This is a genomic window from Streptomyces specialis (assembly GCF_001493375.1).
Taxonomy (GTDB): domain Bacteria; phylum Actinomycetota; class Actinomycetes; order Streptomycetales; family Streptomycetaceae; genus Streptomyces; species Streptomyces specialis.
The window spans coordinates 1-56,791 of sequence record NZ_LN929894.1; the positions used below are offsets into that span (position 1 = coordinate 1).

Genomic DNA, 56,791 nt, shown 5'->3' on the forward strand with positions numbered 1-56,791 from the left:
CCCGCCCGCCCCGGTGCACCCGCCGCGCCCCCCTCGCGGGTGCGGGCCGTCGCGCTGCTGCCGGTCGACTACGGCGTGCTGTGCGCCGTGTTCGTCCTCCTCGGCAGCGAACGCGCCTTCCGGTTCGGCTACCTGGTGCTGTGCGCGGTCTACGTGCTCTTCTGCGCCGCGTTCTCGGTGAAGTGGTTCCGCGAGCTCTCGGCCCTCAACGCGTCGAGCGCGCCCCTGAGCTGAGTGCTGGACGTGTGCACGGTGTAGGGGAAGTAGACGATCTCCACGCCCACCGTCGCGAAGTCCCGCTCCAGCTTGTCCCCCTTGGCGGTGCCCCGCCAGTCGTCGCCCTTGAACAGGACGTCGAAACGGACCTGCTGCCAGGTGTCCAGCTTGTCCGGGACCGTCTCCACGAACGCCGCGTCCACGTACCGGATGCTGCGGACGATCTCCAGCCGCTCCACGAGCGGGATCACCGGCGGGCGCCCCTTCGCCAGCTCGGCCATCTCGTCGGAGACGACGCCCGCGACCAGGTAGTCGCATCTGCTTCTCGCGTGTCTGAGCACGTTGAGGTGCCCCACATGGAAGAGGTCGTAGACCCCCGGCGCGTAACCTACAGTGTGCGGCATATGCCCGAACCCCCCACTGGTCCCCGGCCCGTCCGGACCTTCGGCTCATGAGCTGATGAACGAAAACCATAACGCCCGATCGACGGCGGGGGAGGTCCGCATGCTGACACGCGGTGGAGTTCTGCCGATAGGCTGGATACTCATCGCTGTCGGGGGAGGCGTATCGAGGGGGAGGAGTATCACCATGCGCGACGACACGCCACGCTCCGGCGGCGAACGACTGCTGCTCGTGTCCACGAACTACGCGCCCGAGCAGGCCGGTATAGGCCCGTACGCGACGCAGATCGCCGAGCACTTCGCGGCGGAGCGCGGTGCCGAGGTGCACGTGCTCGCCGGCATGCCGCACTACCCGGCCTGGCGTGTGGACCCCGCGTACCGGGGGAAGTGGCGTGTCCGCGACGAGCGCGCCGGGGTGCTCGTGCACCGAAGACGCCACTCCGTTCCCGCCCGCCAGACGGCCGCCCGCCGCGCCCTGTACGAGGCGTCGATCCTCGCCCACGGCCTGCTCGCGCCCCCGCGCATATCCCGCCCCGACGCCGTGCTGGCCCAGGTGCCGAGCCTGGCCGGCGGAGTGCTCGCGGGCCGTCTCGCCCGCCGGTACGGAGTTCCGTATGTACCCGTCGTGCAGGACCTGATGGGCGCCGCCGCCGAGCAGAGCGGCATCAGCGGCGGCGGCCGGGCCGCGTCCGCCGCGTCCGCCGTGGAACGCCGCATGCTGCGCGGCGCCACGCTCGTCGGCATCATCCACGAGACCTTCCGCGCGCGCGTGCGCGCGCTCGGCGTGCCCGAGGACCGCATCCGCCTGGTGCCCAACTGGTCGCACGTCAGCGGCCCCTCGGTGCCGCGCGAGAAGACCCGCGCCCGGCTGGGATGGCCGCCCGGCCAGACCGTGCTGCTGCACTCGGGGAACATGGGCCTCAAGCAGGGCCTCGAAGTCCTGGTCGAGACCGCCCGCCACGCGCCCGAGCTGCGCGTCGTGCTGATGGGCGAGGGCAGCCAGCGCGCGCGGCTGGCCGAGCTGGCCGCCGGAGTGCCCAACATCGAGTTCCTGCCGCCCGCCGACACCGAGGACTTCCCCGATGTCCTGGCCGCGGCCGACGCGCTCGTCGTCACCCAGCGGGCCGCCGTCCTCGACATGAGCGTGCCGTCCAAGCTCACCTCCTACTTCGCCGCCGGCCGGCCCGTCATCGCCTCGGTCGCCGCGGGCGGCGGCACCGCGCAGGAGATCCAACGCTCCGACGCCGGCCGGCTGGTCCCGCCGGAGGACCCCGCCGCCCTGGCCACCGCCGCCCGCGAGCTGGCCGCCGACCCCGCCGCCGCCGACGCCATCGGGGCCAGGGGCGCCGGGTACGCCCGCGACCACCTGTCCCGCGAGGCGGGGCTGGCCCGTGTCACCGCACTGCTCGACGAGGCGCTGGCCCTGGCCGGGCGGCCCGTCCGGAAGGGAAGAGACGCATGAGCGCCGCGCGCGAGGACGGCCGCGGCTTCGCCGGCCAGGGCGGCCCCTCCGGGCACCCCTACGACGAGCCCGACCTGCTGCGCGACCAGTTCCGCCAGTTGCTGCGCTACCGGCTGCTGATCATCTGCGGCATCCTGGTCGGCCTGGCCGGCGGCGGCTGGCTCGGTGTGAGCAGCAACGACACGTACATCGCCACCAGCGAGATCACCGTCCGCATCCCCACGGCCGACCCGCTGGCCGAGACGACCGCCGTCGACCGCGTCGTGATGGGCTCCGAGCGCCGCACCGCCGTCAGCAACCTGGTCGCCCAGCTCGCCGCCGAGGCACTCGGCGTCCCCACCGACCGGGCCAAGGGGCTCAAGAGCGGCCTCCAGGTCACCAATCCGCCCAACACCGAGGTGCTGCGCTTCGCGTACTCGGCGGACGACCCGGACGTGGCCGCCGAGCGGGCCAACGCCTTCGTCGACGCCTACCTCCAGAACCGCGAGAACGACGCCCTGGCCAGCCTCCAGCGCACCATCGACTCCTACGAGCAGCAGCGCGAGCCGCTGCTGGAGCGCCGCGCCGAGCTGGAGGACCGCCTCGCGGTCAGCCTGGAGGGCACCACCGGCTACGACCGGACCATCGCCGACCTGTCGGGCGTCAACGACGAGATCTCCGACATCAACGCCAACATCGCCGCCCTCCAGGCCCTGGACACCAGCGGCGGCCAGGTCATCACCGAGGCCACCCCGCCCGGCAGCCCCTCCGGCCCCGGCCTGCCGCTGCTGCTCGGCCTCGGCTATCTCGTCGGTATCGGCATCGGGCTGCTCGCCGCCTGGGTCCGGCTGGTGTTCGACCCCACCGTCCGCTCCTCGGGCGACGTGACCCGCGCCCTGCGCGCCCCCGTCCTCGGCGTCCTGCCCCGCACCGGGCGCGGCCCCCCCGACCAGCTCCTCGCGGAGGGCAGGCTGGCGGAGGAGTACCGCTCGGTCGCGTTCCGCCTCGCCTACGACGAGACGTTCGCCCAGCGCCGCCGCCTGTTGGTGGTCGCGCCGCGCGGCAGCATCGGGACGCCGCTGGCCGCGTCGGTCAACCTCACGGCCGCCTTCGCCGAGATGGGCATGGACGCCCTGCTCGTCGAGGCCGACCTGCGCACCCCCACCCTCACCGACCAGCTCCGGCACGCCGACGGCGTCCGCCCCGGCTGGGCCAGCTCGCCCGGCGGCGTGGACGGCGGCTGGCCGGCCGGCATGCGCGTGCCGATAGACGCGGGCGAGTCCGGGATCTTCGACCTGGTCCCGGGCCGCCGGGTGCGGAACGTGCCGCGCGCCCTGACCTCCCCGGCCGCCACCCAGCTCATCGCGCACGCCGACACCAAGGGCTCGGTCGTCGTCGTCCTCGCCCCCGCCGTCCTGTCCTACGCCGACGCCATCGCGCTCATCGACCGCGTCGACGGCGTACTCGTCGTCTGCGACCCCAGCCAGGTCCGCCGCGACGACCTCGCCCGTGTGCGGGAGCTGGTCGTCGGCGCCGGCGGCATCCTGCTCGGCGCGGTGCTGCACTCCTGGGGCAGCGGCAGCGGCGAACTCCAGCAGCACGGGGGCGAGACCGCCGGCCCCGCCACGACCGGGCTCGTCGCCGGGCCCCCCGGCGGCCGGGCCGCGGCGCGGGCGCGCGCCGCCGACGACCGGATCAGGTACCGCGACGCCCCCGCCAGGGACCGCGAGCGGGAGCGGGAGCGCCGCGTGCCCCGCCCGCCGGACGCGGATCTGCGGGACATCGGCTCCGAGACGCTGGGTCTGCGCATCCTCGACCCCAGCGAGCTGGAAGACGGCTCCCCCCGGCAGTGAGCGGCAGACGCAACGCGGCGGCCCTGGCCTCGGTCGCCGACCAGGGTGTGGCCGCGCTCACCAACATCGCGGTCGTGGTGTGCGCGGCCCGGCAGTCCACCGCCGCCGACTTCGCCTCGTTCGCCGTCGTCTACACGGTGTTCGCGCTGCTCCTCGGCTGCGCCGGGGCGTACGTCGGCCAGGCGCTGGTGCTGCGCCGGGGGCCCGCGCCCGAGCTGCACCGGCACTGCGTGGAGTCCGGTGCGTTCACCCTGTACGCCTCGGCGGTGGTGGGCGCGGTCCTGGCCGCCGTCACCTGGCCGCTCTCCGGCGGCATGCCCGAGGGACTGACGGCGCTCGGGCTGGTGCTGCCGGTCGTGCTCACGCAGGACACCCTGCGGTACGCGTTCGCCGTGCCCGGCCGCCCGCACCTGGCGCTCGCCGCCGACACGCTGCGCTGCGCCGTCGCCGTCCCGGTCCTCGCCCTCCAGCCGTACGGCACCGGCCCGGGCCGGATGGTGCTGGCCTGGGGGCTGTCCGCGCTGCCCGCCGTGCTGCTGTCGGTGCTGCTGCTGGCCCACGTCACACGGGGCGCGGTGCGCGGTGCCCGCGCCCGCGCGCTGCTCGACCGCGGGCATCTGGGGCGCCGGTTCGCCGTGGAGTTCGGCGTCGGGAACGCGGCCTCGCAGCTCGCCATCGTCGGCCTCGGCGTCTTCGGCAACCACCTGGCGGTCGGCGCCCTGCGCGGCGCCACCACGCTCTTCGGGCCGATGAACGTGCTGTTCAACGCCGCGACCGGCTTCGGCCCGCCGTTGCTGGGCCGGGTCGGGACCCCGCACCGGCAGGCCCGCGCCGCCGCGCTGGCGGGCGGTGGACTCGCGGGCGTCGCCGCCCTGACGGCGGCCGGGCTGGCGCTGCTGCCCGACGGGCTCGGCCGTGAGCTGCTCGGCGACACGTGGGAGCCGGCGGCCGGGCTGCTGCCCGCGACCGGCAGCCAGTACGCCGCGATGGCGCTGGGCACCTGCGGTCTGCTGCTGCTGCGCGTCCTGGTGCCGCGCGCCACGCTGCCGATCCAGGTGGTGTTCTCGGCCGTCTCGGTGGCCTGCCTGATGACGGGGTACGTGGTCGGCGGCATCCAGGGCGCGGCGTGGGGTCTGTGTGTCGGCTCGGCCGCCAAGGCGGGCGCGGTCTGGCTGCGGGTCGGCCTGGAGCTGCGGACGGTCGTCAGGCACTGACCGCGTCGGCCGGCGTCGCGGCCCTCCGGGGCGGACGCCTGGCTCAGGTCCGGTGCGGGCGGACCCAGTCGTGCTGCTCGCGCACCACGGTGACCCCGGCCGACCGGTAGAGCGCCACCGCCGCGTCGTTCGTGGCCGGTGTCGCGCCGGCGACCGCGCTCGCCCCGCGCCGGGCGAGGGCCGCGCACGCGCCCAGCACGGCGTCGCGCCCGTAGCCGTGCCCGCGGTGGCCGGGACGGGTGCCGACCGGTTCGAGCAGCCCGCACCTGCCGACGCCCGCGACCCATCCGGTCGCGGCGGCGGCGGGCTCCCCGTCGGGCGTGCGCACCAGGACCTCCTCGGCCAGCCCGCCCGCCGGGGACCGCTTCATCGCGCGCCACCGTTCGACGGTGAACGTGGAGCCCTCGAACGCGGACCGCTGCACCAGCACCCGATCGGCGGCACCGGCCTCACCGACCGGCTCGGCACGGCTGGTCACCGGCCGCGGGGTCCACGCCAGGACGAGCCAGGGGGTCTCCCGGTCGGGCCGCCACCCGGGCAGGGGCAGGCCGTCGGACCAGTCGTCGCCGGGGCCGAGCAGGTCCCCGGCGTCGGCGGCGAGCGCTTCCAGGCCGGCGCCGGGCGCGGCGGTCACGCGCAGCACGGGTCCGTCGAGGAAACCGGCCGCCACCGGCACCGCGTCGTCGGTCCAGAGAAAGACGGCCGCGTCGTCGTACCGCAGATACCACCCCACGTCCCCGGGATGGAGGCCGCCGCCCGGGGCGTCGGCCGGTGTCCACGCGCACAGCGCGCGCAGCGCCGGGCCGGTTCCGGCGGGGGACAGGCGGTGCCGCGCGAGGACCATGGACGGAACGCTAGCCAGCGCGCCGGAGTGTGGCGACGGCTTTTCCGACCGGCCGGGAACCGGCCGGGGCGCGGTCAGGCAGTGAGTTCCCACACCGCGTGGGCCAGGGCGTCGGCGGTGCGGTCGAGGGCGGTGTCGGAGACGTTGGCGGTGTCGTCGCACACCCGGTGGTAGCAGGGGTCGAACGGTTCGCCCGCGGTGCCGCCCCACCGGTCGGCCTGCTCCTCGGTCATGGCGAGCCCGGCGCCGGTGAACAGGCCACTGACCGGGATGTCCGCGGCGAGGAACGGGGCGTGGTCGCTGCGGCCGGACATCTCGTGGGCCGGTTCGGTGGCGATGCCGCGCGTGTCGAACCAGTTGGTGAGGACGGTGGCCAGCGCCGGGTCGTCGTCGTACACGAAGTACCCGGCGTTGGCGGAGCCCACCATGTCGGTGTTGAGGTAGCCGGTGACGGCGGCGCGAGCGCCGTCGTCCAGGCCGTCCACGTAGTGCCCGGAGCCGACCATGCCCAGCTCCTCGGCGCCCCACCAGGCGAACCGCACCCCCGCCCCCGGCCGGGCGCCGGTCCCGGCGAGGGTCAGCGCCAGTTCCAGCAGGACGGCCGCGCCGGAGCCGTTGTCGTTGACGCCTAGCACGCCCGGCACGCTGTCCAGGTGCGCCCCGGCCATCAGCACCTCGTCGGTGGCGGACCCCGGCCACTCGGCGATCAGGTTCCATCCGGTGGCCCCGGCGTGGGTGAACTCCTGCCGGGTCGTGGTGTACCCGGCCTCGTCCAGCAGGGCCTGGACGTGGTCCACGGCCGCCGCGTATCCCGGGCCGCCGTGGGCGCGGTCGCCGCCGTTGGCCTCGGTGAGGGCCGCCAGGTCGTTCAGGTGGGAGCGGACGTCCGCCACGTCGATGTCGGGCGCGGTCGCCGTCGCGGCGGGCCGTGGCGCGGCGGCGGTGCCGGCGGTGCCGGTGCCGGTCAGCAGGAGGCAGCCGGTCAGGACGGTGGCGGCGGCGCGGGCGGCGGGGCGGCGGAAGCGGGTCACGGCCCGCATCGTGCCGTGCCGGACCCGCGCCACGCGGCCCGCCTCACCGCAACTGCGCCCTCGGGTCCCCGCGCAGGGTGGTCACCAGGGCCAGGCAGAGCAGCGCGATCCCGATCCGGCCGGACGCCTGGAGGAGCGAGCCGCGCAGCAGGATGAAGCTGTACCCGGCGAGGACGGGGACGACGACGGCCAGCACGTTTCCCGGCGACGGGTCGTGGACCGTCCGCTGCACGTACTTGCGGTCGGTGCGGGCCGCCAGATATCCGACGCCGAGGAAACCGCCGATCATGCCGGGCGCCCCGAAGTCGAGCCACAGCTCCGCCCACAGCGGGGAGGACAGATTGGCGCTGTTGGTGCCCATCCAGCCGCCGACGAGGAACCCGGTGTCCTGCGGCTTGCCCTCCCACACGCTGCGCGGCACGAAGAACAGCGCGGCGCCCGCGACCTGCTTGCCGTACGTGTGGCCGTTGCCGTCCGCCTCGTAGGTGATGGTGTTGGCGAACATGTTCACCTGGTCGTAGTCCTTCACGACCAGGGGCTCCAGCCAGGACTGCGTCTCCACCTCCTGCCGGCCCTCCTCGTCGTAGCGGAAGCGGTCGGTGAACGGGAAGACGAGCAGCGCGAAGATCACGCCCAGCGCCAGCGCCGCCCGGTACATGACGGGGCTGCGCGGGAAGACGGTGAAGAGCAGCGCGAAGAGGACGGTGAGGAACCAGTACCGGGGGTTGGAGATCGGGTTGTTGACGATCGCGTTGATCACCAGCAGCCCGGCCCAGGGCAGCAGCACGCTCGGCCGCCGCCGCGCCGACCGCGACGTCACCATCCAGCGGGTCAGGAAGAGCAGCGCGAGCATCGCCGGGACGGTGCCGAAGCCGCGCAGCAGGGCGTTGCCCGCCTCGCCGCCGGTGGAGTCGGCCGCCTCGGCGCCGGTCGCCTCGCTGAGGCTGGCGCTGATCTCCTGGCGGCTGGCGAAGAAGACCGAGGGGCCGCCCAACTGGACGATGAGCAGCGCGCTGGCGACGTAGGCGATGGCGACCAGGATGTAGAGCCGCTGCCGGTGCACGGTGGCGGGCGGGCGGCGCCTGCCGCGCAGCGAGGGCCGGTGCCGGGCCAGCAGTGCGCCCAGGTCGAAGGCGAACAGGCCGCACAGCACGTACGCGGTCGCGAGCTGGGTGTCGCCGCGCGGGCCGAGCACGGGCGTCGGGTCGCGGCCCAGGACGCTCTGCGCGAGCGGCGCGATGCCCATCGCGAGATAGGTGAACAGCCAGAAGGAACCCTGGATCAGCCGCCGCTGCCCGGAGAGCACCATCGCGCACAGCCGGATGCCCGCGTAACCGGCGACCACGAGCTGGAGGTAGAACGTGGCGTCCCGGACGCCCTCGCCGGGCTGCGCGGCCACCGCGAGGGGCAGCACGCCGACGACTCCGGCGATCAGCGGCACCGACAGCGGCCGGGACAGCACCGCCCGCCCGGGCACCTGCCGCGCCCGCGCGGCGAAGTCCACCGCCACCGCTCCACCCCCTGCGCCTTCGTGTTCCCCCCGGCCGGACGGCCAGTCTAAGCGCCCCCCGGAACGGCCGTCGCCGCCCGCGCGCCGGGCCCTTCCGGTCTTACGGCTCAACGCCCGGTGAACACTGGCCGAAGCCTCACCGACCGGGTCCGCGACGGCGGCTCCGCCCTCGTATGTTGGCGTGCGCCCCCCACCCTTGATGATCAGTGGCGCTCGCACGAGGCGGAGGCGGATGCGGTCATGGACAACTTCCCCTGGGACGTCACCCTCGCGGTCCTCGGTATCGTCGTCCCAGTCATCGCGGCGCTCTACGAGTTCGTCCTCGTGGGCCGCAAGCGCCTCGGCTACCGCGTGCAGATGGACACCACCGCCACCGAGGAGGTCCACTCCTCGTACGCGGGCGCGCTCCAGGAGTTACGCCGCGACGACGGGACACCGCTGGCCGACCCGTCGTTCGTGCTGCTGCGCGTCGAGAACAACGGCGCCGTCCACATCGACACCAGCGACTACGCCGTCCTGGACGACGACAAGGTCGGTATCCGTGTCCGCTTCCCCGGCCGCCGGGTCGCCGGGATGGTCGTCACCGAGCTGAGCGACACCTTCCTGCGCCACTCCTTCGGCGACGGCTCCGGCCTGAGCGTCCGTGACGGGGTGATCGAACTCCCCAAGGTGCCCATGAACCGCGGCGCCCATTACAAGGTGCTGGCGGCCCTGGAACGCGCCGACGGGGCGCCGCTGCCCGACGGCGCGCGGCGTGACGCGTTCCCGGACGCCGAGATCATCGGCGGCATCAAGGGCGGGGTGGGCAACGGCGGCATCCAGGAGACCCACAGCCGCACCGGCACCTCCCGGCAGTCCGTCGCGCTGATCTGTTTCCTCGTCCTGGTCATCCTCGGCCAGCTCGGCCTCGCCCTTGGCGACGACGTCCCCGCGCCCCTGGACTGCGCGAGCGGCCACCTCACCCTCACCGGCTCCACCGCCTTCGCGCCCGTCCTGCGCGAGGCCGCCGCCGCGTACGAGGAGACGTGCCCCGACGCCCGTTTCACCATCGAGACCCAGGGCAGCGCCGCGGGTCTGCGCGACCTGGACCGGATCGGCCGCGAGGACGCCGCCGACGGCGCGGCCCGGATCACCTTCTCGGACGGCGTCAAGACCGAGGGCTACCCCCGGCTTCTGCCGCGCCCCATCGCGTTCTCCTTGTTCACCCTCGTCATCAACGAGGAGGCGGGCGTCGAGGACCTCACCCTGGATCAGGTCCGGCGGATCTACGCCGGGGAGATCACCAACTGGAGCGAGGTCAACGGCAACGACGTGCCGGTCCGCCTCGTCAGCCGCCACTCCGACTCCGGCACCCGGAAGACGTTCGAGCAGCAGGTCCTCGACGGACAGCGCGAACCCGGCGACAACTCCGACGACTGCCGCGAGGTGGCGCCCGGCGAGACCGGCGTGGTCCGCTGCCAGGTGGACTCCACCGGCGACGTCCTGGACATCGTCGCCCGCACCCCCGGCGCCCTCGGCTACAGCGCGGTCGGCGAGGCGGCCGACGCCGGGGACGGGCTGCTGCTCGTCCGGATCGACGGCCAGGAGGCGACGCTGGAGGCCGCGGACCACGGGGCGTACCCGTTCTGGGAGACCGAGTACGCCTACACCTACGGGGAGCCCGACGCCGACTCCCTGGCCGCCGGGTTCCTGCGTTACCTGACCAGCGAGGTCGGCCGGGACATCGTCCGCGCCCATGGCCACCGTCCGTGCGCCGAGCTCAGCAACCCCGTTCTGTGCCGCCCGACATGACCACCGGAGCCGTCACCGACGGCCGTTCCGCCCCGCCCGCCGGGTCCCGCGGATGATGGGGCAGGATGAGTTCATGGCGGACACTCTCTCCACGTCGTCCTTCCGGCGGGCGGGCGAGCGGTGCGCGGTGACGCTGCTGGAGGAGCGCCTTGCGCGTCGTTGAGCTGCACACCTACCCGGTCAAGGGCTGCGCGGGCGTTGCGCTGACGACCGCGACGACGACGCCCGCCGGGCTGGCCCACGACCGCGCGTTCATGATCGTGGACGCGGACGGCGTCTTCCGCACCCAGCGCCGCGATCCGCGCCTGGCGCTGATCCGCCCCCGGGTCTCCGGTGACGGCGGGGAGTTGACGCTGACGGCCGGAGGTCTTCCGGCGCTCGCCGTCCCGGTGCGGGTGACGGCGGCGCGCCGCGCGGTGCGGCTGTTCGGGACCTGGTTCACCGGCGTCGACCAGGGCGAGGCGGCGGCCGACTGGCTCACGGAGTTCATCGGTTCAACGAGCCGCCTCGTCTGCGTCCCCGAGGACCACCACCGTGTGACGGACGGCGAGACCCCCGGCACCTCCGGCTACGCGGACAGCAGCGCGGTCCACCTCACGACGCGGGTCTCGCTGGCCGCGCTCAACGACCGCATCGGCGGCGGGACCCTGCCCATGGCCCGCTTCCGCCCCAACATCGTCCTGGACGGCCCGCCCGGCGAGCCCCACGCGGAGGACCGGTTGCGCCGCCTGACGCTCGGCACGACGCGGCTCGCCTTCACCAAGACGGCGATCCGCTGCTCCGTCACGCTGGTCGACCCCGCCACCGGCCGCCGCGCCGGCCCGGAACCCCTGCGCACCCTGGCCGCCTACCGCCGCGCCCCGGAGGGCGGGGTGGCGTTCGGCGCCAAGTTCTCCGTGGTCCGGTCCGGCGAACTGTCGGTGGGGGACGAGGTGACCGCCGCCGAGTGGTGGGTACGGTGATCAACGGGCCCGGCCCGGACGTGTGAGAGGCGTCCGGGCCGGGCCCGTTGATCACCGTACCCACCACCCGGCGGCGGGCACCGCGTCCCCCACCCCTCTCTTTTCCACATCCACAAGCCCCCGAGACACGCGGAAACACCGCATGGTGGGGGGGGAAGGTGGTGTCAGCGCCACCGTGCGCGGCGAAGCGGCGAAAGAGGAGAACGGGCATGATCGCTCCGGACGCGGACGGCAGAGCCGGGCGGTCGCGTCCGCCGGAGACAAGACGGGCGCGACGCGGCCTGCCGGACCTGCCGGACCTGCCTGACCTGGGCGTTTACGTGGTGGACGACGAAGGACGGATCGTCGACGTGAACCGCCGGGCCGAGACGCTGCTGCGGCGGGACGCCGCCGATCTCCTCGGCCAGGACGCCCACGATCTGCTGCACCGGGACAGCAGCGGGCACTCCCTGCCCCGCGCCCAGTGCCCGATGATGCACGCCTTCCTCGACCGCAGGACCGTCCAGGCCGACCGGGGATGGTTCCAGCGCGGCGACGGCTCACCGCTGCCGATGGCGTGGATGGTCACCCCCTACGAGATCGGCGGGAAAGCGGCCGGCGCGATGGTGCTCTTCCACGAGACCACGTCCGCCGAGGTCACCGAGTGGGAGCGGCACGACCCCGCCGCGCCGCTGTCGGAGCTGGACCGCCTGGCCCTGCTCGCCGAGACGACGACGCTGCTCACCTCCACCCTCGACACCGACGAGGCGCTGCGGCGGCTGGTCCGGCTGGTGGTGCCGCGCCTGGCGGACTGGGCGGTGGTGGACCTGATCACCGAGCACGGCGAGGTCTGGCGCACCGCCGTGGTGGGCCACGACAACGGCGTCCTGGCGCCCCGGGAGGATCTCCAGGGGCCGATGCCGCCCGTTCCGCCGGAGTCCCCGATGCCCCTGTCGCGGGCGCTGCGCGGCGCCGCCTCGACGCTGGCCGGGCCGGAGAACTACCAGGGCCCCCCGGACTCGGGCATCGCGGTCGCGCAGGCGGAGCTGTTCCGGGCGACGGGCATGCACTCCGCCGCCATCGCGCCGATCCGCGGTCTGCGGGAGGTCATCGGCGCGCTGACGCTGGGCCGCTCCGGGCCGTCCGGCGCGTTCGGCGGCGTGGAGCTGTCGCTGCTCAACGACATCTGCCGCCGCGCGGGACTGGCGCTGGACAACGCGCGCCTGTACCAGCGGCAGCGCCGGGTCGCCGAGACGATGCAGCGCCATCTGCTGCCGCAGCTCCCGGACGTGCCGGGCCTGGAGATGACCGCGCGCTATGTGCCCGCGCCGCAGGCGTCACAGGTCGGCGGCGACTGGTACGACGCGTTCGTCCTGCCCAACGGGGTGACCGCCCTGGCGATCGGCGACGTGGTCGGGCACGACCTCGACGCGGCGGCCGGCATGGCGCAAGTGCGCAACATGCTGCGGGCCCACGCCTGGTCCCACGGGGAGCCCCCCAGCTCGATCGTCGAACGGCTCGAACAGTCCGTGGTGCACCTGGCCGAGGCGTCGCTGGCCACGCTGGTCTTCGGCCAGTTGGAGCAGCTCACGGACGGGACGTGGCAGCTCCGCTGGACCAACGCGGGGCACCCGCCGCCGCTGCTGATCGAGGCCGCGGGGCAGTCCCGTTTCCTCGACGCCGGGGCCGGTCTGCTGCTCGGCACCGGCATAGCCGCGGTCCGCACCGACGCGGTCGTGTGCCTGCCGCCCCTGGCGACCCTGGTCTTCTACACCGACGGCCTGGTCGAGTCACCCGGCCGCTCGATCGACGAGGGCCTGGCGCGCCTGCGCCGGCACGCCGCCGCGCTGGCGCACCGCCCGCTGGACACGTTCTGCGACCTGCTCCTCGACCGCGTCCGGCCGGTCGCCAACGAGGACGACGTCGCCCTGCTCGCCCTCCGCATCCCCGTCCCCGGCGGTACCCCGTCCCTCCGGCCCGGGACCGGCCGGGCCTGACAGGGCGCGGCGCCGTTCGGGGCCGTCAGCCGTGTCGGCCACGAGCCGTGGCCCCGGCCCGGCCGGTGAGGGCTTCGGAGCGGTACTCCCAGCCGGCCCTGACGAGCCGGTGGCGCAGGTCGGGGCCGCCGCCGGTGTGGGCGCAGACCCAGTCGAGTTCGTCGTCCAGGGTGATGCCGAAGAGGCCGGGGTCGTCGGTGGAGACGACGAACGGGAGGCCGGCGGCCAGGAACCGGTGCACCGGGTGGCGGGCGGGGTCGGTGATGCCCGCGATCCTGCGGTTCGACGTCGGGCAGACCTCGATGACCGCGCCGGAGGCACGGACCCGGCCCATCGCGAACTCCTGGCGGCGGCCCACCTCTTCGAGCCGCGCGGTGTCGTAGGCGACGGTGACCGTCGCGGTGGCGGGCAGCGCCGCGAGCCGGGCGAGTTCCGCGCGCAGGGCGGGCGGATCGACGGGGACCCCGTGGGCGCGCAGGGCCTCGCCGTGGCGGAGGTCGTAGGCGATCTGGTCCCGCCGCTCGGCCACGGACTCCTCGCGGGTGTGCGTACCGAACAGGCGGGGATCGACGCCCAGCGCGATGGCGTGGCCCAGGCGGTGCGCCCCGGCCTCGGCGGCCTCCTGCACCCACCGCACGGCGCTCTCCAGGCTCTTGTCGGTGAAGCTCTCGCCCACGTGGTAGAGGATGGCCAGCGCGCGTTCGGGGTGGACGGCGTTGAAGTCCCGTACGGCGGAGAAGAACGCGGCCTTGTCCTTCGGCGGCCGGCCTTCCTCGACGCCGCAGAAGTCGATGCCGGTCAGCGCGTGCCCGTGCGGGCCGAGCGCCAGTTCCCTGACGTGTTCCCAGCCCGTCCAGGGGTCCTGGCGGTCGAGGGTGATGGCGAAGCGCTCGATCACGCTCGTGCCGCTGCCGCCGGACAGCGCCGGCAGCATGTCGGCACTGATCCTCAACTCCGCGTACGCCAGGCCCTGTCGCGCCTGATCGGCGCGGATGCCCGCGGCGAGGTCCGTGACGTCGGTCGGCGTCACCCACAGCAGATTGGCCTTGGCCTGGAACCGGGCGAACGTCCCGGCGTCGTCGTCGCCGAACACGAAGAGCTTCTCGAAGTCCGCCTCCGCTCCGGCGTCTCCGCGCCGGTACCGCTCGACCACCTCCCGGGTGGGCGGCACGGCCCCGTAGGCGGCGGCCATCTCCGTCTCGTACCAGTCCCACAGCACGCGGTCTCCCGCGGCGAGGCGGCGCAGGTGGTCCGCCGGACGGACACAGCCGTGGAAATGCAGGTGCGATTCGCTCAGCACGCGCCCACCCTCACACCCGACGGCCGCGGCGGGCAACGGATTTCCGCGCGCGACCGCGGTAACACGGGCGCCCGGCCCGGACGTGTGAGAGGCGTCCGGGCCGGGCGTGCGAGGGGGTGGTGCGGGTCAGGAGCCGGGGCAGGAGCTGCGGGATTCCTCGACCGCGCTGCTGGGTGCGGGGGGCGGGCAGAGGAACTGCTCGTAGCGGGTGTCGTTGTCGATGTACCGCTTGGCGAAGGCGAGGGTGTACTGGCCGATGGTGGGGTCGTAGCTGGTGGGGGTGAGGTGGTCGGCCGGTGCGTTCAGCTCGATGTAGAACCGCTCCTGGGCGGAGGTGAGGGTGTTGTAGAACGGTTCGGCGTGGTCCTCGACCTCGGTGACGGTGTCGTTCTCGGCGCCGAAGATCATGGTGGGAACCGTGACCCAGGACCAGTTCTTCCAGGTGTGGTACGGGGTCAGGGGTATGGACGCCTGGAGGCTGGGGCGCAGGTAGGACGCGCGCAGGGCACCGCCGCCGCCCATGGAGTGACCGGCCACCGCCAGGCGGTTGGGGTCGATCCGGCTGCGCACGGAGCTGGTCTGCGTCAGGTAGTCCAGCGCGTCCAGCAACTGCTCACCACGGGCGTTCGGCTGGTCGTAGTTGGTGTTCTCCACATCGATGGTGAACACCACGAAGCCGTTGGACGCCAGCAGGCGGCCGTACCAGGCGATCGAGTTCTGGTAGCCGGTGTAGCCCGGCGAGATCGCGATGGCGCCGAACGTGCCCTGGCTGGTGTCCGTCGGGTAGTAGATCGTCCCACCGTCGTACGTCGCCTGGTCGGGCACGGTCACCGTGGCGTACGCGAACGGCCCCTCCTGGGCCTGGAGCGAGGCCAGGGTCGGGTCCGGCCCACGCCGGTACTCCTGTTCGGCCGCGGCTGCGGTGCCGGAGAGGGCGGGAAGGGTCGCCACGCCCAGCAGAGCGGAGGCGGCGGCGATGCAGGCCAGGACGGTTCTGGACCGCAGCCCGAGAACGCGGCGGCCTCGCGTCCGGTGTCGCATAGTGAACTCCCTTGTTCCATGCTGGTGTTCGAGGGTGTGTCCCACCAGGAGGCCGGAGGCATATGCCACGGGCATCCCGGGCGGGTCGAGGACACTGTCCATCACCGGCACGGGAACGCGGAACTGTCGCGTTGGTTGTGTACCTAATGTGCCCGTGGACGCCGGGTGCCGCCCGCACCCGGCGTCGCGCGGGCGTCACTCAGGGGCGCGGCACACCGATCGGATTGGGCATCGGGATCACGCCGCTGTCGATCAGATGGCGGCTCAGCGGCACCGCGAGCCGGATCGCCTCCTCCACGCCCTCGCGGCCGAGGTGCGTCACGGGTTCGGCGGCCAGGCGGTCGGTGTCCTCCTCGACCGTCAGGCGCAACGCGTGGCCGCGCTCGGTGAGTCCGCCGTCCGCGTCGAGCAGCCCTCTGGCGGCGAGCCGTTCACGGGCGCGGTCCCACTCCTCGTCGGTCCAGCCCCGGCTGGTCTGGATGACGTCCCGCGCGACATCGCCCGTCGCCACATGCGTCATCCCGGCCTCGACCCCGTTCAGGCCCGCGTGCACCAGCGCCACCACATGCCCGTCGCCCCGGTGTTCGCGCAGCACGGTCGCCGCCAGCCACAGCCGTCCGACCAGCGCGGCGGGCCGGGGCACCGAGGCCCAGGCGGCGGCCAGCGCCCGCCCCTCGTAGCCGCAGCCCTGCACGGCGCGCTCCAACAGGACGACCAGCCGTTCCAGTTCCGGCGGTTCGACGGGCGGAAGCGTCCGTTCCAGCGCCGCCTGAGCGGCCTCCATGTGGCCGCGCAGGATCTTCTCCGGCGCGGCGAACGACCAGGCGTCGGGCAGCGCGCGGCTCACGCGGCGCGGCGGGAACGCGAAGAACAGCGCCTGCGCCGCGCCCGGCCCCAGCGGCCCGGCCGGGGCGACGCGGCCCGCGAAGTACCCCATCCACCAGCCCTTGAGCCCGTTGGCGCGCGCCGCCTCGGCGGGTTCGGACGCGAAGTACACCACCGCGTGAATCGGCTCGATCGCCTTCCACAGCCGCCTGGCGAGCGTGTCGGTCCCGGCCACGTTCTCGCACCACCCTTCCGTCCTCGCGGGTGCCATGAAGGACACATCATCCGACGGCCGCCCCCGGAACGGGAGTGGGCCTTCGGCGCTGTCGGGGGGTGAGACTCCCCACAGCCGGCCGGCGGCCCGGGGCGTCCGCGCCGACCGGGGGGCACGAATCGGTCTCGAATGCCCGCGCGACCTGAGATCATCGTGCGAGCACACCGTAACGTTGGGGTGCCGGAGGAGGGGAGCGGTCGTGAAGGTGCTGCATGTGGTGACGCTGCACACGCCGACGCACGAGTTCGGGGGGCCCACGCGGGTCGCCCTGAATCTGTGCCGGGGGCTGCGCGAGCGCGGGGAGCAGGCGGTGCTCGTCGCCCTGGGCGACGGGTTCGACGAGGGACGGATGCCGCGGGACGTGGACGGCGTGCCCGTGCGGCTGTTCCAGGCGCGCCACGTGCTGCCGCGATTCGAGGTCAGCGGTATCACCTCGCCCGAACTGCTCGCCCGTGCCTGGTCGTTCGTCCGGTCGGCGGACGTCGTGCACGTCCACCTCATGCGGGACCTGATCACGCTGCCCATCGCGCTGCTGGCCCTCCGGGCCGGAACGCCGCTGGTGCTCCAGACCCACGGCATGGTCGACCCCACCGAGAAGCGGGTCGCGCAGCTCGTGGACGCGCTGGGGGTGCGGCGCGTGCTGCGGAAGGCCGACGCGGTGCTCTGCCTCACCGATCGCGAACTGCGGGAGACCGCCGAGGTGGTGGCGCCCGAGCCGATCGCGCCGCAGTTCCGGCTCGTCAACGGGGTCGCCGCACAGGAGAAGCGCCGGGTCACGGCCGGCCCGCCGACCGTGCTGTATCTGGCGCGCGTGCAGGCGGGGAAGCGGCCGGAGGACTTCGTCGGGGCGATGCCCGCCGTCCTGGAGCGCCACCCGGACGCCCGGTTCGTGCTCGCCGGGCCCGACACCGGCGCGCTGGAATCCACGCTGGCCAGGGCCGAGGCGCTGGGGGTGCGCGGTTCGCTGCGCTACGTGGGGGCGCTGGACGGCGACGAGGTGATGGAACAGCTCCGCGCCGCCGACGTGTTCGTGCTGCCGTCCATCCAGGACGCGTTCTCGGTGTCCGTGCTGGAGTCGATGTCCGTGGGCACGCCCGTGGTGGTGACGGCCACCACCGGCCTGGCGCCCGACGTCGAACGGGCGGGCGCCGGGCGGGTCGTGGCGAGCGTGCCCGACGCCGACAACGGGCCGCTGGTCGCGGGCGCCGTGCTGGAACTGCTCGACCGGGAGACCAACGAGAGGGCCTCCCGCGCCGCGTTCGATCTGGTGCGGGAGAGCTTCACCATCGAGAGCGTGCTCGACACGCTGCTCGGCGTCTACGCGCGCCTGCGGGCGTGACGGTGTCGTGCGCGCTCACCGTTCCCACCCCTTCCCGGAACGGTGGGCGCGCACCGACGCCTACGAGGGTGACGACCAACCGCCGCGCATCTCCCGGGCCTTGAGCCCGATCTGCCAGCGGTAGAAGCTCATCGCCAGCGCGTAGTCCAGCCCGGCCCGGCCGTCGAGGAAGCCCCGGCGGTAGACGTAGGCGTAGGCGAACGACACCAGCGGCTTCAGCGGCGCGCGGTGGAAGAGCTGGCCCTGCCGGGTCTTGGCGGTCCGTATCTGCTCCCGCGCCTCGGGGTGCTCCTCCAGCCACGCCTCCCAGTCCGAGTACCGGTTGTGCCGGTCGAACCAGGTGCGGACCGGGTCGAGGTCCATGTGCTCGATCGGGGCGTCCAGCCGGTACACCGGATCGGCCAACGGCTGGTAGTGGCCCTCCTGTTCACCCATGCCGGGGGCGTCCAGGTCGTCCGGCTCGGGGAACCGGGCCCGCGTGCGGTCCAGCAGCGCGCGCTTGACGATGGTGTAGCCGTGCCGCAGCCGCTTCCCGCCGAACCAGTAGCCCAGCGGTATGTCGAACGCGGCCGGCTTGACCGGCCGGCCGTCCAGGAAGATGCGCCGCAACTCCGCCAGGAGTTCCTCGCTGGGCATCTCGTCACCGTCGATGAACAGCATCCACGGGATGTCGGGACGTACGTGGTCGAGGCACCACTGCTTCTTCTTGGGGTACTTGCCGTCCCACGTGTAGGGGACGACCTCCGCGCCCTCGGCCTTGGCGAGGGCGCGGGTGTCGTCCGTGCTGTCGGAGTCGACGACGACCACGGCCACGAAGTGATCGATGACCGAACGCACCGTGGTGGTGATGTTGGCAGCCTCGTTCTTGGTCGGTATCGCCACCACGATCGGTAGACGGGTCACGCTTCTCCTCGTGCGGTTGTTCGCGTTGACTGGGGGCTCATCGACTGGGGCTGACGTGCTCGAAGTGCCTGCCGGGTCACCCGGACTCGGCGAGCAGGTCGGCGTATTCGGGACACAGGTGCTCGACGGCGGCCTCGGCGTCCGGGATCTCGCCCTCGTTCAGGGCGTCGGCCACCCCTTCGGGGTCGTGCCGCTCCAGGTAGCCGAGCCGGTCGCATGCCTCCTGGCCGAGCCCCAGGATGGCCGCGGGATCCGCGCCCGCCGGCACCCGGTCCGTCAGGTACTCCCGCTGCTCTTCGGTGAACTCGCCCTCGGGGGGCGTCAGTTCGTCGGTGGGGACGGTGTCCTCGGGAATGCCGTCGTCGGTGGGCTCGCCGCTGCCGCCGTCCTCGCCCTCGATCGAGGGGGAGGCGGCGGGGTCGGCCGCCTCGGCCGGGTCGTCGCTCCCGCCGCTGCAGGCGGAGGCCGACAGGGCCAGCAGCGCCGCCGCCGCGGCGGCCGTGAAGGCCGCCGCGGCACGGGATGCCCGCGCGGGACGCGTCAGGCGAAGGTGCATCAGGGTGCTCCGAAGGTCAGCAGAAGCTGGGGACGGTAGCTCGCGGTTGAGTACTCACCGGACCACAGCCACAGGCTGTCGGTGCCGGTGCTGGTCAGCGCCATGTCGTACTGGGTGCCCAGGGCCGATCTGATGGTGTTGAGATCGAGCTGGACGCTGTGCGAACCGCCCGGTGTGTCCGGCGCGTTGAGGGTGCCCAGCACCGTACTGCCCAGCGCCGGGCGTGTCGCGTACGTGGTGCCGGTCTCCGTCCAGGCCCCGTCGATCGGCACGACGGTGAAGTCGTCCACCGATCCGGCGACCGAGTCGCTGCTCACCCGCACCCGGAGCGCCGCGCTCTTCAGCACCTGACCCGGCGGGGCCGACGGCAGGGTGAAGTTGAGGTAGCTCTCGTACGCCGACGAGCCGCGGACCGCGAGTTGCGTGTTGTTCCCGTAGTTGGCGCTGGCCGCCGCGCCGTTCACATAGGTGTCGGCGGTCGGCTCGACCGTGGTGACCGTGTCGGTCGGGGCCGTCGCCGCCGCGTAGTGGGCGGCGATGCGCGACTGGGAGAGCTGCGTGCCGTAGACGGCGACCTCGTCGATCTGGCCGGCGAAGAAGTCGCTGGTCGGCCGGTTGGGCCAGCCCAGCAGGCTGTCGCCGCCCACGCGCCAGTAACTCGTCGCGTTGCGGGCCGAGGTGGTCAGGATGCTGCTGGCGACCTGCTGCCCGTCCACGTACAGCCGCATCCCGTTGGCGCCGACGGTGGCGGCGACGTGGTGCCACTGGCCGTCGTTGTACGAACGGGGGCTGGTGATCGTCCGGTACGTGGTGTTGTACAGGCCGAACGTCAGACGCCCGTCGTTGAGCATGTAGATCTTGTTGTCGCGGGTCGTGCTCTCCTCCAGGGTGCGGTTGCCCTGGCCGATGAGCTGGCCGCCGGAGGTGGTCGAGGTCTTGAACCACGTCTCCAGGGTCAGCCGTGTCACACCCGAGTAGATCCGGTCGCTGTAGGTGTACGCGTCCTCGCCGTCGTAGGCGATGCCGGTGGCGTCCAGGCCGGGCACGGCCGGCGGGGTCACGCCGCGCGTCGGGCCGCCCCGGTGGACACCGCCGCTGTTGTTGCCGGAGGAGTCGGAGGCGAAGGTGTTGGCCGGCTCGTTGAACTGCCAGTACAGCAGCGGGTTGTCGGCGCGGACCGCGTTGGCGTACGGCTGGCCGCTGCTCGCCGCGGTGATGGTGACCGGCGTGGACAGCGCGCTGGTGTTGCCGGCCGCGTCGGTGGCGGTCACCCGGTAGGTGTGGGACTCGCCGGCCGTGACGTCGGTGTCGGTGTAAGTCATCTGGGTCCGCACCCACGGCAGCGAGGAGGCGTCCACGGTGTGGACCGGGGTGGTGCCGCCGTCGCGGTAGACCCGGTAGGTCAGCTTGCTGTCGTCCAGGTCGAGGCTGGGCCGCCAGGTGAAGTCGATCCGGCCGGGGACCAGGCTGGTGGCGTGCGTCTCCGGCGTCGAGGGGGTCTCGGTGTCGGGCGCGCTGGCGAACCGGGTGAGGCCCCACTGCGCCTCGCCGTTGACGGTGGTGAAGCCGCCGCCGATCCACAGGAAGTCGCGGTCGTCGGACGGGTGGTCGGTGGTCAGCGCCATCACGCGCGGGCCGATCGCCTCACCGAGACCGTCGTTGGTGTTGGGGAACCAGCTCAGCTTCGTCTGGTTCGTCACGTCCTGCGCGAACATGTGGTAGCGCGACTGGTTGGGGAACTCGCCCATGGAGGAGCAGTCGTGCGCGTGGTGCACGCTGTACAGGGCGCCGTTGTAGGGCAGCACGTCCTGGGTGGCGCCCAGGCAGGTGTCCCGCCAGCGTTCGTTGAAGTCGCTCAGGTTGAACGCCGTCCGGCCGTCGAACACGCCGCCGCCGGTGCCCTCGTTGCCCGTGTAGAAGCTGGTCGAGTCGACGGCGATGGCCTGCACGGTCGAGTTGGTGTGGAAGAACCCCACCGGGTACGTGCGGACGTTGGCGCCGGTGGAGGCGCTCACGATGGCCAGCGCGTGCGAGTCGGCGCCGTTCATGCGGAAGAAGTCGCCGCCGAGGATGACGTTCTTGCCGTCCGGGGTGAGGGCGATGGCCTTGCCGATGTCGTCGGCGTTGGCCGTCCAGCTCAGCACGTCGCCGGAGAGGTTCACCGCGCCGAACCGGGACCGGGCCTCGCCGCTCAGCTCCGTGAAGTCGCCGCCGAGGTACACCCGGTCGGCGCCCGCCTCGATGGCGCGGACGATGCCGTTGGCCGACGTCGGGAACGACTTGCGCTCGCAGGTCGGGATGTCGAACGCCGCCAGGCTGCTGGCGCCCGAGCCGTTGACGGAGCCGAAACTGCCGCCGACGTACAGGGTGTTGCCGTCGGGCGAGACATCCAGCGCGCGCACCTGCGCGATGCCCGAGCCGATGGTGAACGACAGGTCGCAGCCCTCCACCGGTTCACCCGTCGCGGCGTCCAGGGCCGCGAAGTTGACCGCCGGCTGCTCCTGGGTGCCGGACGCGGCGCCCGGCGGGCGGATGGTGGAGAAGGTACCGCCGACGTAGACGACGCCGTCCGACTCGGCCATCGCGTAGACGATGCCGTTGGTCTGCCACGTCGGCAGCTCTTCCGCGGTCATCCCGACCGGCGGCGTGAGGGCCTCGGCGGTCGGGCCGTTGAGGACGTTCGTCCCGGCCACCACGCCCGCGGCCAGCGCCAGTACGGCGCCGACGGCCACCCCGGCCCGCAGGCCACGCCTGCGGTGTCTCCCCCGGGGCGTGCCCTCTGCTTGTCGTCGAATCCTCATCGCCTCACCCATTTCCAGCTACCCCGGGTACCCCGGACTTTCGCGCACTCGATGACCAACGGACCAGGCGGCTGGTTGTGCACTTGTTGTTACGCTTCCAACGCGAATCGGTAACGCTCATCGGTCGATCCGGACCCGCGCCCCGCTCAGTTCGGCGTCCAGCGCGGCGATGTCCGCCTCCACCATCAGTTCCGCCAGCTCACGCCAGCGCACCGCGGGCTCACAGCCGAGCAGGTCGCGCGCCTTGCTGGCGTCGCCGACCAGCGCGTCGACCTCGCTGGGCCGTTCGTACTTGGGGTCGAACAGCACATGCTCGGTCCAGTCCAGCCCGCCGGCGGTGAACGCGGCCTGGAGGAAGTCCCGCACGGTGGCGGGGACTCCGGTGGCCACGACGTAGTCGTCCGGCACGTCGCGCTGGAGCAGCCGCCACATCGACTCGACGTACTCGGGGGCGTAGCCCCAGTCGCGGACCGCGTCCAGGTTGCCCATGTACAGGCGGTCCTGGAGGCCGGCCCGGATACGGGCCCCGGCCCGGGTGATCTTCCGGGTGACGAACGTCTCGCCCCGGCGGGGCGACTCGTGGTTGAACAGGATGCCGTTGACGGCGAACATCCCGTACGCCTCGCGGTAGTTCACCGTCGACCAGTAGCTGTAGACCTTGGCGCAGCCGTACGGGCTGCGCGGGTGGAACGGCGTCTTCTCGTTCTGGGGCGGTGGGGTCGCGCCGAACATCTCCGAGGACGATGCCTGGTAGATCCTGGTGTCGATGCCGCTGGCCCGGATCGCCTCCAGCAGCCGCAGCGTGCCGAGCCCGGTCACGTCCGCGGTGTACATGGGGGCGTCGAAGGAGACCCGGACGTGCGACTGCGCGCCGAGGTTGTAGACCTCGTCGGGGCGCAGCTCGCGGAGGAGGTTGACCAGGGCGACGCCGTCGGACAGGTCGGCGTGGTGCAGCACCAGCTTCCTGCCCGGCTCCTGCGGGTCCTGGTAGATGTGGTCGATCCGTTCGGTGTTGAAGGTCGAGGAGCGGCGCACGAGGCCGTGCACCGTGTAGCCCTTCTCCATGAGCAGCTCGGCCAGGTACGACCCGTCCTGGCCGGTGACACCGGTGATCAGCGCGGTTTTACCCATGAATGATCCCCTAAATGAATCTGGTGTGGTCATTGTGTGAGGGGTGCCTGGCACAATCCGGTGCCATGACAACTCTGCTTCAGCCGGCCGCCCGGATATTCGTCGCGGGCCACCGAGGTCTGGTCGGTTCCGCCATCGCCCGCGTCCTGACGGACGAGGGCTACGACGTCGTGACCAGAACACGGTCCGAGCTGGATCTGCGGGACGCGGACCGGACGCGGGAGTACCTGCGCGACGTCCGGCCGGACGCCGTGGTGCTGGCCGCCGCCACGGTGGGGGGGATCATGGCGAACCAGACGTTCCCTGTCCGCTTCCTCGAGGACAATCTGCGGATCCAGCTCAGTGTGATCGCCGGGGCGCATGCCGCCGACGTCGACCGGCTGTTGTTCCTCGGCTCGTCGTGCATCTATCCCAAGCTCGCCCCGCAGCCCATCACGGAGGACGCGCTGCTGACGGGACCGCTGGAACCCACGAACGAGCCGTACGCCCTGGCGAAGATCGCGGGGATCTCCCAGGTGCGCTCCTACCGCCGGCAGTACGGACGGTCCTACATCTCCGCCATGCCGACAAATCTCTACGGGCCCGGGGACAACTTCGACCCCGAGACCTCCCATGTGCTGCCCGCGCTGATCCGCCGCTTCCACGAGGCGAAGCGGGACGGCCTCCCGGAGGTGGCGCTGTGGGGCACCGGCACGCCCCGCCGGGAGTTCCTGCACAGCGACGACCTGGCCCGCGCGTGCCTGCTGCTGCTGCGGGACTACGACGACGAGTCGCCGGTCAACGTCGGCTGCGGCGAGGACCTGACGATCGCGGAGCTGGCCGCGACGATCGCCGACGCCGTCGGCTACACCGGCCGCGTCGTGTGGGACCCGGCCAAGCCGGACGGCACGCCGCGCAAGCTGCTGGACATCGGCCGGCTGCGCAAGCTGGGCTTCGCCCCGCGCATCCCGCTGGCGCGGGGTGTCCGCGAGACGTATGCCTGGTGGCTGGAGCATGGTACGCGGGCCCCCTAGTACGCGCCGCGACCGTCGACCACGGCGCGCAGGGTGCGGGCCAGCACGTCGAGGTCGCCGGTCACGGACCAGTTGTCCGTGTAGAAGAGGTCGAGCGCCAGCCCTTCGTCCCAGGAGAGGTCCGAGCGCCCGCTGACCTGCCACAGCCCGGTCAGGCCCGGCCTGACGCCGAGACGGCGCAGCTCCACCGGGCCGTAGCGGGCGACCTCGTCGGGCAGCGGCGGGCGCGGGCCGACCAGGGCCATCTCGCCGCGCAGCACGTTGACGAGCTGCGGCAGCTCGTCGAGCGAGGTGCGGCGCAGGACGCGCCCGAGGCGGGTGACGCGCGGGTCGCGGCGCATCTTGAACAGCGGCACGCCCGGGTGCTCGTTCGCCGCCTCCAGCTCGTGCCGCCGCTGGTCGGCGTCCGGGACCATGGTGCGGAACTTCCAGAGGGTGAACGGCTCGCCGCGGAACCCTACGCGGGTCTGCCGGTAGAGGATCGGGCCGCGCGAGTCCAGCCGGACCGCCAGCGCCAGCGCGGCCAGCACCGGGCTGAGGAGGAGCAGGATCACCGCGGCGGCGACCCGGTCGAGGGCGGACTTCAGGACGGGCTGCGCGCCCCGGCGCAACGGCGGCGCGACGTGCAGCAGGTTGAGACCCGCGATGGCGGAGACCGAGAGCCTGCGCAGCGCGACGTCCGAGAGCCCGGACGCGATCGCCAGCGACAGACCGGCGTCCTGCACGGCCCAGGACAGGCGGCGCAGCCGTTCCCCGGTGAGCCGGGAACCCGGCACCACCAGCACCAGATCGGCGTCCTGGCGGCGTGCGGCGGTCAGCACGGTGGGGCCGTCGAGGCCCTCGGGTATGAGGTCGGGGACGCCGGGCTCCGGAACGGGCGCCGCGTCGTCCGACGGGTCGTACAGCCGGCCCAGCTCGGGCACGCCGCTGGTCAGCTCTCCCGCGCCGACCGGCACGGTGCCGATGACGACGAAGGCGTGGTCGGTGCGGGCGGCGAGGCGGGAGGTGACCGCGTCGGCGGTGGCCGGCTCGCCGACGACCAGGACCCGGCGCAGGGCGTGCGCCTGGTGGCGCTGCTGGGTCAGGTGGGCGTGGATCGCCGCGCCGGTGAGGCCGGTGATCAGCAGCGCGGGGGTGAGACCCAGGACCGCGGAGGAGACCTCGGAGGACTCGCCGGTGACCGCGCGCAGACCGGCGAGCAGACCGAGCAGGATCAGCCAGTCGTTGACGGTGGCGAGGAGACCGCGTGACTCGCCCAGGACACGGGGGCGGTAACGGCGGCCCAGCAGGCGGACGGTGAGCCAGCAGAACGTGGCGGCCGTCGCGGAGGCGAAGGGGCGCGATTCGGACGCGAGGGCGTAGGCGAACGAGACGGGGACGAACACTCCGAGCGCGTCGGCGGTGACGGCGACCAGGGGATACCAGCGGGCGGTTCCCCGGCTGCGGACCGAGCGGCGTCCGGCCACGGGTGGTCTTCGTATGGTGCCGGTGCGCGACGGGTGTGGATGACGCATGAACCCCCCAAGGCCAGAATGCGACAACACTGCGGAGACAATGTAACGACCTGCGGCGACAAAGAAGGCGCGCAACCATCTCCCCGTGAGTGCGCGCCTCTGCCGCTGGAAAAGGTTAGGGCATCCAACAACCGTTTGGCTCTCGTTTGTTGTAACTTTCCGAAACCGCCCGGTTCTTCGCCCGGATTGCCCCGACCCGTCCCCCCGCGATGTGCGCACGGCCACAGCCTGTTCGCCTCACGTTGCTCACCGCGCGCACACTCCTGTGCCCACGAAACGCGAAGAAAACGTGAGGGATTGTTTGAAGCGGCGGAAGCCCTACCAGCCGGTCGTGCCGGCGCTCCGCAACGCCTCCGCGAACGCCCTGACCGGCAGCGCGGCGGGCGGTTTGCCGTACACCGCGAGCGACACGCGGCGCAGATCGCCCGGCAGCCGGTCCGTCCGCACCCCCGGGTGGCGGTGGGCGGCGAGCGCCAGGCCCGGCAGCACGCCGACCCCGAGACCGGCGGCCACCAGTGCCTGCACGGCCACGTAGTCGTCCGTCTCGAACGTGATCCGCGGTACGAACCCGGCGCGTTCGCACAGCGACGCCAGATGGGTCCGGCACCGTTCGCAGCCGGCGATCCAGTTCTCGCCCGCGAACGACGCGAGTTCGCCGCGCGGCCCGGCGAACTCCCCGCCGGCCGGAGTCACCACGTACATCGGCTCCTCCAGCAGCGGCGTCACCGTGGTGTTGCGCCGGTCACCCGGCACCGGCTCGCCGTGCTCGAAGATCAGCGCCGCGTCCACGTCCGCGTTGCGCAGCGCGGTCAGCGCCTCCGGCGGCTCCGCCTCGGTCAGGGCCAGCTCGATCCCGGGGTGGTCCGCCGCCAGCTTCGCCGCGGCCGGCGGCACCAGCGTCGCCAGCGCCGACGGGAACGCCGCCAGCCGCACCCGCCCGGTGCGCAGCCCCGCGTGCGCGGCCCGCTCGGCGCGCGCCGACTCGACCTGGCCGAGGATCTCCTCGGCGCGGGCCACCAGGAGCCGCCCGGCGTCGGTGAGCATGACCCCGCGCCCCGCCCGCCCCCCCCCCCCCCACGAGAACGAGGGGCGGCGCGCGCCGGGGGGGGGGGGGGCCGGGGGCCCCCCCCCCCGGCCCCCCCCCCCGCCCGGCGCCCCCCCCCCCGCGCCCCGCCCGCCGCACCAGGACCACCCCCACCTCCGCCTCCAGCTTCGCCAGGTGGTGGCTGACCGAGGGCTGCGCGTAGTGGAGGGACTCGGCGGCGGCGGTGACCGAGCCCTCACGGGCCACCGCGACCAGGACCCGGAGCCGGGTGAGGTCGAACACGCTGGAACTATAGACAATGTCGATGGGTCCAGAGAAAACCGGCATTGGATCTATTGGTCCAGTTCATGGCACGGTGCCCCTATGCGACCGCCGACCATCACCGACGCCCTGCGGGCCCGCCGCCTTCTGGCGGACCACCTGCCGCCGACGCCCATGTGGTCCTACCCGGCGCTGGACGCCGCCGTCGGGGCCACCGTCCTGGTCAAGCACGAGAACGTGCAGCCGACCGGCGCGTTCAAGGTGCGCGGCGGTCTCACCCTCCTCGCCGGGATGGACCCGGCCGAGCGCGCCCACGGCGTCGTCGGGTACTCCACGGGCAACCACGCCCAGTCCCTCGCCTACGCCGCCGCCCGGTTCGGCGCGCCCTGCGTCATCGTGATGCCGGAGCACCCCAACCCGGTCAAGGAACGGGCGGTCAGGGCGCTGGGCGCCGAGCTGATCGAACACGGCCCCGACCTCGGCGCCGCCGCCGAGCACGCCGCGAAGGTCGCCGCGGACCGCGGTATGCGGCTGGTCAGCGCGGCCGACGAGCCGGACCTGATCGCCGGGGTCGCCACCGCCTACCTGGAGGTCTTCGAGGCCGAACCGGCGCTCGACGCCGTCGTGGTGCCGGTCGGCGGGGGCAGCGGCGCCGCGGCGGCCTGCATGGTCGCCGCCGCCGTGGCGCCAGGCTGCCGGGTCATCGCCGTCCAGTCCGCCGCCTCGCCCGCCGCCTACGACTCGTGGCGCGCGGGCGTGCCGCTGACCCGCCCCAGCCGGACCCGCGTCGAGGGCCTGGCCACCGGCTCCGGTTTCCCGCTGACCCAGGCGATGCTCCGCTCCCACCTGGCCGACTTCACGCTGGTGGACGACGACGCCATCGCCGAGGCCCAGTGGACGCTCATGCGCGACGCGCACACCCTCGCCGAGGGCGCGGGAGCCGCCGCGCTGGCCGCCGTGCTCGCCGACCCGGCGCGGTTCGCCGGGCAGCGGGTGGCCGTCATGTGCACCGGCGGCAACGCCGGCGAGCGCGAGATCCGCGCCTGCGGCGGCCTCACCGCCGCCTGAGCGCGCTCAGCAGTCGCACGAGCAGCAGCAGCCGTCGCCGCAGCAGCTCTCGGAGCAGTTGCACCCGCAGTCGCAGGCGTCGCAGCAGTCGCTGCACCTGTCCCACTTGTGGCACCAGCCCTGGCGCTGCTCGCCGTCCCACGGGTCGAAGTACGGGTCGCCGCAGCAGAGCTGGCCCGTGCAGAACAGCCCGGTCCACACCCCGCAGCCCGCGATCAGCCCCCGCCGCCGGCCCCGGCGCGGCGGCTCCGGCGGCGCGCCGCCCGGCCCGCCCGGGCCGAACGGCGGGTACGGACCGTACGGACCGGGCGCGCCGTGCGCCACCTGAGCCCCGTGCCCGGCGTGACCGTGCCCGTGCGCCGTGCCGAACGCCCGGTCCACGGCGCGGCGCAGCTCGTGGTCGAGCAGGATGTGCGCCAGCTTCCGGTCGGTGAACTCCACGTCGCGCAGCGCCAGCCGCACGCCATGCGTGGCGTCGTCGCACAGCCGCCGCACCTCGGGCAGCGAGGTGCCCGTGGCGGTGATCGGGTTCCACGCGCCGGACGCGGCGTCGGCCGTCAAGTCCTCGACGGCGTCCAGCAGATGCGCGATCCGCCCGAACAGCCGCCCGGCCTCCGCCAGCGGCTCGGCGTTGCCCGGCCGCCCGGCGAGCAGCGCGGTGTGCGCGAACGCCGCGCCCGTCGCCGTCTCCGTCGGCTCGGTCACCGCCACCAGCGGCGCCCCCGGCCCGGCCAGCCCCTCGATGCCCTGCTGCCGGTCCACGGCCTCCACCAGCACCGCCGTGTCGAACCCGACGGCCGCGCCGCCCCGCGCCCCGGCCGCGTCCCAGCCCCGCGCCACCCGCCGCGCGGCGGCGGCCAGCGAACGCCGGGCCAGCACCCCGTCACCGTCGAGCACATGGTCCCTGATCTTGGCGGACGCCAGCACCAGCGAGACCGCCGCCGCCAGGTTCGCGCCCTCGCCGCGCGCCACCGGCGCGGGGCGCATCGCGCGCAGCGGGCACGGGCCCGCCGTTCGCCGGGTGGCGGACGACCGTTCCGTCTGGGCGTCGAACAGGACGGATATGAGCAACCCGTCGTAGTTGGTGGCCACCCGCGCCGCCTGGCCGTGCGTGCCCCGCAGTGCCAGGCACAGCCCGCACAGATGGGCCAGCCACTCGGTGGCCAGCCCGTCGGGCAGCCGATGACGGCAGGGCCTGATGATTCCGAACACGCGTGTTTCCCGCTTCCCCCGAGTGCCTTCCCCGAATTCCGGGGGCACCCTACAGCGCCAAGATCCAGCGCCCGAACCCGGGTTCGGGATCTCCCGGCCCGCGTCAGCCCTTCACCGCGCCAGCCGTGAGCCCGGAGACGACGGCGCGGCGGAAGACCAGCACCAGCAGGGCGATCGGCAGCACCGACACGGTCGCGGCGGCGAAGATCGTCCCGTACGGGATCGTGAACTGGCTGCCGAACAGTGCCAGACCGACCGGCATCGTGCGATACCGGTCGGCCGTGTTGAGGGTCAGGGCGATCAGGAACTCGGTCCAGCAGGCCGTGAAGGTGAAGATCGCGGCGGTGAACATCCCCGGCCTGGCCTGCGGCAGGATCACCGACACCACCGTCCGCAGCGGCGACGCGCCGTCCACCCAGGCCACTTCCTCCATCTCCTTGGGGATCCCCAGGAAGAAGTTCCGCAGAATCCACACCGCGAACGGCACGTTGAGCGCCGTGTACACCAGGATCAGCCCCTGATAGCTGTTCAGCCACCCCAGCTCCCTCATCAGCAGGAAGAGCGGCGCGGCCAGCGCGATCGTCGGGAAGAGGGAGATCATCAGCAGCGCCACCATGATCGGCGCCTTGCCCCGCAGCGGCAGCCGGGCCAGCGCGTACCCGGCGAACGAGCTGAGGCCGAGGACCAGCACGGTCGCCACGACAGCCACCGCCACCGAGTTCAGCAGGTAGGTCCCGAAGTCGTTGTCGAGGAACGCGTCCCGGTAGTTGGCCAACGTCCCGTCCTTCGGCCACGCGTCCGGCGGGCTGGCGCCGATCTCGGTCCGTCCCTTGAGGGAACTCGCCGCCATCCAGTACAGCGGCGCCGCCACGAAGGCGGCGATCAGCAGCGCCGCCCCATGCGTCCACGACAGCCGGATCCGTTTCAACGCCCCGCCTCCTCGTCGCCGACCCGGGCCCTGAACGCGCGCAGGAAGAGCAGACAGCCGACGAGCACCAGCCCGGCCGTGCTCGCGGCCACCGCGGCGCCCGGCCCGAAGTCGAGGTTGGTGAACATCGCCTGCCAGCCCAGCAGGGCCAGCGACTCGGTCGCGTCCCCCGGCCCGCCGCCCGTCAGCACGAACGGCAGGTCGAACAGGCCGAACGCCTGGAGGATGCGGAACAGCACCGCGATCGTCAGCGCCGGCCGCAGCAGCGGCAGCCGCACCCGCCAGAACGCGGTCCACGCCCCCGCCCCGTCCACCCGCGCCGCCTCGGTGACGTCGGACGGCAGCATCATCAGCCCCGCCAGCACGATGATCGCCACGAACGGGGTGGTCTTCCAGATGTCGGCCACCGCCATCGACAGGATCGCCGGCACCCGGGTGCCGAGGAACTGCACGGGCTCGCCCGTCACGTTCTCCGACAGGGTGGTCAGCACCCCGTAGACCCCGTTGTACATGTAGGCCCACAGCTGCGCCGAGACCACGGTGATCATCGCCCACGGCAGCAGCAGCAACGCCATCATCCAGCCGCGCCCGGCCCCGCCGAGCCGCTCCAGGACCAGCGCGATGAGGGTGCCGAGGAGCAGCTCGACCAGCACGGTCCCGATCGTGTAGAGCACCGTGAACATCAGCGCGTGCCGCCAGCGCTCGGAGCCCAGCACCAGCCGGTAGTGGTCGGCGGTGAACCCGGAGAGGCGGAAGCCGTCGGCCGAGACCTCCACGTCGCTCAGGCTCATCGCGATCGAGAAGCTCACCGGGAACAGCGTGACGGCCAGCACCACCAGCAGCGCGGGCGTCGCGAAGCACCACCCCAGGCGGGCGAACCGGCGATCCAGCAGGGAACGCCCGCTGCCGCGCCTCTCCCCGCCCCGGCCGGGCCGCCCGGTGACGGGCGCGCCGGAAGGCGGCCGGCGGGGCCGCGCGCGGGCGGGCACGGGCGTGGGCACGGAGCCGGGCTCGGGCGTCGGCACCGGGTCGGGCGTGGCCCCGGACAGCGGACCGGGCGGGGCGTCGGGCGGCAGCGGGGGACCGGTCCGCCCGTAGGCGGTCACCGGTTCGTCGTCATCCGGCTGCCCGGCCCCACCCGGGGAGACATCACTCACGGCATCATCACGCTCGCTTCTCCGCCCACGCGGCGATGTGCGGGTGTGGTGGGTGCGTGCGGCTCGGTGGCCGCGTGTCCGTCGCTCGCTGCGGACGCCCTGTTCGCTTCTCCGGTCACGCGGCGATGTGCGGGCGTGGTGGGTGTGTGCGGCTGGGTGGCCGTGTGTCCGTCGCTCGCTGGCATCATCACGCTCGCTTCTCCGCCCACGCGGCGCGACGCGGGCGTCGTGTGCCCCTGCGGCTGGGTGGCCGCGTGTGCGTCGCTCGCTGGGGACGCCCTGTTCGCTTCTCCGGTCACGCGGCGGATCGCGGGCGTGGTGGGTGTGTGCGGCTGGGTGGCCGCGTGTCCGTCGCTCACAGGGCGTTGTCCTCCAGCGCCCGCTGGATGTCCCCGGCGGCCGATCTCAGGGCCGCGTCGGGCGCGGCGGAGCCGGCCAGCGAGCCGTTGACGTTGGTGAAGATGCCGTAGCTGACCTGCGGATAGCGGGGCGTGGCGGCGGGGCGGGCGACCAGCGGCACCTCGGCGGCGGTGGCCAGGACCGGGTTCTCCCGCTGGAGCGCGGTGTCCGCCAGCACCTCGGCGGACGCCGGGATCACCGAGTTCTCCGCGAGCATCCGCTGCGCCTCAGGGCCGGTCATCCACTCGATGAACGCCAGGGCCGCGCCGATGGCCTCGCTGTGCGGGTTGACCATCAGGTTCCAGCCGCCGACGCCGGACGGGCCGGGCCGTTCGGCGCCCTCGAACGCGGGCAGCGGCGCGATGCCGACCTTCCCCGCGACGCGGGAGGCGTCCGGGTTGTTGGCGTCGCCGTAGGCGTACGCCCAGTTCCGGTGGAACGCCGCGTCGCCCTCCACGAACGTCTGGAGGGACTGCGGCTCCTGGAAACTGGTCGTCGCCGAGGCCGCCACCCCGTCCCGGAGCATGTCGCGCATGAAGTCCAGCGCCCGCCGGTTGGCCGGGGAGTCGATCTCGCTGTGCTCCCCGTCCTCCGAGACGCTGCGCCCGCCCGCGGCGGCGGACATCTCGGTCCAGTTGACGGTCAGCCCCTCGTAGTTGGCCCACTGGGCGACGTACCCGTACGGCACGTCCCCCGCGTCCTGGAGCACGGCGGCGGTCTCGGCCAGTTCCTCCCACGTCTCGGGCACGGGCAGGTCGTGCCGCCGCAGCAGGTCCTCGCGGTAGTAGAGGAAACCCATGTCCGTGTAGAGGGGAGCCGCCACGTGCTCCCCGTCGTACTCGGCCACCGCGGCGCGCTGCTCGGGGAACCGGTCCCAGAAGTCCTCCGGCAGGTGCTCGTCCAGCGGCATCGCGAGGTGGGCCGCGCCGAACTGGGCGGGCCAGATGACATCGCCGCTGTAGACGTCGATGCTGCCGGAGCCGCCGGAGATCTCCGTGGTCAGCGTGGCCCGCACGGTGTCCGTGTTGTTCGGCGCCGCCTGGAAGTCCACCGTGATGTCCGGGTGGTCCTCCTCGAAGGCGTCGATGAGCCGCTGCGGCAGCCCTTCCGGCCCGAAGTTGATGGCGTACCAGGTGATGGCGCCGGACGCCGGACCCACGTCGCGCGGATCGACCGACGCCGATCCGGCGGCGGAGCCGCAGGCGACGGCGGCCAGCAGGACGGGGACTGCGCAGAACGCCCTTGCTCTGCGGATGGAGGTGCCCAGGACGTACTCCTTGTGGATGACGCGTACCTGGGGGTCAGCCTTCCGCGTCCACATCCCCACACAAAGCGGAAAACGCTCTTATCGGAAATCTTCACCGGAAAGGCGCCCGAGGGGTTGCGGGCGCCCGGTTCACGGCAGTGTCAGGATCTCCGCGCCCGTGTCCGTCACCAGCAGGGTGTGCTCGAACTGGGCCGTCCGCCGCCGGTCCTTCGTGACGACCGTCCAGTTGTCCGCCCACATCTCCCACTCGTGGGTGCCCAGCGTCAGCATCGGCTCGATGGTGAACGTCATCCCCGGCACCATCACCGTCGTCGCCTCGGGATCGTCGTAGTGCGGGATGTACAGCCCGGAGTGGAACGCCGTGTTGATCCCGTGCCCGGTGAAGTCCCGCACCACCCCGTACCCGAAGCGCTGGGCGTAGGACTCGATCACCCGGCCGATCACGTTGACCTGCCGGCCCGGCCGCACCGCCTTGATCGCCCGGTTCAGCGACTCCCGCGTCCGCTCCACCAGCAGCCGCGACTCCTCGTCCACCGCCTCCTCGCCGCCGACCAGGTACGTCGCGTTGGTGTCGCCGTGCACCCCGCCGGTGAACGCCGTGATGTCCAGGTTCACGATGTCGCCCTCGCGCAGCACCGTGGAGTCCGGGATGCCGTGGCAGATGACCTCGTTGACCGAGGTGCACAGCGACTTGGGGAAGCCGCGGTAGCCGAGCGTCGAGGGGTAGGCGCCGTGGTCGCACAGGAACGTGTGCGCGATCCGGTCCAGCTCGTCCGTCGTCACCCCGGGCGCGATGTGCGTCGCCGTCTCGGCCAGGGCCCGCGCCGCGATCCGCCCGGCCACCCGCATCCGGTCTCTCATCCCCTTCCGACGCCGGCCCCCGGGGAGGGCAGCGGCCGTTCACGTCGGCCTCGCCATCCGTCCAGATCTCACTTTGCGCCGCATCCGTGCGTATAAGAGACGGGGGAACGGAGCGCGCGGGGGAGATCCTGCCGGGGGCGACAAGTGACTGGCCAGACATGCAACCGAGTCTACGGGCGGGCAGGATGAGGGCATGGCTGCTCTGTTCAGACGAAAGCCCGCCGGCCGCGAGGGCGAGTGGTACTACTGCCTCAAGCACCGGAAGGTCGAGGAAGGCCCCGAGTGCCCGGCGAAGGACCGCTTCGGCCCGTACGCCACGCGCGGCGAGGCCGAACACGCGATGGACACCGCCCGCGAGCGGAACGCGGAATGGCGCACCGACCCGCGCTGGAACGACAAGGGTGACAAAGAATCAGCCGGGGAGGGTGACGGTCACGACAAAGGCACCTGAGCACCGAAGTGGGAGGATTTTCGTATGACTAGTGATGACGCTGCGCCGAAGCCTCCCGCGAAGGACCCGTGGGACCTGCCCGACGTCTCCGGGCTCGTGATCGGAGTGCTCGGGGGCACCGGCGACCAGGGCCGGGGACTCGCCTACCGGCTGGCCAGGGCGGGGCACGAGGAGATCATCGGATCCCGCGCCGCCGACCGCGCGCGGACCGCCGCCGACGAACTCGGCCACGGCGTCCGGGGCCTGGACAACGCCGCCCGCGCCCGCGAGAGCGACGTGATCATCGTCGCCGTGCCGTGGGAGGGGCACGCCAGGACCCTGGAATCGCTCCGCGAGGAGCTGACCGGGAAGCTCGTCGTGGACTGCGTCAACCCGCTCGGCTTCGACAAGCAGGGCGCCTACGCGCTCGTCCCCGAGGAGGGCAGCGCCGCCCAGCAGGCCGCCGCGCTGCTGCCCGGCTCCCGCGTCACCGCCGCCTTCCACCACCTGTCGGCCGTCCTCCTCCAGGACCCGGCCATCGAGAAGATCGACACCGACGTCATGGTCCTGGGCGACGACCGCGCCGACTGCGCGATCGTCCAGGCCCTCGCCGGCCGCATCCCCGGCATGCGCGGGGTCTTCGCCGGCCGGCTGCGCAACGCCCACCAGGTCGAGTCGCTCGTCGCCAACCTGATCTCCGTCAACCGCCGCTACAAGGCCCACGCGGGCGTCCGGCTGACCGACATCTGAGCCGCCGGGGGCGTACGGGACAATGGAACCCGTCCGCCACCGCCGACGACGATCCCGGAGCCACCGCCATGCCCCCGCGCCGACTCGCCCTGTACGCCACGACCGTCTGCCTGCTCGCCGTGGCCGCCGCGGTCGTCTCCTTCGTCAAGGGGAACTGGCTGGGCGTCGCCTGGATCATGGTGGCCGGTGTCTCGTCCAACATGACCGTCTACTACGTGAAGAAGGCGAAGGCCCAGCGGGCCGCCTGACGACAGGCGACCCGCCGGGTCCCGACCCGTGCGGGTCAGTGGAAGGCGTGCTCCTCCGCCGGGTACGCCCCGCCGACGACATCCTCCGCGAACGCCCGCGCCGCGTCGCCCAGCGCCTCCCGCAGCTGCCCGTACTGCTTGACGAACCGCGGTGTCCGGCCGCCGGGCCAGTCCGTCATCCCGGCCATGTCCGTCCACACCAGCACCTGGGCGTCGCACTCGGCGCCCGACCCGATGCCGACCGTCGGGATGTGCAGGATCCGCGTCACCTCGGCGGCCAGCTCCGCCGTCACCAGCTCCAGCACCACCGCGAACGCGCCCGCGTCCTGCACCGCCTTGGCGTCCCGCAGCAACTGCTGCGCCGCCTCCTCGCCGCGGCCCTGCACGGGGTGGCCCCCGTAGGCGTGGACCGACTGCGGCGTCAGCCCCACGTGCGCCATCACCGGGATGCCCGACTCCACGAGCAGCCGGATCTGGTCGGCCGAACGCTCGCCGCCCTCCAGCTTCACCGCGCCCACCCCGGCCTCCTTGACCAGGTGCGTCGCGCTGCGCAGGGCCTGGATCGGGCCCTCCTGGTAGGAGCCGAACGGCAGGTCGCCGACGATCAGCGCCCTCCGCGTGCCCCGCACGACGGCCGCGGCCAGCATGGTCATCTGGTCCAGCGTGACGGGCACCGTGCTGTCGTACCCCAGGTGGGCGTTCCCCGCGGAGTCGCCCACGAGCATCACCGGGATGCCCGCGTCGTCGAAGACGGAGGCGGTCATCGCGTCGTAGGCGGTCAGCATCGGCCACTTCTCGCCGCGCCGCTTGGCCGCCGCTATGTCCCGGACAGTGATCCGGCGGCTGCTCTTGCCGCCGTAGAGGCCCGGCTGCTCCGGCTTCGCCGGTGCCTGGGCAGGCGTGTGGAGAGTCATCGTGCGTGCTCCTGTTCGTCGTCTCGAGGCGCCATGACGGCGTCCCCGGATCGACATCCATCCTCCCACCGTCGGGCACGGGCGGAAAGAGGCGGGAGGAGGGCGAAGAAGAGTGCTGATATAACGGACCCCCGCGCCCCGCCGTGACCGTCTTGAGACCACAGACGTCGGACCCAGACGTTCTCCGGGCCGCGCGGGTGCCCGGGGGGAGCGCGACGGTCAGCGAGGGAGCGGATGGCACGCTTGTACACCCCGGAGACCAGGCCGGACGACGGCGCCGGCAACGGCGCCGGGGCCGGGGACAACGGCGGTGCCGGCGGGCCGGAAGGCCCCGGCGGGGCCGGGGGCGCCGGGGGCGCCAGGCCCCGGCCGCGCTGGCGGGACCGCGCCGGCCGCTGGCGCCGGGGCTGGGTGGTGGCGGGCCTCGCCATCGCCCTCGCGCTGCTGATGACGCTGCACTCGCGGATTCCCAACACGATCGGCAACCTCGGCAGCCTGCTCCAGACGTTCCTGCCCTGGCTGGGTCTCGCGGTCCCCGTCCTCGCCCTGTGCGCCGCGCTGCGCCGCTCGGTGACGGCGCTGGTCGCGCTGCTGGTCCCGACGCTGGTCTGGCTCAACCTCTTCGGCGGCCTGGTGCTGGACAAGTCCGGCGACGGCGGCGCGCTGATGGTCGTCAGCCACAACGTGGACGCGGGCAACGCCGACCCGGCCGGGACGGCCCGCCGCCTCGCGGAGTCCGGCGCCGACCTGATCGCCCTCCAGGAGCTGCCGCAGGACGAACTCGCCACGTACGAGGAGGCGCTGGCCGCCACCCACCCGTACCACGACGTGCAGGGCACGGTCGGGCTGTGGAGCCGGTTCCCGCTGAGCGACACCCGGCCCGTGGACATCGGCATGGGCTGGACCCGCGCCATGCGCACCACCGTGGACACGGCGGCCCTGGGCGATGTCGCCGTCTACGTCGCGCACCTGCCCTCGGTCCGCGTCCAGTTCCGGGCCGGCTTCACCGCCGGGCAGCGCGACGACGCCGCCGACATGCTGGGCCGGGCCATCGCCGCCGAGCCGCTGGACCGCACGCTGCTGCTGGGCGACCTGAACGGCACCATGAACGACGGCGCCCTCGCCCCGCTCACCTCCCAGCTCCGCTCCACCCAGGGCGCGGCCGGCGCCGGTTTCGGCTTCAGTTGGCCCGCGGGATTCCCGCTCGCGCGGATCGACCAGATCCTGGTCCGCGACCTGGAGCCGGTCTCGTCGTGGACGCTGCCCTCCACCGGCAGCGACCACCTCCCGGTCGCCGCCCGACTGGACCCCTGAGCCGTCGTTCCCTACGTTGGATATGTGACCCGTACCCGATATGTCCCGGATGGCGGCCTGACCCGGCGCATGGTGCTCACCATGTTCCTGATCGGGCTGCTGTACGTGGTCTTCACCGGGTTCCTCGTCGCGGCCCTGGGCAAGGCGTGGCCGCTGGTCGTGGTGCTGGTGGGCGGGCTCTTCGTGGCGCAGTTCTGGTTCAGCGACCGGATCGCCGCGTTCAGCATGGGCGCCCGCGAGGTCACCCCCGAGCAGCAGCCCGAGCTGCACGGCGCCGTGGACCGGCTGTGCGCGCTGGCCGACATGCCCAAGCCGCGCGTCGCCGTCGCCGACACCGACGTGCCCAACGCCTTCGCCACCGGCCGCAGCCGGGACAAGGCGCTGGTCTGCGCCACCACCGGGCTGCTGCGCCGCCTGGAACCGGAGGAGCTGGAGGGCGTTCTCGCCCACGAGCTGTCGCACGTCGCCCACCGGGACGTGGCCGTGATGACCATCGCCGCGTTCCTCGGCGTGCTCGCCGGCCTGATCACCCGGATCGCGCTGTGGACCGGGCTCTTCGGCCGCGGCGGGCGCGGCAACCAGAACGCCGCGCTGCTGCTGATCCCGCTGATCAGCGCCGTCGTCTACGTGATCAGCTTCCTCCTGACCCGGCTGCTGTCCCGTTACCGCGAGCTGTCCGCCGACCGCGCCGGGGCGCTGCTCCCCGGCCGGCCGTCCGCGCTGGCGTCGGCGCTGACCAAGGTCTCCGGGCAGATGGCCCGCATCCCCACCCGCGACCTGCGGCGGGCCGAGCCGTTCAACGCGTTCTTCTTCGCGCCCGCGCTCTCGCCCGGCGCGAGCCTGGGCAAGCTGCTGTCCTCGCACCCCACCCTGGAACAGCGCCTCGACCGGCTCGCCCGGCTCTCCGCCCAGCTCGGCGGGTGACGGCGGCGGTGGGTTTCCTCGACGCGATCCTCGGCCGTTCCAAGCCGGTCCGCCCCGACCTCGACCAGCTCTTCGGCCTCCCCGCCGCCGCCGTCACCCTCCGGGCGGGCGCCGGTTTCGCGCCGACCGGCCTCGGCTCGGTCTGCTTCGCGAGCGTGGAGGGCGGCGCGTTCGCGCGGGCCCGGCAGGAGGTGGCGGAGCTGCTCGGCGAGACCGAGTCCGCCGAGGACCCCTACGGGTACACCTGGCTGGTGCTGCGCCACCCGCCCGATGACCTGCCCGGCCTGGTCAACGACCTGCACGCGGCCAACACCCTGCTCACCGACGCCGGGTTCGGCCCGCAACTGCTGTGCTCCCTGACCGTGTTCCGCGACGCCGAGGCCCGCCCCCTGGCGCTCGTCTACCTCTACAAGCGCGGCGCGTTCTACCCCTTCGCCCCGCTGCCGGGCGCGGCGGAGCGCAGGGACAACGCGCTGGAGCTCCAGGTGCGCGGCCTGCTCACCGACGACCTGCGGCTGGAGAAGGACCTGACCCGCTGGTTCCCCGTCTGGGGAGCGCCGGGTCTGGACCCCGGACCGGCGTGAGGCGGCCCGCCGCCGGGGTCCGGGCCGGGTCAGCCTCCCTCGCGCCAGCGGTTGGTGATCGGCAGGCGGCGGTCCTTCCCGAAGCCCTTGGGGGAGATCTTCGTGCCCGGCGGGTACTGGCGGCGCTTGTACTCGGCGGTGTCCACCAGCCGCAGCACCCGGGTCACCAGCTCCGCGTCGAACCCGGCCGCCACGATCTCCTCGCGGCCCCGGTCGCGGTCCACGTACAGCTCCAGCACCCGGTCCAGCACGTCGTAGTCGGGCAGCGAGTCCGTGTCCACCTGGCCGGGGCGCAGCTCCGCGCTCGGCGGCTTGCTGATCGAGTTCTCCGGGATCGGCGGGACCTCGCCGCGGCGCTCCGCCGCCTCGTTGCGCCACCGCGCCAGCCGGTAGACGCCCGTCTTGTAGAGATCCTTGATCGGCCCGTAGGCCCCGACCGAGTCGCCGTACAGCGTCGAGTACCCGACGGCCAGCTCGCTCTTGTTGCCCGGCGCGAGCACGAGGTGGCCCTCCTGGTTGGACACCGCCATCAGCAGCGTGCCGCGCAGGCGGGACTGGAGGTTCTCCTCGGCGAGCCCGGTCAGCTCCACCGCCGCCATATAGGCGTCGAACATCGGGCCGACCGGCACCGTCCGCAGGTTCAGCCCGGTGCGGCGGGCGAGATCCTCGGCGTCGCCGCGGGAGTGCTTCGACGAGTACCGCGACGGCATCGACAGGCCGTACACGTTCTCCGGGCCGAGCGCGTCGCAGGCGATGGCCGCGCACAGCGCCGAGTCGATCCCGCCGGACAGACCGATGAGGACCGAACGGAAACCGTTCTTCCGAACATACGCCGCCAGGCCGGTGACCAGCGCCCGGTACATCTCCTCCGCGTCCTCCAGCCGCTCCGCCTCGCCGCCCGGGTGCTCCGGCTCGTACGCCGGGAACGGGTCGGCCGACAGCGTCACATGCTCGATCCGCAGCCCGTCGGCGACCGAGCCGGCCGGCGGCGTGACCGGCGCGGCGGGCAGGTCGAGGTCCAGCAGCAGGCACTCCTCGGCGAACTGCGGGCCGCGCGCGATCACCGTCCCGTCGCGGTCCACCACGATCGAGTCGCCGTCGAAGACCAGCTCGTCCTGGCCGCCGGCCATCGCCAGATACGCCAGCGCGCAGCCCGCCTCCCGGGCGCGCCTGCGGACCAGCTCCAGGCGGGTGTCGTCCTTGTTCACCTCGTAGGGCGAGGCGTTGATCGCCAGCAGCAGCCCGGCGCCCGCCGCGCGGGCGGCCGGCACCCGGCCGCCGTCCTGCCACAGGTCCTCGCAGGTCGCCAGCGCCACGTCGACGCCGCCGACGCGGATCATCGGCAGCGTCTCGCCGGGCACGAAGTACCGGAACTCGTCGAAGACCCCGTAGTTGGGCAGGTGGTGCTTGGAGTAGGTGAGGACCACCTCGCCGCGGTGCAGCACGGCGGCAGCGTTGCGCGGGGCGCCCGCGGGCTGGCCCAGGCTCGGCCGCGCGTGCTCCGCCCGGTCCAGGTGGCCGACGACGACCGGCACCTCGCCCAGGCCCTCGGCGGCCAGCCGGGCGGCCAGCTCGCGCAGCGCGGACCGGCTGGCGGCGACGAAGGAGCCGCGCAGCGCCAGGTCCTCGACCGGATAGCCGGTCAGCATCATCTCGGGGAACGCGACCAGGTGCGCGCCGCGCTCGACGCCGTGCCGGGTCCAGCGCAGCACGGCCTCGGCGTTGCCGGACAGGTCACCGACGGTGGAGTCGATCTGGTTCAGGGCGATACGTAGCTGTGGCACGGATCCGAGTCTAATCGTCCGATTGACATTATGGGGGCGGGGGCGCCCGATCAGGCCCGGGTACGCCGTGGCGCGCGCCCCCGGGCGGCGCCGATATGAAAGGCCGGTCATATCCGGTCACGATGAGCCGCTGTCCGATTGCGGAGGCATGTGCCAGGGCAGAGCTACCCCAGCCGCAGACGCGGCAGAGCTGACCCACGCCCGAAAGGGGGGTGGCATGCCGCTGGACGCTGCTTCCTTTCTACCCTTCGAGCCCCGCAGCAATCCCGACACCGACCGGGCGCGCGCCCGTCACCTCGACTGGGCGGTGGACCACGGCCTGGTGCGCGGCGCGCAGGCGCTGCGGCGGTACGGCGCCTGGCTGCTGACCGACCTCGCGGCCTGGGCCTTCCCCGACGCCACGGGCGCGGACCTGGACCTGGTGACCGACGCCGTCTGTCTGGGCTTCTCGCTGGGCGACCGGCTCGACCCCCCGCTCGGCCGCCGGCCCGACCGGGTCGCGTGGCTGTGCACGGAGCTGGCCGCCGTCCCGTACCGCGCGCCCGGCACCCGGCCGATGCTCGACCTGCCGGTGACCCGCGCCTACGCCGACGTGTGGCGGCGCGGCCAGGCCGGGATGTCACCGGCCTGGCGGGAGCGCGCGGCGGGGAACCTGACGCGGTTCTTCCGTTCCTTCGTGCAGGAGGCCCAGTACCGGCACCTGAACGCCCCGCTCGACGAGGACGCGTACCTCGCGCTGCGCCGGCAGGCCGCCGGTACCGCGCCCGCCTTCGACCTGATCGAACGCGCCGGGCCCGCCGGGAGCGGGGAGGTGCCGGCCGGCGTCTACTGGAGCCGCGAGGTGCAGACCCTGACCCGGTGTGCCGGGGACGTGGTGCTGCTCTGCGACGACCTGCACGCGGCGGAGCGCGACGAGGCGTGCGGCGACCCGTACAACCTCGTCCTCATCCGCCGCCGCGACCTCGGCTGCTCGCGGGCGGAGGCGACCGCGCAGGTGACCGCCCTGGTCGCCGACCGCGTCGCGCTCTTCCTGGAGGTGAGCGAGCGGCTGCCGGAGCTGTGCGACAGGTGGCGTGCCGGCCCGCGCGGCACGGCGGCGGCCGAACGGTACGTCGACGGCCTGCGCTGCTGGATGGCCGCCGTCCGCCGGTGGGGGACCGTCTCCGCGCGGTACGCGGACCTCACCGCCGCCGACCCCGGCGGCGTCACCGGCCGCGCAGCCGGCTCAGCAGCCCCCGGGCCCGTTCCCGTGCCCGGACCGGCCCCGGTTCCGGCGCGGGCGCCGGCCGCCCAGGCGTGACCGCCGCGGCCGGGGAGCCGCCGCCGAGCGGCCGGACGGGGCCGAACGTCACGGGCAGCGCGGCCAGCCGCCGCGACCACGTGGACGCCGACCACGGCAGCTCCTCCGGCGCCACGGCCGGCCGGATGGCCGGCAGCCGGGCCAGCAGCGCCTCGACCGCGGTGACGCCGATGACCCGGCCGATGTCCTGCCCCGGGCACTCGTGCGGCCCGGCGGCGAACGCGAGATGCGACCGGTTCCCCGCCATCGGCGCGCCCGGCGCCGGGCGGACCAGCGGGTCCGCGTTGGCCGCCGCCAGACCGAGCAGCACCACGTCGCCCCGCCGCACCCGCTGCCCGCCCAACTCCACGTCACCGGTGGCGAACCCGCCCGGGCAGACCGCGAGCGGCGGCTCGTCCCACAGCACCTGCTCCACGGCCGCCGGAACGCCGCCCGGCCGGCCGTACGGCGCACACCGCGCCGCGTGCCCGGCGAGCAGCGTCCGCAGGGTGGAGGCGATGAGATTGGCCGTGGTCTCGAGCGCGACGAGGAACACCAGCCGCAGTTGGTGGCGGATCTCGTCGTCGGACAGGTCGGCCGGGTGGGCGATCAGCCAGGACGCCAGGTCGTGACCCGGCACCGCCTGCCGGTGCGCCACCAGCTCGTGCATCGCCCGCCGCAGCCGGCGATCGGCGGCCAGCGCCGCCGCGGTGCCCGCCGACAGCCGGCGGCCCTCCTCGGCCAGGCGCGAACCCGACTCGGGGAACAGCCCCAGCAGCCGGGTCAGCGCCGGCACCGGCAGCTCCCGCGCGTACTGGCCCACCAGATCCGCCCGGCCCCGCCCGCAGAAGCGGTCGATCACCTCGTCCGCCGTCCGCTGCACCAGCCGCCGCAGCCCGCGCCGGTCGAAGCGCTGGAGGCTCTCGGCCACCGCGCGGCGCAGCCGCAGATGCGCGGCGCCGTCCTGGTGCGCGCAGTCGGGGGACCACAGCAGCACCGGCGCCAGCGGCGAGTCGGGCCCGACGCGGCCCTCCCGCCACTCCGTCCAGTGCCGCGCGTCGCGGCTGAAGCGGCCGGTGTCGCGGGTGACCCGGCGGGCCTCCTCGTAGCCGAGGACCAGCCACGCCGGCACGTCGCCCTCCAGCAGCACGGGGGCGACGGCGCCGTGCCGTTCCCGCAGCCCCTCGTACCGCCCGTCCGGCCCGGCGGCCTCGGCGGCGGCCGGGCCGTACAGCCGCCGCGCGCCGCACACCGGCGGTCGCGGCGGCCGTCGCGCCGAGGAATCCGCCGGTGTGCCTCGGCGGGGGGTGTCATCTGTGGCCTCCGGGATCGCGCGGTCTCGGCCGGCGACGTCACTGTGAAGAGTCGGCATACGGCACGGGCACGCTCGGCGGCCCGGCGGGAAACGGACGCGGAACGGGCGGCTGCCCCGGAGGCGCGCTGCGGCGACCGGCGGTGACGCCTCCGATCCACGGTGTGACTCGGAGCGTAGAGGCCGCCCCCGGCCGTCGGCAGGGCCTTGCGCAAACGTCCCCCGAACGGGCACCGAACCCCCGCGCCGGTTGTCTCGGTCGGACGGGTGAATAGCCCTTGACCTGGGGTTTGCGCCCGTGGATTCGGTGAAAACGGCCCCGTATAGTCGTGGTCAAGGATTGGTCCGTTCGCCTCAACCGCGATGTCCCACAATGGGGACGGGCCGTCCGGTCGCGCGTGCGCAACGCCGCGGAAATCCTGTGATGGGATGCTCGGGAGCCCCGTGCGCCCCGCGGCCGGGGACAGAGCCGTCGGACCAGCGAGGATGGGTGGAGATGGAGAAGCAGCAGGAGTTCGTGCTCCGTACGCTGGAGGAGCGGGACATCCGCTTTGTGCGGCTGTGGTTCACGGATGTGCTCGGCTTCCTCAAGTCCGTGGCCGTCGCCCCCGCCGAGCTTGAGCAGGCGTTCGAGGAAGGGATCGGCTTCGACGGCTCGGCCATCGAGGGCTTCGCGCGTGTGCACGAGTCCGACATGATCGCCAAGCCCGCGCCGAGCACCTTCCAGATCCTGCCCTGGCGCGCCGAATCCCCGGGCACCGCCCGGATGTTCTGCGACATCCTGATGCCCGACGGCTCCCCGTCGTACGCCGACCCGCGCTATGTCCTCAAGCGGGCCCTGGCGAAGAGCTCCGACCTCGGGTTCACCTTCTACACCCACCCCGAGATCGAGTTCTTCCTGCTGGACGAGAAGCCGGTGGACGGCTCCCGGCCCACCCCCGCCGACACCTCCGGGTACTTCGACCACACCCCGCAGAACGTCGGCATGGACTTCAGACGCCAGGCGATCACCATGCTGGAGTCGATGGGGATCTCCGTCGAGTTCTCCCATCACGAAGGCGCCCCCGGCCAGCAGGAGATCGACCTGCGGTACGCCGACGCGCTCTCCACGGCGGACAACATCATGACGTTCCGCCTCGTCATGAAGCAGGTCGCGCTCGAACAGGGCGTCCAGGCCACGTTCATGCCCAAGCCGTTCTCGGAATACCCGGGTTCCGGCATGCACACCCACCTCTCCCTCTTCGAGGGCGACCGCAACGCCTTCCACGAGACCGGCGCCGAGTTCCAGCTCTCCAAGATCGGGCGTTCGTTCATCGCCGGACTGCTCCGGCACGCGGGCGAGATCTCCGCCGTGACCAACCAGTGGGTCAACTCCTACAAGCGCATCTGGGGCGGCACCCAGCGCACCGCCGGCGCCGGCGGCGAGGCTCCCTCGTACATCTGCTGGGGCCACAACAACCGTTCGGCGCTGATCCGCGTCCCGATGTACAAGCCCGGCAAGACCGGCTCCACCCGCATCGAGGTCCGTTCCCTGGACTCCGGCGCCAACCCCTACCTCGCCTACGCCGTCCTGCTGGCCGCCGGCCTGAAGGGCGTCGAGGAGGGCTACGAACTCCCCGCCGGCGCCGAGGACGACGTCTGGGCCCTGACCGACCGCGAACGCCGCGCCCTGGGCATCGAACCCCTCCCGCAGAACCTGGGCGAGGCGATCCAGCTCATGCAGCACAGCGAACTGGTCGCCGAGACACTCGGCGAGCACGTCTTCGACTTCTTCCTCCGCAACAAGCGGCAGGAGTGGGAGGAGTACCGCTCGGAGGTCACGGCGTTCGAACTGCGGAAGAACCTCCCGGTGCTGTAGCCGCCGGCCGGCGGGGCGCGTTCGGCGGCGTGCCCGCCGTGGTGCTCCGGCTCGTCGGCGCCGTGTCGGTGCTAGAGGTGGGTGCAGACGCGGAGGGTGAAGCCGGGATCGGCGTGGCCGAGGTACTGGCTGAGCGTCGTCGTCTTTCACCTCTTGGGTGAAGTGACTGAGTTCCCGCTCAGCTTGCCGTCACGGTGGCCAGGTATGCGGTGACGGCGGCTGCGTTCTGGGTGCGCAGTCCGATGTGTCCGTCCGGGCGGACCAGGATGAGTTCGCCGCCGTGAGCCTGATACGCCGACCGTGCCGTGGCGTGCGGGTCGAGCAGGTCGGAGCCGATCGAGTAGGCATGGACCCCGGCGAGGTCGGGCAGTGGGCCGACGCCGAAGTGGTAGAGCGTCCAGTCGCCGCCGCGCTGCAGCTCGAACAGGCGCGCCGGGCGCCCGTCGGGCCAGGAGCAGAGCGCGTCGGGGCTGCGGTCGCCCGGGTGCGGGCCGGCGCCGTCCCAGGGCGGGCTGAGCGGGCCGCCACGGTAGGTGATCCCAAGGCCGGACATCGCACCGAGGTCGGAGTCCTCGAACCGCGCGAAGCGCGTCAGCAGCTCCTTGGAAAGGCCCAGCACGGCTGCGGCCATCGGCAGCCGTTCTTGCTCGTAGGTGTCCAGCAGCGGCTCGGGCGCGCCGTTGAGGACCGAGGCCAGTTTCCACCCGAGGTTGATCCCGTCGTGGATGCCGGTGTTCATGCCCTGGGCGCCCGCGGGTGCGTGGACGTGGGCGGCGTCTCCGGCGAGCAGGACGCGCCCGATGCGGTAGCGGTCGACCATCCGCTCGTTGTAGCGCCAGCGCGAGGTCCACAGGGCTTCGCGGAGCGTGACGACTCCGCGGCCGTAGGCGTCGTCGACGAGAGCCTGGCAGGTGGCGAGTGTCGGCTCGATGTCGCCGTCGCTCTCGTCGATCTCGGCGTGGAGCACGAACGAATCTGTCGCGGGCAGCGGCACCAGCGACAGGCGCTGACCACCGGATCGGCGACGGGCGTGCCACCAGTCACGGTCAACGCCGTCGAGGCGGAAGTCCCCGAGCAGCATCTGCCGTTCTTCGCGGGTCACCCCGAGGAACGACACGCCCGCGAGCTTGCGGACGGTGCTGGACCCGCCGTCCGCGCCGACCAGCCATCCGGCGCGCAAGCGCTCGCCTGAGGAGAGTTCGACGGTGACCTCGTCGTCGCCGGGCCGCATGCCGGCCAGGCTCGTGCCGAACTCGACCCTGACGCCGTACCCCGCGAGCAGGTCACGCAGGGTTTCCTCCAGTCGCCACTGCGGCAGAACCACCGGGCGGGCGAACGGTGTGGTCGGTGTCGGCTCGACACCCTTGGTCATGTCGTGCTCGTGCACGCTGCCGTCGGGGTCTACGTACCGGATGACCAGGCGGGACCGTCCGGCGGCGAGCAAGCGCCCTGCCACACCGAAGCCGTCCAGGAGTTCGAGCATGCGCGGCTGGACGCCCTTGCCCCGACTCCCGAGCTGCGGTCCGGGTTGAGCGTCGACGATGCGCACCTTCACCCCCTTTCGGGCCAAGGTCGCAGCGGTGATCAGGCCGGTCGGGCCGGCTCCCGCGATGAGAACTTCGGTGGCTGTCATGCGCGAACTGTAACGCTAACAGGTTAGGAATTCATAACAAGGTAGGCTTTGCTACCCTGGTCCGATGGATCCGAAGGTGGGGCGCCGGGAGCGCAAGAAGGCGGCGACGCGGAACCACATCGCGGAGGTCGCGCTGCGCCTCTTCGTGGAACACGGCTATGACGAGGTGGGCATGCGCGACGTGGCACGGGAAGCGGACGTCGCCGTGACCACCGTGTTCTCACACTTCGCCTCGAAGGAGGCACTGGTCTTCGACCAGGACGAACACCACGAAGAACGCCTGGTCGGCGCCGTAGCGAACCGGAGCCCCGATCAGTCACTGCTCGACGCGCTGCGCGCCGAAGCGCTCAACGCCGCCCGATGGTTCTCCACACCGAAATCCGTCTCGTTCTGGACCCTCGTCGAGAGCTCGGCCGCGCTGCGCGGCTACGCCTCCCACATGCGGGCGCGGCACGAGCTGGCCCTCGTCTCCGCCATCACGTCAGACCCCGAGGCACCCACGTCCACCACCGCCTGTCGTGCGCTCGCCCGCTTCACCCTGGACGCCTACTCCCTGGCCCGGGACGCCGAAAACCCGCTGGCCGCAGTGGAGGAAATCTTCGATCTCATCGAGCCCGGCTTCGCGCCCGCAGCGGGCCGACAGTCAGCGAAGCCACCGCGGTAGCAGTAGCAGGAGCGGCTCTTCCTCACGCCCGGGCTGCGACTTCGATACACGGCCTAGCCGGGCACGGGCCATGGGCTGCCCGAAAGTCCGCTGAGCCTCGCCGCGGTCGTCCTGGTCGCCCGTGAACGTGGGGAGCCGAGCGAGAACGGGTCGCGCTTGTCATGTCGGCGGACGTCGAACACCGCATCGCGGGCCGGCCGCCGGCGCGGCGTCGGCCTTCGTCACTGCCTTCGCGGCCTGCCCCTCGTGCGGGACGTGGCGGCGCTCCGGCCGCGCGTGGCTGTCCGCTCCACGTGCCCTCTGGCAGGCCGCGACTCTGCGCACGTATTCTGCGCACCGCAGATTACTGACGGTTCGGGTGCGCTCAACGCTCCGGCGTTGCCAGGAGAGTGGCGGCACATCACCAGCAAGGCCGACAGGGGAGACGCGAGATGCCCGAGTTCGACACATCGGTCCCGCACTCGGCGCGGATCTGGAACTACTGGCTCGGCGGCCGGGACAACTTCCCGGCCGACCAGGCGGCTGGTGACGCCTACCGGGAGCGGTTCCCGGACATCGACGAGTGCGCCCGCGTCTCGCGGCACTTTCTCAACCGCGCCGTGCGCTACCTCGCCGGCGACGCCGGCGTCCGGCAGTTCCTCGACGTCGGCACCGGCCTGCCGACCGTCGACAACACCCACGAAGTCGCCCAGCGCGCCGACCCCCAGGCCCGCATCGTCTACGTCGACAACGACCCCATGGTCCTGGCCCACGCCCACGCCCTGCTCAACAGCAGCCCGCAGGGCCGGACCGACTACATCGACGCCGACCTGCGCGAGCCCGAAACGATCCTGCGCGCCGCCGCCCGGACCCTGGACTTCGCCCGGCCGGTCGCGCTGATCCTGTCCGACGTCATGGGACACATCCCCGACCTGGACCAGGCGTACGACATCGTCCGCCGCCTGACCGGCGGACTGCCCCCCGGCAGCTACCGGATGCTCAGCCACGGCGTGCGCGGTGAGGCCCACCTGAACGCGGCCCAGGACGAGTACAACGACTCGGGGGCCGTTCCCTACATCCTGCGCACCCCGGAATAGATCGCCGGCTTCTTCCACGGCCTGGAACTGATCGAGCCCGGACTGGTGCCCATGCCGGACTGGCGACCCGACGCCCCCGCACTCACCGAGCCCCCCAGCGGCGTCGGCATGGGCGCCGTCGCCCGCATCTGACCGGCACGGGGATCGCGGTGCCGCGCGGGGGCATGTCGTTCGGTGCCGAGGGCCGGGTGCGTTAGCTTCCCGGGATATGAAGGTGCTGATTTCTGTCGACATGGAGGGCATCTCGGGGATCGTGCACCCCACCGAGACGAATCCGGATCACTATGACTACGAGCGTGGTCGGGCCCTGATGACGGCCGAGGCGAACGCTGCCATCGCCGGTGTTCTGGATGCCGAACCCGAGGCCACGGTGTGGGTTGCCGACGCGCATGGACCGTTCCGTAACCTGCTGCCGGAGCAGCTTGATCGACGGGTGCACCTGGTTCGTGGCAGGCCGCGTCCGCTGGGCATGCTCGGCGGGCTCGACGAACACACCGACGCGGTTCTGTTCGTCGGCTATCACGCTCGTGCCGGTGGCGGCCCGGCCGTGCTGGCGCACACCATGAGCGACGCCATCCTGGACGTTCGCGTGGCCGGACGTTCCCTGGGCGAGATCGGTCTCAACGCCGCCATGGCCGGGCATTGGGGGGTGCCGGTCGTGCTGCTCAGCGGTGACGACGCCGCCTGCGCCGAGTTGGGTGACCTGGTCCCCTCGGCCGTCACCGTCACGGTCAAACAAGCCCTCGGGCAGGCCGCCGCCGTCGCCCCGCACCCCGAAAAGGCCCGGGAGCGGCTGCGCCAGGCGGTCACCGACGCCATCACGCGGCGCGCGGCGGTTCCGCCGCTGGCCCTCGCCGGACCGCTCGACGTCGAAGTCGACCTGTACGGCCCGTACATGGTCGACCTGGCGACCCTCGTGCCGGGCGTCTCCCGCGCCGCGGGCGGCCGTACCGTCACCTTCACCGCCGCCGACTTCGCCGACGCCTACCGGCTGGTGACGCTGCTCGTGCAACTCGCCACCATCAAACCCGGGTAGCCAGGCATCACACGGGAAGGGCGCGAGGGCTCATCGTCAGGGGCCGCGGCAGGCTTCCCTGCCCGGCCGCGCCCTGCCTCGCCTCGCTCAGCTCCGCGCGCCGCCGCGCGCCTTGTGCGGGTGGTGGGGTCGTGCCGGCTCGGGTCGGCGGGTTAGCGTGCGGCCGTGGACAATCCCGCCGCGCCCGAGCCGCCTCCTCAGCCGCCGTCCGGGCCGGTGAACTCCGGGGCGCCGAGGGCGGTTCCCGGCCGTGGGCGGCGCCGGGTCCGGGCCGCCGTCGCCGTGGTGGTGCTGCTCCTGGTGGTGTGGTGCGGGGTGCGGGTGTACTCGTGGGTCAAGGGGGAGCCGTTCCCGGTCGCGGACCCGGACCGGACGGCGCGGGCGCTCCAGGACCACTCGCAGGAGATATACCTGGCCCTGGCCCTGCCCGCCGGTCGGACCGAGGTGAGCGGCAACCGGCTGATGGGGCTGGAGTGCGACCCCAGGGACTGGACCATGGGGTTCGAGGCCGACCCGGACCCCGTCCCGGGTGTCGTGCAGGTACAGCACACCTGGGACGTCACCGGGCTGAGCACCGACCAGGCCCGGACCGCGATCTCGCAGGCCGTCGACGCCCTGGTCGCCGACGGGTGGCACCTGGAAACACGGCGCGACGAGCCGGGCTACTTCCTCACCGTGCTCCTCACCCGGGACGACCACACCTCCGCGCTGGAGTGGGTCCACCGCGATCAGGTCCTGGAAGTGGTGACGACGGCGCCGTGCGGCCGGGCCCCGGAGGAATCGCGCTGGTATCCGCTCCTGAACGGGGAATGGTCCGGTTCGGACCGGGACGCGGACGTCACCTGGGAACCGGACAGCCCGCGCCCCCCGGACTGACAACCGACCGCGTCGCGTCACGTCACGGTTGCGGCGCGCTGGTCGAGTCAGGGTGCCGTTCGCCGGAGGCCGAGGAACTTCGCCGAGCCGCAACGGGGTTCGGCGCCCCGGACCACCGGCACGGCGACCAGGGCGCCGACGGCCTGCGAGATCGCGGTCCGGGCCTGGTCGGTGCTCAGCCCGGTGACGTCCCAGGTGTGCTGTACCTGCACGACACCCGGGACGGGGTCCGGGTCGGCCTCGAACCCCATGGTCCAGTCCCGGTGGGGCCCCTTGATGTCACCGAGAGGTCATGAGTAACGCACCCAGGACAGCGGTCGACGCATGGCGTGGCGAAGTCAGCCACCAGCAGGCCGCCGCCGAGATCAGGAGAGCCGGGTACGAACCGTTGGAGGACTACCCCGGCCGGACCGGTGACCCCTGGCGCATCCGCTGCACAGCCCCCGAATGCGGGCAGGAACGCCGGGTCCTGCTCAGCCACGTCCGGCTGGGGCTGCGCCGTTGCGGCCACCGCAAGCCTGTCCGCCCCCCGGTGGACCATACGGCCGCGGCCGGGGAACCGCGGGCGGCCGGACTCGAACCGCTGGAGGACTACCCCGGCCGTGCCGACATCCCGTGGCGCATCCGTTGCACCGTGCCCGGCTGCCCGGCCGGGGATCTGCACGTCGCGCTGGAACGCGTCCGGGCCGGCCAACGCTGCCGCCACCGCAAACAGCCTCCCCGCACTCCCGAGGAGGCCGCACAGGAGATGCGCGCGGCGGGCTACCTGCCGCAACAGCCCTACCCGGGCACCATGGTCGCGCCCTGGGCCTCCCGCTGCGCGACGTGCGACCGGCCCCGCTTCACCTCGCTCAGCGCGGTACGCCGGGGCGCCCGCTGCGCCCACCGGGTGCCATCGCAGTGCGGCCCTGGTCCACGGACCGGGGGATAAGCACCCAGCGATGAGGTCGATGGAGCCGTGAACACGCAGCGGCCCCACGTACGCGTCCTTCCGGTCCGCACGGACCAGGACCGCTCGCCGACCCAGCTCGGCCGCAGCGGGTATGCCGTCGAACCGGGCAGACGGTCCGCGGCGGCGGTCCACGCCGTCGATGCCAGGGCAAGAACGGTCATTCCCATTCGGGAAGTCGGCCGCGAAAGTCTTGGCGTCGCCCACCTCGTCGGGCGGAAGAGAGCCTTCCCCTGTGACTCTCATTGCGCCTCGCGGCGGCAACTGCCTAATTTGGTCACGGACTTATGAGCGGCCGAGGCGAGCGCAGCGGCAGTGACGGGGGATGGTCATGGGGAGCGGCAAAGGGTTTCCAGATCCGAGGATGGTGGCTTGGCTGGGGTTGGCAGGAGCAGCGATTACGGTGCTGACGTTCTTCGGCATCAGTAACTTCGAGGAGCTTCAGCAGGCGCTTGACGAGGACGCAGGAGCCTCCCAGACCACGGGTTCTGTCACAGGCGGCGCCGGCGGCGCCGACGACATCGAGGACGGCGACGCATACGGCAGTGGCGCGGACGGCGGCGCCGGTGATGACGGCTCCTCAGGCAGCGCCTACGGCGGCGACGACATCGACATCGACACCGACGCGGACAGCGGCAGCGGCGATACCGGAGCGCCGCCCAGCCCGACTCCCGAACCCGATCCGACACTCGACGCCTTCCAGGCGGTCAGTGCTGGTGATTGCCTCCACAACTGGATGGTCTCCAGCGACCGGTGGGCCAGCGAAGTCCCCAACACCGTCTCCTGCTCCGCGGACGGCGCCGCCGTGTACGTGACCGGGGTCTCGGACAGCACGGGTTCGTGTCCGGTCGACGCCGGCCGGTCGTATCTCTCCTACCAAGGCGAGGAGGAGACCGCGGTGCTCTGCGTAACCCGGCTGTTCGAGGCCGGTCAGTGTTTCCTCGGCAGCCCCGACAACAGCGCCAATCTCATGAGCTGGGTGGACTGCGAAGCGACCAGCGTTCCGCAACCCTACGACCGGATCTACAACATCACCGGCTACTACAACTCCTCCTACGGAACCAGCACCGCCGTGTGCCGCCGCGCCGCCGACGACACGACCACGTACATCAACTGGGTCGTCGACCAAGGCGCGGCCGTCCTGTGCGCAGTTGTGCACCGGAGCTGAGGACGGCAGGAGGTAGCCGGTGCCGATCACTTCAGTGGGGGCGGCCGGCAGTGAGGGTTGCGCGGGTCGCGGCGGGTGATTCCGATGAACGGGCGCCGACCGGTCGCGCGGTTCCGGGTCGCCGGTGACATCGCGCATCGCTCACCGTGGCAAGGGCGTCACCGTTGATGACCGGGGTCGGGTGTGTTGCGCGCGCCCCGGCCGGCCGTTGCCGGGGCGCGCGCCGATGTGGGCCCGGGGGGTTCCCCGTCCGGGCCGTCCGGTCGGGGGGGGGTGTCGGGTCAGGTCACATCGTGTACCAGGTGCTTGATCTCCTGGAACTCCGCCAGCGCGTGGGGCCCGTTGAGGCGTCCGACGCCGCTCTGCTTGAAGCCGCCCTCTTCCATCTGGTCCCGGATGACGCCCCACCCGTTGATCCACACGGTTCCCGCGTCGATCTCGCGGGCGACTCGCAGCGGACGGTCCACGTCGCGCGTCCAGACCGACGCCGCCAGGCCGTATTCGGTCGCGTTGGCGCGGGCAACGGCCTCGGCCTCGTCGGCGAACACCTCGAAGGTGGCGACGGGGCCGAAGACCTCATGCTGGACCAGCGGCGCCGTCACGTCCGCGACTTCGACGAGACTGGGGCGCAGAAGGGCGTCCCCGCCATCCGGATTGACCAGTCCACCGCATACGAGGACCGTGCCGTACGACTGGGCGTCGGCGACCAACGCGTCGATGCGCAGGGCCTGTTCCCGGTCGATGACCGGTCCCATGCCTGTCTTCGGATCGTCCCCCGGGCCGACGACCACGCCGTGCAGCGCGGACGTCATCCGTTCCCTGAGCCGGTCCGCGATGCCCTCCTGGGCGAGGACGCGGCTGCCGGCCATGCAGAACTGCCCGGCGAACGTGGTGACCGCCGCCGTGAGGACCGGTACCGCCGCGTCGAGGTCGGCGTCGTCGAAGACGATCATCGGCGACTTCCCGCCCAGCTCCAGCGAGCAGGGCTTGAGGTGGCGGGCGGCGTCGGCCATGATCCGCCGCCCGACGGCGGTGGAACCGGTGTAGCTGATCACGTCCGTGCCGGGGTCGGACACCAGGAGCGGAGCGCCCTCGTTGCCCGACTCGGTGAAGGCGTTCAGTACGCCGGGCGGCAGCGACGGTGTCTCCGCGATGATCTCGTAGAGAAGCCCGTTGGTGAGCGCGGTCTGGGCCGGCATCTTCATGGCCACGGTGCAGCCCGCCGCGAGCGCGGGAGCGAAGGAGCGCACGGCCAGGATCACCGGGGAGTTCCACGGCACGATCACCGCCGCGACCCCCAAGGGCTGATGCAGCGTCATCGAATAGGAGCCGGGGCGGAGTTCGGCCGCCCGGCCCGTGTCCGTGAGGGCGAGGGCGGCGTTGTAGCGCAGCTTGGGGATGGTGGAGTCCACCTCCATGGCGGCGTCGGCCGGCTTCTTGCCGTTCTCCCGGGAGAGCAGCGCCACGAGCTCGTCGCGGCGTCGCTGCATCCGGTCCGCCATCTCGTGCAGCGCGCGTGCCCTCAGCTCTCGGTCGCGCGCCCAGTCGGTGGTCGCGAAGGCGTGGCGTGCCGCATCGATCGCCGCTCGGGCGGTCACCGCGCCCGCGTCGGCGAAGGTGCCGATGACCTGACCGGTCGCGGGGTCGTGCGACTCGCCGATCGCGTGGCCGTCGACCCACCGGCCGCCGATGAGATTGCGTGCGTGCATAGGGCTCATGAGTGCGCGTCCTGCCGCGGGTTCTGGGTGTCCTGTGCGCCGCCGAAGCGGATCACGGGCTTGACGGTGCGGCCGGAACGGGCGTCGGCCACGGCCCGGTCGAGTTCGTGCGGTGCGTAGAACCGCACGAACCTCTCGTACGGGAGCCGCCCTTGGCGCGCGAGGCGGACCAGCGCCGGGATGAAGGTGACGCGGTCGCTGCTGCCCTCGGCGACGCCACGGATCGTGCGCCCGTCGATGAGCGAGTTGATGTCGAAGGAGGCGCGGCTGCCCGCTGCCGGCGCGCCGATCACCGCGACGGTTCCGTACGTCGTGATCGCGGTCGCGGCCAGCTCCAGGAGGGCAGGCACTCCGGTCGTCTCGACCACGTACGTGACCCCGGCACCCCCGGATATCCCGGAGAGGCGTTCGCCCAGATTCTCGCCGCGGGTGTCGATGGTGTGGGTCGCGCCCAGCTCGGTCGCCAGGGCGAGACGCGAGGGGACGACATCGGCGACGACGATGTCCCCGGCGCCGCTCAGCCGCGCGGCCATCACGGCGGACAGCCCGACGGCCCCGGCGCCGAACACCGCCACCGAGTCCCCGGGGCGGGGCCGCAGCACGTTCAGGACGGCGCCGACACCGGTCTGGATCCCGCAGCCGACCGGCGCCAGCAGGGCCAGCTCGTCGTCGTCGGCGGCGTCGACACGTACCGCGCACTGCGCGGACACGAGCGCGTGCCGTCCCAGGGACGACTGGCCGAAGAAGAGACCGCCGAGCGGCTCCCCGCCCTCGGTGGCGATGGGGGTGGAGCCGTCCCCGCGGCCGGCACCGAAGTTGCGGGGAAAGTACGTGCCGCACCGGGTCGGTGCTCCGGTGCGGCAATGGGCGCACTGACCACAGGAGTTGAAGGTGAGGACGACCTTGTCACCAGGGGAGAGCCCGACGACGTCGCGACCGACGGACTCGACGACGCCGGCTCCTTCGTGGCCGAGCACGGCGGGCAGTGGGGTGGGCAGGCGGCCGGCGAGAACGGAGAGATCCGTGTGGCACAGGCCGGTGGCGACGAGCCGCACCAGGATCTCGTCGGGGCGCGGGTCGTCGAGCAGGACGCGTTCCCAGTGGAACGTGTCCTGTCCGGCGCGCGCGACGGCCGCCGTTGTCGGTGTGGGCACGGAGTTCCTTCTCTCTGGGGGATGTCGGTACGGGGACGGGGGCTGTCCGCGCGGGCGCGGGGGCGCCGCGATGGCCGGGCGGGTCAGACGAGCGGGGTGATCCTCTCGTCGACTCCGAGCAGGGCCTTGCCGTAGACCTCGAAGGCGACGCTCGGCGCGGCGACCGCGTGGCGGCCCGCGGTGTTGGCGTCGCGCCAGATCCGCTGGAGCGGATTGACCTCGGCGAACGACGCCGCGCCGTGCACGGTGACGAGGGTGTCGATCGCCTCGAGGGTGTTCTTGATGACCCAGCCGGTGTCGGCGCGGACACGGGCCCGCCGGGTGAAGTCGGGGTAGACGCCGTCGCGGGCGGCCCCATCGATGTCCGCGGCGGCGCGCTCGGCGTGCAGCCGGGCGGTGTCGAGCTTCATCGCCGCCTCGGCGATCTGCATCTGCACGGCGACGGACTCGGCCTGGGTCGCGTAGAAGGTGTACGAGATCGGCTTGCGGTTGGCCTTTTCGGTGACGTACTTCAACGCGGCGCGACCCAGACCGAGTTGTGGTCCCGCCAGCACCAGGGCGAGCACCGGGACGAGCGCCGAGCGGGCCATGGTCTCGTCCTTGTGCTCGGTGGGGTACGTGCCCTCGATGGCGGCCGGCACGGACATGACGCGGTGCCCGGGAACGAAGACGTCCTCGGCGATCAGGCAGTTGCTGGCGGTGCCCTTCATGCCCGCCACGAACCAGGTCTCCTCAAGGGACAGGTCCGCACGAGGGACGAGGACCAGCCCCTGGTCGACGACATCGCCCCCGGCGTCGGTGAGGGGCACGCCGAGCACGGCCCAGTCGGAGTGCGGCGACCCGGAGTTGTAGTACCAGCGCCCCGAAACCCGCCAGCCTCCCTCGGCCTTCGTGGCCGTGGACGTCGGGGAGAGCACGCCGGTCACGCGGGCCTCGGGGTTGGCGCCGAACACATCGTCCTGCGCGGTGGAGGGGAAGAGACTCGT

Annotated in this window: 48 protein-coding genes and 3 pseudogenes (1 of these 51 cut by a window edge); 24 read left to right on the forward strand and 27 right to left on the reverse strand. The window is 72.9% G+C overall.

The features are described 5' to 3' along the window. Window positions 1-234 (forward strand): annotated as a pseudogene (locus BN2279_RS12070) (CDP-alcohol phosphatidyltransferase family protein); the annotation flags it as partial. On the opposite strand, the gene BN2279_RS12075 reads toward BN2279_RS12070, so the two are convergent. Then, window positions 150-620: an FAD synthase family protein gene (locus BN2279_RS12075; RefSeq protein WP_059008779.1), complete on the reverse strand. Its 471-nt coding sequence runs from the start codon at window positions 618-620 to the stop codon at window positions 150-152. The pseudogene BN2279_RS12070 and the gene BN2279_RS12075 overlap by 85 nt on opposite strands. Before the next feature lie 184 nt (window positions 621-804). Here BN2279_RS12075 and BN2279_RS12080 point away from each other — a divergent pair, with 184 nt between their 5' ends. From BN2279_RS12080 to BN2279_RS29895, 3 genes are read left to right on the forward strand one after another with little or no spacing between them, the layout of a single operon-like run. Continuing rightward, complete coding sequence (locus BN2279_RS12080; protein WP_059008780.1) at window positions 805-2,079, forward strand: glycosyltransferase; 1,275 nt, start codon at window positions 805-807, stop codon at window positions 2,077-2,079. Continuing rightward, the gene (locus tag BN2279_RS12085) at window positions 2,076-3,911 is read left to right on the forward strand and encodes a hypothetical protein (RefSeq protein WP_059008782.1); all 1,836 of its coding nucleotides are present in this window, start codon (window positions 2,076-2,078) and stop codon (window positions 3,909-3,911) included. Before BN2279_RS12080 ends, BN2279_RS12085 begins: the two co-directional genes overlap by 4 nt. After that, window positions 3,908-5,125 carry an MATE family efflux transporter gene (locus BN2279_RS29895; protein WP_104531015.1) on the forward strand — a complete coding sequence of 406 codons (1,218 nt, stop codon included), beginning with the start codon at window positions 3,908-3,910 and terminating at the stop codon, window positions 5,123-5,125. The genes BN2279_RS12085 and BN2279_RS29895 overlap by 4 nt, the downstream gene beginning before the upstream one ends. Before the next feature lie 43 nt (window positions 5,126-5,168). Here the strand turns inward: BN2279_RS29895 and BN2279_RS12095 are convergent, their stop codons facing one another. The 3 genes from BN2279_RS12095 to BN2279_RS12105 form a co-directional block, all read right to left on the reverse strand. Further along, a complete protein-coding gene (locus BN2279_RS12095) occupies window positions 5,169-5,969 on the reverse strand; it encodes a GNAT family N-acetyltransferase (RefSeq protein WP_059008783.1) in 801 nt (266 codons plus the stop codon). Between the two features lie 74 nt (window positions 5,970-6,043). Next, window positions 6,044-7,000 carry a M28 family peptidase gene (locus tag BN2279_RS12100; protein ID WP_407702232.1) on the reverse strand — a complete coding sequence of 319 codons (957 nt, stop codon included), beginning with the start codon at window positions 6,998-7,000 and terminating at the stop codon, window positions 6,044-6,046. A gap of 43 nt (window positions 7,001-7,043) precedes the next feature. Continuing rightward, the gene (locus BN2279_RS12105; RefSeq protein WP_234347781.1) at window positions 7,044-8,510 is read right to left on the reverse strand and encodes an O-antigen polymerase; all 1,467 of its coding nucleotides are present in this window, start codon (window positions 8,508-8,510) and stop codon (window positions 7,044-7,046) included. Window positions 8,511-8,750: 240 nt separating this feature from the next. Between BN2279_RS12105 and BN2279_RS12110 the strand changes: the two genes are divergently transcribed. From BN2279_RS12110 to BN2279_RS12120, 3 genes are all read left to right on the forward strand, one after another. Further along, window positions 8,751-10,301: a substrate-binding domain-containing protein gene (locus BN2279_RS12110; protein ID WP_059008785.1), complete on the forward strand. Its 1,551-nt coding sequence runs from the start codon at window positions 8,751-8,753 to the stop codon at window positions 10,299-10,301. A 149-nt stretch (window positions 10,302-10,450) separates the two neighbouring features. Continuing rightward, window positions 10,451-11,263 carry an MOSC domain-containing protein gene (locus tag BN2279_RS12115; RefSeq protein WP_059008787.1) on the forward strand — a complete coding sequence of 271 codons (813 nt, stop codon included), beginning with the start codon at window positions 10,451-10,453 and terminating at the stop codon, window positions 11,261-11,263. Window positions 11,264-11,472: 209 nt separating this feature from the next. Beyond that, a complete protein-coding gene (locus BN2279_RS12120; protein WP_059008789.1) occupies window positions 11,473-13,239 on the forward strand; it encodes a SpoIIE family protein phosphatase in 1,767 nt (588 codons plus the stop codon). Between the two features lie 25 nt (window positions 13,240-13,264). Here BN2279_RS12120 and BN2279_RS12125 read toward each other — a convergent pair whose 3' ends face one another. The 3 genes from BN2279_RS12125 to BN2279_RS12135 all read right to left on the reverse strand — a co-directional run bounded on the left by BN2279_RS12125 (window position 13,265) and on the right by BN2279_RS12135 (window position 16,676). Next, window positions 13,265-14,539, reverse strand: a complete 1,275-nt coding sequence (locus BN2279_RS12125; RefSeq protein ID WP_059008791.1) for an amidohydrolase family protein — start codon at window positions 14,537-14,539, stop codon at window positions 13,265-13,267. Window positions 14,540-14,665: 126 nt separating this feature from the next. Further along, complete coding sequence (locus tag BN2279_RS12130; RefSeq protein ID WP_059008793.1) at window positions 14,666-15,580, reverse strand: alpha/beta hydrolase family protein; 915 nt, start codon at window positions 15,578-15,580, stop codon at window positions 14,666-14,668. A gap of 199 nt (window positions 15,581-15,779) precedes the next feature. Next, entirely contained in the window at window positions 15,780-16,676 is an 897-nt protein-coding gene (locus BN2279_RS12135; protein WP_059008796.1) for an SCO6745 family protein, read from the reverse strand. A gap of 202 nt (window positions 16,677-16,878) precedes the next feature. Here BN2279_RS12135 and BN2279_RS12140 point away from each other — a divergent pair, with 202 nt between their 5' ends. Beyond that, window positions 16,879-18,018 (forward strand): glycosyltransferase, encoded by a 1,140-nt coding sequence (locus BN2279_RS12140; RefSeq protein ID WP_059008797.1) that lies wholly within the window; start codon window positions 16,879-16,881, stop codon window positions 18,016-18,018. A gap of 60 nt (window positions 18,019-18,078) precedes the next feature. Here BN2279_RS12140 and BN2279_RS12145 read toward each other — a convergent pair whose 3' ends face one another. From BN2279_RS12145 to gmd, 4 genes are all read right to left on the reverse strand, one after another. After that, on the reverse strand, window positions 18,079-18,921 hold the full coding sequence (locus tag BN2279_RS12145) for a glycosyltransferase family 2 protein (RefSeq protein WP_059008799.1): 843 nt from the start codon (window positions 18,919-18,921) through the stop codon (window positions 18,079-18,081). A gap of 76 nt (window positions 18,922-18,997) precedes the next feature. Continuing rightward, window positions 18,998-19,477: a hypothetical protein gene (locus BN2279_RS29330; protein ID WP_059008801.1), complete on the reverse strand. Its 480-nt coding sequence runs from the start codon at window positions 19,475-19,477 to the stop codon at window positions 18,998-19,000. Then, window positions 19,477-22,278 (reverse strand): LamG-like jellyroll fold domain-containing protein, encoded by a 2,802-nt coding sequence (locus BN2279_RS12155; protein WP_079032160.1) that lies wholly within the window; start codon window positions 22,276-22,278, stop codon window positions 19,477-19,479. Before BN2279_RS12155 ends, BN2279_RS29330 begins: the two co-directional genes overlap by 1 nt. A 117-nt stretch (window positions 22,279-22,395) precedes the next feature. Beyond that, entirely contained in the window at window positions 22,396-23,409 is a 1,014-nt protein-coding gene (gene gmd, locus BN2279_RS12160) for a GDP-mannose 4,6-dehydratase (protein ID WP_059008803.1), read from the reverse strand. Between the two features lie 65 nt (window positions 23,410-23,474). Between gmd and BN2279_RS12165 the strand changes: the two genes are divergently transcribed. After that, window positions 23,475-24,422, forward strand: a complete 948-nt coding sequence (locus tag BN2279_RS12165) for a GDP-L-fucose synthase family protein (protein ID WP_059008805.1) — start codon at window positions 23,475-23,477, stop codon at window positions 24,420-24,422. Here the strand turns inward: BN2279_RS12165 and BN2279_RS12170 are convergent. From BN2279_RS12170 to BN2279_RS30570, 3 genes and pseudogenes are all read right to left on the reverse strand, one after another. Beyond that, the gene (locus BN2279_RS12170) at window positions 24,419-25,936 is read right to left on the reverse strand and encodes an exopolysaccharide biosynthesis polyprenyl glycosylphosphotransferase (protein WP_059008807.1); all 1,518 of its coding nucleotides are present in this window, start codon (window positions 25,934-25,936) and stop codon (window positions 24,419-24,421) included. The genes BN2279_RS12165 and BN2279_RS12170 overlap by 4 nt on opposite strands. Before the next feature lie 318 nt (window positions 25,937-26,254). Next, window positions 26,255-26,980, reverse strand: coding sequence for a LysR substrate-binding domain-containing protein (locus BN2279_RS12175; protein WP_059008809.1), 726 nt, complete (start codon window positions 26,978-26,980; stop codon window positions 26,255-26,257). 130 nt (window positions 26,981-27,110) lie between these two features. Further along, window positions 27,111-27,308 (reverse strand): annotated as a pseudogene (locus tag BN2279_RS30570) (helix-turn-helix domain-containing protein); the annotation flags it as partial. Between the two features lie 36 nt (window positions 27,309-27,344). Between BN2279_RS30570 and BN2279_RS12180 the strand changes: the two are divergent. Next, on the forward strand, window positions 27,345-28,310 hold the full coding sequence (locus BN2279_RS12180; RefSeq protein WP_059008811.1) for a threonine ammonia-lyase: 966 nt from the start codon (window positions 27,345-27,347) through the stop codon (window positions 28,308-28,310). A 6-nt stretch (window positions 28,311-28,316) separates the two neighbouring features. On the opposite strand, the gene BN2279_RS12185 is transcribed toward BN2279_RS12180, so the two are convergent. The 5 genes from BN2279_RS12185 to map form a co-directional block, all read right to left on the reverse strand. After that, window positions 28,317-29,522 carry a DUF5685 family protein gene (locus tag BN2279_RS12185; protein WP_059008813.1) on the reverse strand — a complete coding sequence of 402 codons (1,206 nt, stop codon included), beginning with the start codon at window positions 29,520-29,522 and terminating at the stop codon, window positions 28,317-28,319. A gap of 103 nt (window positions 29,523-29,625) precedes the next feature. Continuing rightward, complete coding sequence (locus BN2279_RS12190) at window positions 29,626-30,450, reverse strand: carbohydrate ABC transporter permease (protein WP_234347793.1); 825 nt, start codon at window positions 30,448-30,450, stop codon at window positions 29,626-29,628. Continuing rightward, a complete protein-coding gene (locus tag BN2279_RS12195; RefSeq protein WP_234347795.1) occupies window positions 30,447-31,607 on the reverse strand; it encodes a carbohydrate ABC transporter permease in 1,161 nt (386 codons plus the stop codon). Before BN2279_RS12195 ends, BN2279_RS12190 begins: the two co-directional genes overlap by 4 nt. A 355-nt stretch (window positions 31,608-31,962) precedes the next feature. Next, a complete protein-coding gene (locus BN2279_RS12200; protein WP_059008815.1) occupies window positions 31,963-33,327 on the reverse strand; it encodes an ABC transporter substrate-binding protein in 1,365 nt (454 codons plus the stop codon). Window positions 33,328-33,402: 75 nt separating this feature from the next. Then, window positions 33,403-34,134, reverse strand: a complete 732-nt coding sequence (gene map / locus BN2279_RS12205) for a type I methionyl aminopeptidase (RefSeq protein WP_079032101.1) — start codon at window positions 34,132-34,134, stop codon at window positions 33,403-33,405. A gap of 193 nt (window positions 34,135-34,327) precedes the next feature. On the opposite strand from map, the gene BN2279_RS12210 reads away from it, so the two are divergent. The 3 genes from BN2279_RS12210 (at window position 34,328) to BN2279_RS12220 (ending at window position 35,562) form a co-directional block, all read left to right on the forward strand. Beyond that, window positions 34,328-34,585 (forward strand): hypothetical protein, encoded by a 258-nt coding sequence (locus BN2279_RS12210; protein ID WP_059008816.1) that lies wholly within the window; start codon window positions 34,328-34,330, stop codon window positions 34,583-34,585. Between the two features lie 24 nt (window positions 34,586-34,609). Next, window positions 34,610-35,314: an NADPH-dependent F420 reductase gene (gene npdG, locus BN2279_RS12215; RefSeq protein WP_059008818.1), complete on the forward strand. Its 705-nt coding sequence runs from the start codon at window positions 34,610-34,612 to the stop codon at window positions 35,312-35,314. A gap of 68 nt (window positions 35,315-35,382) precedes the next feature. After that, window positions 35,383-35,562, forward strand: a complete 180-nt coding sequence (locus tag BN2279_RS12220; RefSeq protein WP_059008820.1) for a hypothetical protein — start codon at window positions 35,383-35,385, stop codon at window positions 35,560-35,562. A 35-nt stretch (window positions 35,563-35,597) separates the two neighbouring features. Here BN2279_RS12220 and panB read toward each other — a convergent pair whose 3' ends face one another. Next, window positions 35,598-36,476 (reverse strand): 3-methyl-2-oxobutanoate hydroxymethyltransferase, encoded by an 879-nt coding sequence (gene panB / locus BN2279_RS12225; protein WP_059008821.1) that lies wholly within the window; start codon window positions 36,474-36,476, stop codon window positions 35,598-35,600. A gap of 234 nt (window positions 36,477-36,710) precedes the next feature. On the opposite strand from panB, the gene BN2279_RS12230 reads away from it, so the two are divergent. The 3 genes from BN2279_RS12230 to pspAB are packed head-to-tail and all read left to right on the forward strand — an operon-like array spanning window position 36,711 to window position 39,298. Continuing rightward, window positions 36,711-37,790, forward strand: coding sequence for an endonuclease/exonuclease/phosphatase family protein (locus BN2279_RS12230; protein ID WP_079032102.1), 1,080 nt, complete (start codon window positions 36,711-36,713; stop codon window positions 37,788-37,790). A gap of 24 nt (window positions 37,791-37,814) precedes the next feature. Continuing rightward, window positions 37,815-38,714: a zinc metalloprotease HtpX gene (gene htpX, locus BN2279_RS12235; RefSeq protein WP_059008824.1), complete on the forward strand. Its 900-nt coding sequence runs from the start codon at window positions 37,815-37,817 to the stop codon at window positions 38,712-38,714. 8 nt (window positions 38,715-38,722) lie between these two features. Beyond that, window positions 38,723-39,298: a PspA-associated protein PspAB gene (gene pspAB, locus BN2279_RS12240; RefSeq protein ID WP_059009613.1), complete on the forward strand. Its 576-nt coding sequence runs from the start codon at window positions 38,723-38,725 to the stop codon at window positions 39,296-39,298. 29 nt (window positions 39,299-39,327) lie between these two features. Here the strand turns inward: pspAB and BN2279_RS12245 are convergent, their stop codons facing one another. Next, window positions 39,328-41,082 carry an NAD+ synthase gene (locus BN2279_RS12245; RefSeq protein ID WP_059008826.1) on the reverse strand — a complete coding sequence of 585 codons (1,755 nt, stop codon included), beginning with the start codon at window positions 41,080-41,082 and terminating at the stop codon, window positions 39,328-39,330. 217 nt (window positions 41,083-41,299) lie between these two features. Here BN2279_RS12245 and BN2279_RS12250 point away from each other — a divergent pair, with 217 nt between their 5' ends. Next, entirely contained in the window at window positions 41,300-42,382 is a 1,083-nt protein-coding gene (locus BN2279_RS12250) for a terpene synthase family protein (protein WP_059008828.1), read from the forward strand. Here the strand turns inward: BN2279_RS12250 and BN2279_RS12255 are convergent. After that, window positions 42,288-43,613 (reverse strand): cytochrome P450 family protein, encoded by a 1,326-nt coding sequence (locus BN2279_RS12255; protein WP_059008830.1) that lies wholly within the window; start codon window positions 43,611-43,613, stop codon window positions 42,288-42,290. The two genes, BN2279_RS12250 and BN2279_RS12255, sit on opposite strands and share 95 nt — an antisense overlap. A 556-nt stretch (window positions 43,614-44,169) precedes the next feature. Here BN2279_RS12255 and glnA point away from each other — a divergent pair. Next, on the forward strand, window positions 44,170-45,531 hold the full coding sequence (gene glnA / locus BN2279_RS12260; protein ID WP_059008832.1) for a type I glutamate--ammonia ligase: 1,362 nt from the start codon (window positions 44,170-44,172) through the stop codon (window positions 45,529-45,531). A 178-nt stretch (window positions 45,532-45,709) separates the two neighbouring features. Here the strand turns inward: glnA and BN2279_RS12265 are convergent, their stop codons facing one another. After that, on the reverse strand, window positions 45,710-47,164 hold the full coding sequence (locus tag BN2279_RS12265; RefSeq protein WP_079032103.1) for an FAD-dependent monooxygenase: 1,455 nt from the start codon (window positions 47,162-47,164) through the stop codon (window positions 45,710-45,712). A gap of 64 nt (window positions 47,165-47,228) precedes the next feature. Between BN2279_RS12265 and BN2279_RS12270 the strand changes: the two genes are divergently transcribed. The 4 genes and pseudogenes from BN2279_RS12270 (at window position 47,229) to BN2279_RS12285 (ending at window position 50,816) form a co-directional block, all read left to right on the forward strand. After that, on the forward strand, window positions 47,229-47,828 hold the full coding sequence (locus tag BN2279_RS12270; protein ID WP_059008836.1) for a TetR/AcrR family transcriptional regulator: 600 nt from the start codon (window positions 47,229-47,231) through the stop codon (window positions 47,826-47,828). Between the two features lie 431 nt (window positions 47,829-48,259). Beyond that, a pseudogene (locus BN2279_RS12275) lies at window positions 48,260-49,036 on the forward strand (SAM-dependent methyltransferase). 76 nt (window positions 49,037-49,112) lie between these two features. Continuing rightward, complete coding sequence (locus BN2279_RS12280) at window positions 49,113-49,940, forward strand: M55 family metallopeptidase (protein WP_059008838.1); 828 nt, start codon at window positions 49,113-49,115, stop codon at window positions 49,938-49,940. A gap of 165 nt (window positions 49,941-50,105) precedes the next feature. Next, window positions 50,106-50,816 (forward strand): hypothetical protein, encoded by a 711-nt coding sequence (locus BN2279_RS12285; RefSeq protein WP_159037203.1) that lies wholly within the window; start codon window positions 50,106-50,108, stop codon window positions 50,814-50,816. 47 nt (window positions 50,817-50,863) lie between these two features. Here the strand turns inward: BN2279_RS12285 and BN2279_RS12290 are convergent, their stop codons facing one another. Next, window positions 50,864-51,067, reverse strand: a complete 204-nt coding sequence (locus BN2279_RS12290) for a hypothetical protein (protein ID WP_059008843.1) — start codon at window positions 51,065-51,067, stop codon at window positions 50,864-50,866. 41 nt (window positions 51,068-51,108) lie between these two features. Between BN2279_RS12290 and BN2279_RS12295 the strand changes: the two genes are divergently transcribed. Together BN2279_RS12295 and BN2279_RS12300 are read left to right on the forward strand one after the other, a co-directional pair. Further along, window positions 51,109-51,747, forward strand: a complete 639-nt coding sequence (locus BN2279_RS12295) for a hypothetical protein (protein WP_159037204.1) — start codon at window positions 51,109-51,111, stop codon at window positions 51,745-51,747. Window positions 51,748-52,168: 421 nt separating this feature from the next. Beyond that, a complete protein-coding gene (locus BN2279_RS12300; protein ID WP_059008846.1) occupies window positions 52,169-52,933 on the forward strand; it encodes an LppU/SCO3897 family protein in 765 nt (254 codons plus the stop codon). A gap of 281 nt (window positions 52,934-53,214) precedes the next feature. Here the strand turns inward: BN2279_RS12300 and BN2279_RS12305 are convergent, their stop codons facing one another. The 3 genes from BN2279_RS12305 to BN2279_RS12315 all read right to left on the reverse strand — a co-directional run. Then, window positions 53,215-54,642, reverse strand: a complete 1,428-nt coding sequence (locus tag BN2279_RS12305) for an aldehyde dehydrogenase family protein (protein ID WP_234347797.1) — start codon at window positions 54,640-54,642, stop codon at window positions 53,215-53,217. 5 nt (window positions 54,643-54,647) lie between these two features. Further along, the gene (locus BN2279_RS12310) at window positions 54,648-55,805 is read right to left on the reverse strand and encodes an NAD(P)-dependent alcohol dehydrogenase (protein ID WP_059008850.1); all 1,158 of its coding nucleotides are present in this window, start codon (window positions 55,803-55,805) and stop codon (window positions 54,648-54,650) included. A gap of 83 nt (window positions 55,806-55,888) precedes the next feature. Further along, window positions 55,889-56,791 carry the 3' portion of an acyl-CoA dehydrogenase family protein gene (locus BN2279_RS12315; protein WP_059008852.1) on the reverse strand. It continues 270 nt past the right edge of the window, so the window shows 903 of its 1,173 coding nt (coding positions 271-1,173); its start codon lies beyond the right edge, outside the window; its stop codon occupies window positions 55,889-55,891.

Coding starts and splice junctions, on each gene's coding strand:
- npdG (WP_059008818.1), top strand. CDS start 34,610: ATGACTAGTGATGACGCTGCGCCGAAGCCTCCCGCGAAGGACCCGTGG.
- BN2279_RS12155 (WP_079032160.1), bottom strand. CDS start 22,278: ATGAGGATTCGACGACAAGCAGAGGGCACGCCCCGGGGGAGACACCGC.
- BN2279_RS12265 (WP_079032103.1), bottom strand. CDS start 47,164: ATGACAGCCACCGAAGTTCTCATCGCGGGAGCCGGCCCGACCGGCCTG.
- BN2279_RS12085 (WP_059008782.1), top strand. CDS start 2,076: ATGAGCGCCGCGCGCGAGGACGGCCGCGGCTTCGCCGGCCAGGGCGGC.
- glnA (WP_059008832.1), top strand. CDS start 44,170: ATGGAGAAGCAGCAGGAGTTCGTGCTCCGTACGCTGGAGGAGCGGGAC.
- BN2279_RS12110 (WP_059008785.1), top strand. CDS start 8,751: ATGGACAACTTCCCCTGGGACGTCACCCTCGCGGTCCTCGGTATCGTC.
- BN2279_RS12220 (WP_059008820.1), top strand. CDS start 35,383: ATGCCCCCGCGCCGACTCGCCCTGTACGCCACGACCGTCTGCCTGCTC.
- BN2279_RS12130 (WP_059008793.1), bottom strand. CDS start 15,580: ATGCGACACCGGACGCGAGGCCGCCGCGTTCTCGGGCTGCGGTCCAGA.
- BN2279_RS12270 (WP_059008836.1), top strand. CDS start 47,229: ATGGATCCGAAGGTGGGGCGCCGGGAGCGCAAGAAGGCGGCGACGCGG.
- BN2279_RS12290 (WP_059008843.1), bottom strand. CDS start 51,067: ATGGGGTTCGAGGCCGACCCGGACCCCGTCCCGGGTGTCGTGCAGGTA.
- map (WP_079032101.1), bottom strand. CDS start 34,134: ATGAGAGACCGGATGCGGGTGGCCGGGCGGATCGCGGCGCGGGCCCTG.
- BN2279_RS12075 (WP_059008779.1), bottom strand. CDS start 620: ATGCCGCACACTGTAGGTTACGCGCCGGGGGTCTACGACCTCTTCCAT.
- BN2279_RS12295 (WP_159037204.1), top strand. CDS start 51,109: ATGAGTAACGCACCCAGGACAGCGGTCGACGCATGGCGTGGCGAAGTC.
- BN2279_RS12210 (WP_059008816.1), top strand. CDS start 34,328: ATGGCTGCTCTGTTCAGACGAAAGCCCGCCGGCCGCGAGGGCGAGTGG.
- BN2279_RS12095 (WP_059008783.1), bottom strand. CDS start 5,969: ATGGTCCTCGCGCGGCACCGCCTGTCCCCCGCCGGAACCGGCCCGGCG.
- BN2279_RS12080 (WP_059008780.1), top strand. CDS start 805: ATGCGCGACGACACGCCACGCTCCGGCGGCGAACGACTGCTGCTCGTG.
- BN2279_RS12170 (WP_059008807.1), bottom strand. CDS start 25,936: ATGCGTCATCCACACCCGTCGCGCACCGGCACCATACGAAGACCACCC.
- BN2279_RS12175 (WP_059008809.1), bottom strand. CDS start 26,980: ATGCTCACCGACGCCGGGCGGCTCCTGGTGGCCCGCGCCGAGGAGATC.
- gmd (WP_059008803.1), bottom strand. CDS start 23,409: ATGGGTAAAACCGCGCTGATCACCGGTGTCACCGGCCAGGACGGGTCG.
- BN2279_RS12180 (WP_059008811.1), top strand. CDS start 27,345: ATGCGACCGCCGACCATCACCGACGCCCTGCGGGCCCGCCGCCTTCTG.
- panB (WP_059008821.1), bottom strand. CDS start 36,476: ATGACTCTCCACACGCCTGCCCAGGCACCGGCGAAGCCGGAGCAGCCG.
- BN2279_RS12250 (WP_059008828.1), top strand. CDS start 41,300: ATGCCGCTGGACGCTGCTTCCTTTCTACCCTTCGAGCCCCGCAGCAAT.
- BN2279_RS12200 (WP_059008815.1), bottom strand. CDS start 33,327: ATGTGGACGCGGAAGGCTGACCCCCAGGTACGCGTCATCCACAAGGAG.
- BN2279_RS12280 (WP_059008838.1), top strand. CDS start 49,113: ATGAAGGTGCTGATTTCTGTCGACATGGAGGGCATCTCGGGGATCGTG.
- BN2279_RS12230 (WP_079032102.1), top strand. CDS start 36,711: ATGGCACGCTTGTACACCCCGGAGACCAGGCCGGACGACGGCGCCGGC.
- BN2279_RS29330 (WP_059008801.1), bottom strand. CDS start 19,477: ATGCACCTTCGCCTGACGCGTCCCGCGCGGGCATCCCGTGCCGCGGCG.
- BN2279_RS12120 (WP_059008789.1), top strand. CDS start 11,473: ATGATCGCTCCGGACGCGGACGGCAGAGCCGGGCGGTCGCGTCCGCCG.
- BN2279_RS12165 (WP_059008805.1), top strand. CDS start 23,475: ATGACAACTCTGCTTCAGCCGGCCGCCCGGATATTCGTCGCGGGCCAC.
- BN2279_RS12305 (WP_234347797.1), bottom strand. CDS start 54,642: ATGCACGCACGCAATCTCATCGGCGGCCGGTGGGTCGACGGCCACGCG.
- BN2279_RS12135 (WP_059008796.1), bottom strand. CDS start 16,676: ATGGCACCCGCGAGGACGGAAGGGTGGTGCGAGAACGTGGCCGGGACC.